We start from the raw sequence: 56944 nt of genomic DNA on the forward strand, positions 1-56944 counted from the left end.
AACTCGTCGTTGTCGTTGATCTCCTCGACGTAGTCGACGGCGATACCGGTCTGCTTCTCGAAGGCCTCAAGGGTCGGCCGCCGGTTCGGGTGCTTCTCGTCCGAGTCGATGTAGAGCGGCCAGTTCGCCCAGGTCAGCCGACGGTCCCGGGCGGACAGATCGGCGGCGGGCCGGTCGCCGGGCGCCACATAGGCCCCGGGTACGCCGCAGCCGGCGAGCGCACCGAGGACGGCGCCGCCGCCGAGAGTGCGCAGCAGGGAGCGGCGGGTGAACGGGGGGTGCTTCGGTGTCCGGGGCATTGCGGCAGCATGCCGTCCGTTTCCCGGGCGGGACAATCGACGCCCCGTCGAGCGCCCCCGGGGGAAACCGACACCCTGTCAATCCGCGGACCGCTGTCCGTCTGCGGACAGTTGTCAGTCTGTGGACTGCTGCCGTGCGGCGGTCGCACCGTACGGCGGTCGTAGCCCACACGGCCCACACGCGCGGCGGCCCCGCACAGGAGGAACCTCCCGTGCGGGGCCGCGCGACCGTCGTGCGGGCCCCTGTCCGGTACGGCAGTCGTACCGGACCCCGGGCCGCCGGGTCGTGGCTAGGCGTCGAGCGACGTCATCACGTGCTTGATGCGGGTGTAGTCCTCGAAGCCGTAGGCCGAGAGGTCCTTGCCGTAGCCGGACTTCTTGAAGCCGCCGTGGGGCATCTCCGCGACCAGCGGGATGTGGGTGTTGATCCAGACGCAGCCGAAGTCGAGCGCCTTGGACAGCCGCATCGCGCGGGAGTGGTCCCTGGTCCACACGGAGGAGGCGAGGGCGTACTCGACGCCGTTGGCCCACTCGACGGCCTGCGCCTCGTCCGCGAAGGACTGGACGGTGATGACCGGGCCGAAGACCTCGTGCTGGACGATCTCGTCGTCCTGCTTCAGACCGGAGACGACGGTCGGCGCGTAGAAGTAGCCCTTCTCGCCGACCCGGTGGCCGCCCGCCTCGACCTTGGCGTGGGCGGGCAGGCGCTCGATGAAGCCGGAGACCTGCTTGAGCTGGTTGGGGTTGTTGAGGGGGCCGTAGAGCACGTCCTCGTCGTCCGGCAGGCCGGTCTTGGTCTCGGCGGCGGCCTTGGCGAGCGCGGCCACGAACTCGTCGTGGATGGACTCGTGGACGAGGACGCGGGTGGCGGCGGTGCAGTCCTGGCCCGCGTTGAAGAAGCCCGCGACCGAGATGTCCTCGACCGCCTTGGGGATGTCGGTGTCCTCGAAGACCACGACCGGGGCCTTGCCGCCCAGCTCCAGGTGGACGCGCTTGACGTCCTTGGCCGCGGACTCGGCAACGGACATGCCGGCGCGTACGGAGCCGGTGATGGAGGCCATCGCCGGGGTGGGGTGCTCGACCATCAGACGGCCGGTGTCGCGGTCGCCGCAGATGACGTTGAAGACGCCCTTGGGCAGGATCGAACCGATGATGTCGGCGATCAGGACCGTGGACGCCGGGGTGGTGTCCGACGGCTTGAGCACGACCGTGTTGCCCGCGGCGATCGCCGGGGCGAACTTCCACACGGCCATCATCATCGGGTAGTTCCACGGCGCGACCTGTGCGCAGACGCCGACCGGCTCACGGCGGACGATCGAGGTGAGCCCCTCCATGTACTCGCCGGCCGAGCGGCCCTCGAGCAGCCGGGCCGCTCCCGCGAAGAAGCGGATCTGGTCGACCATCGGCGGGATCTCCTCCGACCGGGTCAGCCCGGTCGGCTTGCCGGTGTTCTCGACCTCGGCCGCGATCAGTTCCTCGGCGCGCTCCTCGAAGGCGTCAGCGATCTTGAGGAGGGCCTTCTGCCGCTCGGCGGGGGTGGTGTCGCGCCAGGCCGGGAAGGCCGCGGCGGCGGCGGCCATCGCGGCGTCGACGTCCGCCTGCCCGGACAGCGGGGCGGTCGCGTACGCCTCGCCGGTCGCGGGGTTGACCACCTCGGTGGTGCGTCCGTCGGCGGCGTCCCGGAATTCGCCGTCGATGTAGTTGCGCAGACGGCGCAGCTCGGTGCTCACTGCGGGCCCTCCAAGTTCGGGTGTCCAATCGCTGAGACGACCACCCTAGTCCGTGCCCCCACGTTTTCAACAGCCCCAGTCCCGTCACTGCTGCGAAATCCGCAGGCTTGCCGTACGTAAACAACGAATTTCATCGATTGAGCCTTGCAAAACTGTCGAGACGTCGTGCACAGTGTGGTCGTGGCCAGTCGAAGCGCAGACCAGAAGGACTCCCGCGAGTCCAGGAACGGCACTCCCCAGCTGGATGCCGTCTCCCTCGCCATCATCGAGCAGCTCCAGCAGGACGGCCGCCGGCCGTACGCCGCGATCGGCAAGGCCGTCGGCCTGTCCGAGGCGGCCGTGCGCCAGCGCGTCCAGAAGCTGCTCGACCAGGGCGTGATGCAGATCGTCGCCGTCACGGACCCGCTCACCGTGGGCTTCCGGCGGCAGGCGATGGTCGGGATCCATGTCGAGGGCGATGTGGAGTCGGTCGCCGACGAGCTGGCCGCCATGTCCGCATGCGAGTACGTGGTGATGACCGCAGGCTCGTTCGACCTGATGGTGGAGATCGTCTGCGAGGACGACGACCACCTGCTGGACGTCATCAACAAACGCATCCGGGCCCTCCCCGGAGTGCGCTCCACCGAGAGCTTCGTCTACCTCAAGCTCAAGAAGCAGACCTACATGTGGGGAACCCGATAGCCGTGAGTACCAAGGACCTCAGCAAGACCGCGTACGACCACCTGTGGATGCACTTCACCCGCATGTCCTCGTACGAGAACGCGCCCGTGCCGACCATTGTGCGGGGCGAGGGCACCTACATCTACGACGACAAGGGCAAGCGCTACCTGGACGGTCTCGCCGGTCTGTTCGTGGTCCAGGCGGGCCACGGCCGCGTCGAGCTGGCGGAGACGGCGTTCAAGCAGGCGCAGGAGCTGGCGTTCTTCCCGGTGTGGTCCTACGCCCACCCCAAGGCCGTCGAGCTGGCGGAGCGCCTGGCCCACCACGCGCCCGGCGACCTGAACAAGGTCTTCTTCACCACGGGCGGCGGCGAGGCCGTGGAGACCGCCTGGAAGCTGGCCAAGCAGTACTTCAAGCTGACCGGCAAGCCCACCAAGTACAAGGTCATCTCGCGCGCGGTCGCCTACCACGGCACCCCGCAGGGCGCCCTGTCCATCACCGGCCTGCCGGCCCTGAAGGCCCCCTTCGAGCCGCTGGTGCCGGGCGCGCACAAGGTGCCGAACACCAACTTCTACCGCGCCCCGATCCACGGCGACGACCCGGAGGCCTTCGGCCGCTGGGCCGCCGACCAGATCGAGCAGCAGATCCTCTTCGAGGGCCCGGAGACGGTGGCCGCGGTCTTCCTGGAGCCGGTGCAGAACGCGGGCGGCTGCTTCCCGCCGCCGCCCGGCTACTTCCAGCGGGTCCGCGAGATCTGCGACCAGTACGACGTGCTGCTGGTGTCGGACGAGGTCATCTGCGCCTTCGGCCGCCTGGGCACCATGTTCGCCTGCGACAAGTTCGACTACGTACCGGACATGATCACCTGCGCCAAGGGCATGACCTCGGGCTACTCCCCGATCGGCGCCTGCATCGTCTCCGACCGCCTGGCCGAGCCCTTCTACAAGGGCGACAACACCTTCCTGCACGGCTACACCTTCGGCGGCCACCCGGTGTCGGCCGCGGTGGGCCTGGCCAACCTCGACCTGTTCGAGCGGGAGAACCTCACCCAGCACGTGCTGGACAACGAGGGCGCCTTCCTCTCCACCCTCCAGAAGCTGCACGACCTGCCGATCGTCGGGGACGTCCGCGGCAACGGCTTCTTCTACGGCATCGAGCTGGTCAAGGACAAGCACACCAAGGAGTCCTTCAACGAGGAGGAGACCGAGCGGGTCCTGTACGGCTTCCTCTCCAAGGCCTTGTTCGACAACGGCCTGTACTGCCGTGCCGACGACCGTGGCGACCCGGTCGTCCAGCTCGCCCCGCCGCTGATCTCCAACCAGGAGACCTTCGACGAGATCGAGCAGATCCTGCGCGCGACGCTGACGGAGGCGTGGACCAAGCTCTGAGCCCGTCCGGATTCCGGTCCCGCCGACCGGACGGTTCATCCTTCTGGATGATCAACCCACGGCCCCGGGCCGCCCGTTCGAGTGAGAAACGGCGGTGCGGGGCCGTTGCGGTGCCCGGCTCCCCGCGCGGCCTGCCTAGCGTCGGACGTGACCGATCGCCCCTGCCTTCGTTCACCCGAACGGGTCCCCCCGGACGGGGACCGGCACGGGACAACGGATCCGAACCGAGGTGTACGCCATGGTGGCCCCGCCGGACAACGACGTGCTCTGGGCGCACGCCCTGCACTTCCAGCACAAAGGCTCGCCCGCGCTCTGCGGTGTCTCCGTGGGGGTGCGCGAGGGGGAGATCCTGGCCGTCACCGGCCCGCGCGGGAGCGGCAAGACGACCCTGCTGAAGTGCCTGGCGGGGCTGCTGCCCGCCCAGCGGGGCGAGGTCTGGTTCAACAGCATGCCGGTGCACACCCTGGGCCCGATCGGCCGGGAGAGGCTGCGGCGCGACCGCTTCGGCTGGATCGATCCGGCGCCCCTGCTGGTGCCCGAACTGAACGTCTGGGAGAACGCCGCCCTGCCGCTGATGCTGCGGGGCGCGGGCCGCCGCCGGGCCAGGGCCGCCGCCCTGGAGTGGCTGGACCGGCTCGACATCGGCGGCTGCGACCGCAGGCGCCCGCAGGAGCTGACCGGCGCCGAACAGCAGCGGCTCTCCGTGGCGCGGGCCCTCGCCACGGAGCCCACGGTGCTCTTCGCCGACGAGCCGACCGCCACCCTGCACCGCTCCGACGGCGCCCAGGTGCTGCGCACCCTCACCGCGGCGGCCCGCTCGCACGGCATCACGGTGGTCCTGGCCACCCTGCACCCGGACGTCGCGGCCCTCGCCGACCGCACGGTGTCCCTGCTCGACGGGCGGCGCGTGACCACGGTCCAGCTGCCGCCGGTGCCGGACACGGAGACGGAAGGCCGGGCCGCGTGCTCGCTCTCCGTCTAGCGCGCGGCGCCCACCCCCTGGTCCAGCTCTGCCGGCTGCTGGTCACGACGGCCTCGGCGGGTACGGGCCTGCTGTTCCTGTGCACGCTGGGGTACGCCCTGGCGCACCCGGACGCGTCGGCCGGTTCGGCGCTCCGGCTGGTGTGGTGCCTGGTGCCGCTGGCCGCCACGGTGTATCTCGCGGTCTGCGCGGCCCGTACGGACCCCGCCACCCGCCCCCGGTCCGGGCTCGCCGCCATCGGCCTCGGCCCGGCCCGGCTGATGCTCCTGTCGGCGCTGACCACGGCCCTGGCCACCGGGCTCGGCTCGCTGCTGGCGCTGCTGGCCTTCCTCCATCTGCGCGGTGATCTGCCCGGCACCCCGTTCCACGGCGCGGGAGCCGCCTTCCTCGCCGCCGACCGGCCGCTGCCGCTGCCCGCCGCGCTCACCCTGCTCGCGCTGGTGCCGTTCGCGGCCTCGGCGGCGGCCGCGGTGGCGCTGCGGCCCGAGGGCGAGGGGCCCCGGCGCCCCGGCCGCCGCCGCGGGAACGCACCGGCCGCGCCCGGCGCCGACTCCGCGATGGATGTCACCGCGGAGGAGCAGGCCCCCGGCGCGGAGAAGCAGGCGGCGGACGGTCCGCAGGAGATCCCGGCGTCCGGGCTGCCCCCGCGGGCCGGGGCCGTCCCGGGCGGGCTGCCCTGGGGGGTGGCCGCGATCGCCGCGGGGCTCGCGGTGGAGGCACGGGCGGGCGGGGCGGCGCGCTTCCCGCTGCCCGACGGTCTCGCGGGCGGTCCCGCCGGGGTGCTGGCGGGCTGGGCGCTGACCGCGCTGGGGCTGGCCCTGGCCGGGCCCGCCGTCGCCCATCTGTGCGGACTGCTGCTGGAGGCCGGGCGCCCGGGCGCGGTACGGCTGCTCGCGGGGCGCGGTCTCCAGCAGGAGGCGCGGCGGATCGGGGGGCCGCTCGGGGTGGTGTGCGCGGTCGCCTCGGGGGCGTACGCCATGACGGCGCCCTACGCCGGCGCGCGCCTCTCTTTCGGGCCGCTCACCACCCTGGGCGCGCTGCTGGTGGCGGGGTGCGCGCTGGCGGCGCTGACGACGGCGGCGATCGAGGTGCGTCAGGCGCGCGCGGGCACGGTGGCGGCGCTGGTGCGGCTGGGCGCGCCGGTGGCGCTGCTGCGCAGCGCGGCGCTGCTCCGGGCGGCCGCGCTTGTCCTGGTGTTCGGTCCGCTGACCTGGGCAGTCGCGGAGCTGGCGGCCATGCCGCTGAAGGGCTGACCGGGCCGGGAGCGGGGGCGGCCGTCGCGTACGCGAAGGGGTACGGCGAACCGCGGCCGCACCCCGGCGCCGTACGCGGCGCAAGGGCGGGCGAGTTGACGGACCGGCACTCCTGGCGGGCTACGGGGGCGCCGGTGAGCCGTAGGGGCGGTAGATGAACGGGGGTGCCCCCAAGGGGGGTACGGGGGTGGACCCAACGGTGTTTCAAACATACGGACGGTTAACGAGACGGCAAAGACGGGTGGCATGCCGGACATCGCCGTTGACAGGGCTCGGCCGACGCTTATACATCTGTGAGCCTGGTGGGGGCGTTGTTGCTGCGGCAACGTCCCTGGATCCCCCCGCAGTTGCGCATCCCGCGAAGGGCAATCGTGTCCATATCCTTCCGATCCTCCCGCACCGCACGGTCGGTGCGCGTCCTCGGCGTCGCCTCCGCCACCGCCGTGCTCGCACTCGGCGCCGCCGGCAACGCGCTCGCCTGCAACATCCGCGACTTCTCGGCCGCCGCGTCCTGCGACGGCAACGGGAAGGGCGTCATCACCGTCACCGACACGGACGCGTCCGGCCGCAAGGCGACCGTCTCGGTGTTCCTCGAGTCCAACGGCGCCGACGCGAAGAAGGTCGGCGAGCAGACGGTCACCGGCACCGGGGCAGGTGCGACCGTCACCTTCTCCGAGGAGTGGGCGGCGAAGGCCCAGTACCGCGTCCATGTCACCGTCGACGGCATCCTCAACGAGGACGTCTCGCCGGGCCTGACGACGCCGGACAAGGCGTGCACGGCCTCGGAGACCACCCCTCCGGCCACTCCCCCGGCCTCCGGAACCCCGAAGCCGTCGGCCACCCCGTCCTCGTCGGCGACCCCGACGGCCGCCCCCTCGGCGTCCGCCAGCGCGGCCCCCACCCCCGGGGACAACTCGCCGTCGGCCGCGGCCGGCAGCTCCAACCTGGCCGAGACCGGTGCCAGCTCCAACACGCCCATGATCGCCGGTATCGCCGGTGCCCTGGTCGTCGTCGGCGGCGGCGCGGTCTTCTTCGGCATGCGCCGCCGCGGCGCGTCGAAGAACACCTGACGCACACCGCGCGCCCGGAGAAACAACCGACGGCCCGCCCCTGTCCGGGGCGGGCCGTCGGCGTGTTCCCGGCTACGCGGCCGCGGCGCCCCCGAGCACCACGACCTCGTCCGCGTCGAAGACGACCCCGGTCTCGTCCCCCGGCTCCGGTGCCGTGCGCAGCGGGCAGGCCGCCTCCAGCACGGGCGCCCCCTCGGGCCTGAGGCGCACGGCGACATGGGTGCCGCGGAAGGTGCGTGCGGTCACGGTGCAGCGCAGGCCCTCGGCGACCGGCACCAGCCGTACTCCCGCGGGCCGCACCAGCAGGTCGCACGGCCCCTGCGCGGAGCCCGCGGGGACGGGGACCCTGCCCCAGGGGGTGTCGGCGGCCGGGCCCGACACGGTCGCCGCCACCACGTTGTCAAAGCCGAGGAAGCGTGCCACGAAGGCGTCCGCGGGCCGCTGCCACACCTCAAGAGGCGTACCGGACTGGGCGATACACCCCTCCCGCATCACCACGACCCGGTCCGCGAGCGCGAAGGCCTCGCCCTGGTCGTGGGTGACGGCGAGGACGGTGGTGCCCAACCGGCCGAACAGCTCCCGCAGTTCGACGACCAGCCGCTCCCGCAGCGACCGGTCGAGCTGGCCGAGGGGCTCGTCCAGCATCAGCAGCCGGGGCCGCGGGGCGAGGGCCCGGGCGAGCGCGACCCGCTGCTGCTCACCGCCGGAGAGCGCGGCGACGGCCCGCCCCGCCGCCCCGGGCAGCCCGACGAGATCCAGCAACTCCCCCACCCGGGCGTCCCGTTCGGCGCGCGCGACCCGCTGCATCCGCAGCCCGAAGGCGACATTGCCGCCCACGTCCCGCTGCGGGAACAGCTGGTGGTCCTGGAACATCAGCCCCACCCCCCGCCGGTGCGCCGGCACCCCGGTCAGATCGCGGCCGTCGAGGACCACCCGCCCCGAGTCCAGCGGCCGCAGCCCGGCCACGGCCCGCAGCAGCGTCGACTTGCCGCTGCCGCTCGGCCCGAGCACGCACACCACCTCGTGCTCGGCGACCTCCAGGTCGACGCCGTCGAGTGCGGTCCGCCCGCCGTAGCGCACGGTCGCCCGTTCCAGCCCCAGCATCGTCAGAACTCCCCCGTCCGGTCGGTCCGCAGTCTCTCCAGCACCAGCAGCGCCACCGCGCACACCACCATCAGGATCGTCGAAAGAGCCATCGCCTGGCCGTAGTTGAGGTCCCCGGGACGGCCGAGGAGCCGGGCCACCGCGACCGGCAGCGTCGGGTTGTCGGGCCGCGCGATGAACACCGTCGCCCCGAACTCCCCCAGCGACACGGCGAACGCGAACCCGGCCGCGACCAGCAGCGCCCGCCGCACCAGCGGCAGATCGACCTCCCGCCACACCCGCCACGGCGATGCCCCGAGCACGGCGGCCGCCTCCCGCAGCCGCTCGTCCACGGCCCGCAGCACCGGCAGCATGGTGCGTACGACGAAGGGGGCGCCCACCAGCGCCTGCGCCAGCGGCACCAGCATCCAGGAACCGCGCAGGTCCAGCGGCGGCCGGTCCAGGGAGATCAGGAAGCCGAAGCCGACGGTCACGGCGGACACGCCGAGCGGCAGCATCAGCAGCGCGTCGAAGCCCCGCACCAGGCGGCCCGCGTCCCGGCGGGCGAGGGCCGCGGCGGCGAGCGAGCCGATCAGCACGGCGACCAGGGTGGCGGCCGCCGCGTACTGGAGTGAGGTGCCGACCGCCTGGACCGGCGCGACCAGGAAGGTCCCGCCGTCGGCTTGGGTGAGCGCCCGGTAGTACGCGAACCCGGGCGCGTCCAGCGACCGGGCGACCAGCACGGCGAGCGGCAGCACCAGCAGCACGGCGACGGTGGCGAGGACCGAGCCGAGCAGCGCCCACTGGGCCGCACCGCGCGGCCTGCGCGCCGTGCGGGACGCGTCGACCAGCCGCAGCGCGCTCTCCCGGCGGCGCACGGTCCAGGCGTGCACCGCGAGGACCGCGCCCACCGCGAGGAACTGCACGATCGTCAGCACGGCGGCGGTCGGCAGGTCGAAGATCTCCGAGGTCTGCCGGTAGATCTCCACCTCCAGGGTGGAGAACGTGGGGCCGCCCAGGATCTGCACCACCCCGAAGGAGGTGAAGGTGAACAGGAAGACCATCAGGGCGGCGGCGGCCACGGCCGGGCCGAGGGCGGGCAGGGTCACCTTCCGCCAGGCGGCGGCCCGGGAGGCCCCCAGCATCCGCGCGGCCTCCTCCTGGCGCGGGTCGAGCTGCGCCCACAGGCCGCCGACCGTGCGCACCACGACCGCGTAGTTGAAGAAGACATGGGCGAGGAGGATCGCCCAGACCGTGGTGTCCAGGCGGACGCCCCACAGGTCGTCGAGGAGTCCGCCGCGGCCGACGAGGGCCAGGAAGGCCGTGCCGACGACCACCGTGGGCAGCACGAACGGCACGGTGACCACGGCCCGCAGCACCTGCTTGCCGGGGAAGTCCAGGCGGGCGAAGACATACGCGCCGGGCATCGCCACCAGCAGGGTGAGCGCGGTGGAGGCGAGCGCCTGCCAGGTGGTGAACCACAGGACATGCCCGATGCCGGGCTGCGCGAGCACCTCCGGGAGCCGTCCGAGGTGCCACACCCCGTCGACGCGCAGCCCGCGGGCGACGATCGCGGCGACGGGGTAGGCGAAGAAGACGGCGAAGAACGCGACGGGCAGGGCCATCAGCCCGAACCGCGCCGCGCCGCCCCGGCGCCCCGGGGCTACTTCAGTACGAGTGACGTCCACGACCTGACCCACTGGTCCCGGTTGGCGGCGATCTTCGCCGGGGGCATCGTCGCGGGATCCTTGGCGGCGGGCCCGTAGGCGGTGAACTCGGCGGGCACCCGGGCGCCCCGCGCCACCGGGTACACATACATGCTGAGCGGCATGTCCTCCTGGAACCGCCTGCTGATCAGGAAGTCGAGGAAGGCCCTGGCGCCCTGGGGGTTGCGGGCGTTGCTCAGCAGGCCCGCGAACTCGATCTGGCGGAAGCAGGTGCCGGACGCGACCCCGGTCGGCGCGGTCGTGGGGCGCGGCTTGGCGTAGACGACCTCGGCGGGCGGCGAGGAGGCGTAGGAGACGACCAGGGGCCGGTCGCCGCCCGCCTTGCGGCCCGCGGCGGAACCGGAGAACTCCTGCTCGTAGGCCTGCTCCCAGCCGTCGACCACCTTCACCCCGTTGTCCTTGAGCTTCTTCCAGTAGCCCTGCCACCCGCTGTCGCCGTAGCGGGCGGCGGTGCCCAGCAGGAAGCCCAGGCCCGGGGAGGAGGTGGAGGCGTTCTCGGTGACCAGGAGGTTCCGGTACGCGGGCTTGGTGAGGTCGTCGAGGGAGGACGGCGGGGCGAGCCGGTGGTCGGCGAAGTACTTCTTGTCGTAGTTGACGCAGATGTCGCCGTAGTCGACCGGGGTGACCCGGTGCTTGTCGCCGTCCAACTGGTACTGCGCGCCGACCTGTTCGAGCCCCTTCGCCTTGTACGGCTGGAAGAGGCCGTTGTCGAGGGCCCGGGACAGCAGGGTGTTGTCGACGCCGAAGAGGACGTCGCCCTGCGGGTTGTCCTTGGTGAGGATCGCCTTGTTGACGGCCTGGCCCGCGTCGCCGTCGGTGAGGACCCGGACCCGGTAGCCGGACTCCTTCTCGAACGCCGCGATGACGCTCTTGGAGGCGGCCCACGAGTCATGGCTGACCAGGGTGACCGTCTTGGAGTCGCCGCCGCCGGCGGCGCCGGATCCGGACGATCCGCACGCGGTCAGCGTGACCAGGCCAAGCCCTGCGGCGACGGCCGCGAACTGCCGTGCGGTGATGCTCACTGGATTCCTCCTGGAGGTGACCAGGAAGAGACGCGGCCCCGCCCGGGATCCCGAAGGGCCCCGGGCGGGGCGCAACAGCTTGAGTGAAGACCGAACTCCCTACCCAGAATGACCTGGGCGAGGTTCAGAGGGTCTGCGGGCTGTCCCGCACTCTCAGCGCTGTGGCGCTCCCCTGTCGGAATACAAAGGTGACTGTGAAGTTGTGGACCGCGCGGCCAACCCGGGACGGCGGGACGACCGCGGGACACGGACGCCCTTCAGACTACCGCTCGGTGGCCGCCAGCTGACCACACGCTCCGTCGATCTCCTGGCCACGGGTGTCCCGGACGGTCACCGGCACCCCGTGCGCGGCGATCGCCTCGACGAACGCCTTCTCGTCCTCGGGCCGCGACGCGGTCCACTTGGAGCCGGGCGTCGGGTTCAGCGGGATCAGGTTGACGTGCACGGGCCTGCCCCGCAGGAGCCGTCCGAGCCGGTCGCCGCGCCACGCCTGGTCGTTGATGTCCCGGATCACGGCGTACTCGATGGACAGCCGCCGCCCGGACCTCTCCACGTACTCGAATCCGGCGTCGAGGACCTCGCGCACCTTCCACCGGGTGTTGACCGGCACCAGGGTGTCGCGCAGCTCGTCGTCCGGGGCGTGCAGGGAGATCGCGAGACGGCACTTGAAGCCCTCGTCGGCGAAGCGGTGGATGGCCGGGACCAGGCCCACCGTCGACACGGTGATCCCGCGCTGCGACAGCCCGAGCCCGTCCGGCGCCGGATCGGTCAGGGCACGGATGGCGCCGGTGACACGCTTGTAGTTGGCGAGGGGCTCGCCCATGCCCATGAAGACGATGTTCGACAGCCGGGCCGGGCCGCCGGGGATCTCGCCGTCGCGCAGCGCCCGCATGCCGTCCACGATCTGGTGGACGATCTCCGCGGTGGACAGATTGCGGTCCAGACCGGCCTGGCCGGTGGCGCAGAACGGGCAGTTCATACCGCACCCGGCCTGGGAGCTGATGCACATGGTCACCCGGTCCGGGTAGCGCATCAGCACGGACTCCACCAGCGTCCCGTCGAACAGCCGCCACAGCGTCTTGCGGGTGGTGTCCTGGTCCGTCGACAGATGCCGGACGACCGTCATCAGCTCCGGAAGCAGCGCCTCCTGGAGCCCGGCCCGCGCGGAGGCGGGGATGTCGGTCCACTGCTCCGGGTCGTGCGAGTACCGCGCGAAGTAGTGCTGCGAGAGCTGCCGGGCGCGGAACGGCTTCTCGCCGATCGCGGCGACCGCCTCCTTGCGCTCGGCGGGCGTGAGATCGGCAAGATGCCGCGGCGGCTTCTTGGCACCGCGCGGCGCGACAAAAGTGAGTTCTCCGGGCTTGGGCATGGTGGTACCAGTGTCGCAGATCCACTCGGGTGACCCGCGGCCCAGCGGCAGGGGGCCCGGACGGGCCTTGCTGCTGTCCGCGTGATCTTGATCGGCCGAACGGGTCGGGGGGAACGGGGCGGCGCCCGGGCGCCGGCCGCCCGGCGGCCACGCTGGGGGCCGCGGTCGGCGCGCCCTCCGCCGGACGCCGACCGGTCTGCCCTCCTTCTGAAGCTTTCTGAAGCGGAGTCGCGATGAGTCCCCTCGGTTCCCCCTGCGGCCGCGTCACGGCCCTCGCGGTCACGGCGCTCTCCCTGGCGGGTGTGCTCGCCTCCCCCGCCGCGGCCGCGGCCGCCGTCCGCCCCCTGTGCCTCGACGTCGGCACCACCCGCAACAACGGCGACCCGGCCCGCCTCGCGAACTGCCTGACCGGCTGGCGCAGCCAGTCCTTCGTCCTCCGGGACGGCCAGATCAAGGTCGAGGACACCGTCGGCACCGCCCGCGAGATGTGCCTGGACATCAGCGACACCCGCAACAACGGCGACCCGCTGCACCTCTGGCAGTGCATCCCGGGCCTGTCCAACCAGACGTACATCCAGCAGCGCGGCGAGATCAAGGCCGAGGACACCTTCGGCACCGCACGGGAGATGTGCCTCGACGTCGGCAACACCCGCGTCCCCGGTGACATCACCCACATCTGGCAGTGCTACCCCGGCTTCGGCAACCAGACCTTCGTCGTCCAGCGCGGGCAGATCAGGGTCGCGGACACCCTCTGACCCCGGCGGCCCGGGCGCCGAGCGGCGAGGGGCCCGCCGTCCGGTGGACGGCGGGCCCCTCGGCCGCGCAGGAGGGAACGGTACGGGTCAGCCGCTCCCGACGAAGAGCACCAGCAGCAGCCACACCACCGGAGCGGTCGGCAGCAGCGAGTCGAGACGGTCCATGATGCCGCCGTGGCCCGGCAGCAGCGTGCCCATGTCCTTGATCCCCAGATCCCGCTTGATCATGGACTCGCCGAGGTCGCCCAGGGTGGCGCTGGCGGCCACTGCGAGACCCAGCAGCAGACCCTGCCACCAGACGCCGCCGTCGATCAGATAGTGCATGCACAGCGCGCCCGCCCCCATGGCGAAGGCCACCGCGCCGACGAGCCCCTCACGGGTCTTGCCGGGGCTGATGCGCGGAGCGAGCTTGTGCCGGCCGAACCGCCAGCCCACCGCGTAGGCGCCGGTGTCACTGACGACCGTCAGCAGCAGGAACGTCAGCACCCGCTCGGGGCCGTCGTGGGCCGTCAGCATCATGGCGACGAACGTCGCCAGGAACGGCACGTAGAACGCCGCGAAGAGACCCGCCGTGACGTCCTTGAGATAGCCGTCCGGCGGTTCCGTCATCCGCCACACCAGCACCGCCAGCGCGGTGAGCGCCATCGCCACCCAGGCGCCCTCGGCACCCCGCACATAACCGGCCACGACCATCGCCGCGCCGCCGACCGCCAGCGGCACCAGGGGCGCCTTGATGCCCTTGCGCTCCTCCAGCCGCTTGGTCAGCTCCCACAGGCCCACCACGACGGCGACCGCCACGACACCGACGAACACGGCCTTGACGATGAACAACGACACGACGATCACGACGCCGAGCCCGACCCCGACCCCTATGGCCGCACCCAGGTCACGGCCCGCGCTCTTCTTCTGCGGTGCGGGCGCCGGCTGCGGGGCGTCGGGCATGGGCTCCGGATTCTGCGTGGCCGCCCCCGGGGACGGCGCCTGCGGCATGTCGTCGCGGAACAAGGGGCCGCTCAGCCGAGCGGCCCCCCGGTCGTCATCCTGGTCTCCGCCCTGCGCGGGCACGCCGGCCACAACGGGCATGGGGCGAGTCTGCCGGGCGTCATGCGCATCGTACGCGGGACCCGCCGGACCGGTCCTCTGCACCGGCCCGGCGTCGGGCGGCCCCCCGTACCCGGTCCGCGGCGGCGCCCCCCAGGAAGAGTCGTTCATCAGACTTCGAGGAGTTCCGCTTCCTTGTGCTTGAGCAGCTCGTCCACCTGGGCGACGTACTTCGCGGTGGTGTCGTCGAGCTCCTTCTCCGCACGGCGGCCCTCGTCCTCACCGACCTCGCCGTCCTTGACGAGCTTGTCGATGGCGTCCTTCGCCTTGCGGCGCACGGAGCGGATCGCGACCTTGGCGTCCTCGCCCTTGCTCTTGGCGACCTTGATGTACTCGCGGCGCCGCTCCTCGGTCAGCTCCGGGAACACCACGCGGATGATGTTGCCGTCGTTGCTCGGGTTGACGCCGAGGTCGGAGTCGCGGATCGCCTGCTCGATGTTGCGCAGCGCGCTCTTGTCGAACGGCGTCACCACGGCCATGCGCGGCTCCGGCACCGAGAACGAGGCCAGCTGGTTGATCGGCGTCGCCGCGCCGTAGTAGTCGGCCACGATCTTGTTGAACATCGCCGGGTGCGCACGACCGGTGCGGATCGCGGCGAAGTCCTCCTTGGCGACGACGACGGCCTTCTCCATCTTCTCCTCGGCCTCGAGGAGGGTCTCTTCGATCACCACTTGCTCCTGCGTCTTGAGTAGGCCGGCAGCCGTCACTCGTCGGTCCCGCGGCCGGCTGCGTCGCGTCTTCTTCCTGCACGGTTCCGGACCGGCAGGTCATTGTCCATCCCCCGGCCGGAGTCCCTCGCCCCGACGGGCGCCCCGGACCGGTCGTGCGTCCGGTCAGCCCCGGCCGCCCTGGTCCCCCACGAGTGTGCCGATCTTCTCACCCTTGACGGCCCGGGCGATATTGCCCGCCGCGAGCAGTTCGAAGACCAGGATCGGCAGCTTGTTGTCCCGGCACAGCGTGATGGCGGTCATGTCCGCCACCTTCAGGTCCCGGGTGATGACCTCGCCGTAGCTGAGGGCGTCGAACTTCACGGCCTCCGGGTTGGTCTTCGGGTCGGAGTCGTAGACCCCGTCCACGCCGTTCTTGCCCATGAGCAGCGCCTCGGCGTCGATCTCGAGGGCACGCTGCGCGGCCGTCGTGTCCGTCGAGAAGTAGGGCATGCCCATACCGGCGCCGAAGATGACCACACGGCCCTTCTCCAGATGGCGCACGGCACGCAGCGGGATGTACGGCTCGGCGACCTGGCCCATGGTGATGGCGGTCTGGACCCGCGAGTCGATGCCCTCCTTCTCCAGGAAGTCCTGGAGCGCGAGGCAGTTCATGACCGTGCCCAGCATGCCCATGTAGTCCGAGCGGGCCCGGTCCATGCCACGCTGCTGGAGCTCGGCGCCACGGAAGAAGTTGCCGCCGCCGATGACGACGGCGATCTGGGATCCGTCGCGCACCACCGCGGCGATCTCCCGGGCGATGGCGTGCACCACGTCCGGGTCGACGCCGAGACCGGTGCCCCCGGAGAATGCCTCTCCGGACAGTTTCAGCAGAAACCGGCCGTGTACTTTGCCGTCGTCGCTCTTCTCGGCCTTGGTGGTCATGGAGATCCCGCCTCTTTCACGTGTTGCACATACGAAGAAGGCCATTGCCGATGGGGGGTGCTTCACAACCCATTCGCGGCAATGGCCTCCTCGTCAGATCTGCGTCCGTCATACGCGCGTACGGGACGGCACACGCGTATGACGAGGACGACTGCTTTCGACGTTCGACCCTATCCGGGTCTGCCGTCGATCGCGGCACGGACTCAGATGCCGACCTTGATGCGCGCGAAGCGCTTCAGGGTGACACCCGCCTCGTCCAGGATCTTCTGGACGGACTTCTTGTTGTCGAGCGCGTACGGCTGGCCGAGCAGCGTGGCGTCCTTGAAGAAGCCGTTCACACGACCCTCGACGATCTTGGCGATCGCGGCCTCGGGCTTGCCCTCGGCGCGGGTGGTCTCGTCGGCGATCCGGCGCTCGGACTCGACGACCTCGGCCGGGACGTCCTCACGGGAGAGGTACTTCGGCGCGAAGGCGGCGATGTGCTGGGCGATGCCCTTGGCGACGTCGGCGTTCGGCTTGTCGAACTCGACGAGGACACCGATCTGCGGGGGCAGGTCGGGCATCGTGCGGTGCATGTAGGCCGTGACGAAACCGTCGGCGAACTGCGCGAAGCGGTCCAGGACGATCTTCTCGCCGAGGTTGGCGTTGGCCTCGTCCACGAACGCCTGGACGGTCTTGCCGGGCTCGATCTCCGAGCCGAGCAGGGCCTCGAGGTCGGCCGGAGCGGTCTTGGCAACGTGCTCGGCGATCGTCTGGGCGACGGCCTGGAACTTCTCGCCCTTGGCGACGAAGTCGGTCTCGCACTTCAGCTCGACGATGACACCCGAGGAGTTGTCGTCGGCGACGATCGAGACCACGGCGCCGTTCTCGGCGGAGCGGCCCTCGCGCTTGGCGACGCCCTTCTGGCCCTTGATCCGGAGCGCCTCGACGGCCTTCTCGACGTTGCCCTCGGCCTCGTCCAGCGCCTTCTTGCAGTCCATCATGCCGGCGCCGGTCAGCTCACGGAGCTGCTTGACGTCGGCGGCGGTGTAGTTCGCCATGATCTGTGAATCTCTTCTCGGAGTTCGAAGTCTCGAAGTCGGCGGCCACCCACGGATCGTACGGGCGGCCGCCAAAGATCTACGGGCTACGAAGATCTAGCGGCTGCGGGTGAACGGCGGGTGGCGCGGTCGGCGCCACCCGCCTTCACATCAGCCGAACGGCCCAGAGGTCAGGCCTGCTCGCCCTCGGCGGCCGGAGCCTCAGCGGCGGGAGCCTCGGCGGCCGGAGCGTCGGCCTCGGCAGCCGGAGCCTCGGCGGCAGCGGCCTCGGCAGCCGGGGCCTCGGCGGCAGCGGCCGGAGCGGCGGCTTCCTCGGTCTCGGCCTTCTTCTCACCCTCGAGCAGGTCGCGCTCCCACTCGGCGAGCGGCTCGCCCGCGGCCTTCTCGCCCTTGCCCGCGGTGGCGACACCGGAACGGGAGATGAGACCCTCGGCGACGGCGTCCGCGATCACACGGGTCAGCAGGGTGACGGAGCGGATCGCGTCGTCGTTGCCCGGGATCTTGTAGTCGACCTCGTCGGGGTCGCAGTTGGTGTCGAGGATGGCGACAACCGGAATGTTCAGCTTCCGGGCCTCGCCGACCGCGATGTGCTCCTTCTTGGTGTCCACGATCCAGACGGCGCTCGGCACCTTCTGCATCTCGCGGATACCACCGAGGGTCTTCTCGAGCTTGGCCTTCTCACGCGAGAGGACCAGGAGCTCCTTCTTGGTCAGACCGGAGGCGGCGACGTCCTCGAAGTCGATCTGCTCGAGCTCCTTGAGGCGCTGCAGACGCTTGTAGACGGTCGAGAAGTTGGTGAGCATGCCGCCCAGCCAGCGCTGGTTGACGTAAGGCATGCCGACGCGGGTGGCCTGCTCGGCGATGGCCTCCTGCGCCTGCTTCTTCGTGCCGACGAACATGACCGTGCCGCCGTGGGCAACGGTCTCCTTGACGAACTCGTAGGCGCGGTCGATGTACGACAGCGACTGGAGCAGGTCGATGATGTAGATGCCGTTGCGCTCGGTGAAGATGAAGCGCTTCATCTTCGGGTTCCAGCGACGGGTCTGGTGACCGAAGTGGACGCCGCTCTCCAGCAGCTCCCGCATCGTGACGACGGCCATGGCCGTTCTCCTTGAGTTTCTCGGTTGTGCCGCGGACACCGGATGGCATCCACGCCTGACGCCCGCAATGCGCCGTGCCGCAAAGGACCGAGGAGCGCTGACACCGGCCGTGCGACGGCCAGGTGTCGGGGCGTGCGAAGTCGACCCGGTGACCCGGATCGCCACAAGAAGTGTACGGGACCCGCAGAGCCGCGGGTGACGCCGCTGTCCACAACCGGCCGGTTGTCCACAGGCCCCGGCCATGATCGCCCCCCATCCGGGACCGTACTCCCATGCACACACGACGACGCGTACGACACAGGCCCACGGGGCTGCTCCCGCTGCCGCTCACGCTCCCGCTCATCCTGATGGCTGCGACCGTGGTGGCGGATCTGGCGGGGGTGGGGTCGGGGACAGGGACGGGCGCTGGGGCGACAGGGGCGGGGACGGGCGTGGGGGCGGGGATGGGTGCCTACGCGTCCGCTGCTGTGGCGTGGGCGGTGATGCCCCGCCCGGGGCCGGATCCGGGCGGGGCCGGGGCGTCCGGCTCGACGGTGCCCGAGGTGGGCCGCCGGTGGCCCGTGGGCGTTCACCCGCTGGTGCTGCGCGGCTGGGACCCGCCCGCCACGCCCTACGGGCCCGGACACCGGGGCGTGGACCTCGCGGCCACCCCGGGCGACCCGGTCCGCGCGGTGGCCGCCGGGCGCGTCGCCTTCGCCGGACGGGTGGCGGGCCGCGGTGTGGTGGCGGTGGAACTTACGGGGACGGGCACACCACCCCTACGGACCACCTACGAGCCGGTCCGCGCCACGGTTCAACCGGGCGACACCGTCCAGCCGGGCGACGAACTGGGGCACCTGGAACCCCCGACCGGCCACTGCCCCGGCCCGTGCCTGCACTGGGGACTGCTGCGAGGCAAGACCTACCTGAACCCGCTCGCCCTGCTGCCGCCATGGCTGCTGCGCACGGGGCCCTCGAGACTGCTGCGGGTGGAGGGGGTGGGGGTGGGATTTGGCGTGGGCGTGGGCGTGGGCGTGGACGCGGGGTAGGGGGTGCGCTTTGCGATTTGTGGGGTCTTAGCAGGGTTGGGGGGTGGGGCGGGGGGGCTTGGGGGTGGGGGAGGGAGGGGGCGGGGGGGAGGCCCCCCAGGGAAGGCTCAGCCTCGGACGCCCCGGAGGGCCATCCCCACAGCAGCCTCGGTGATCGCAGCCGGGTCCTCCGCGGCTCCCAGTTCGATACGGCGGACCGCCGCGTCGACCACGCCCTGGAGCAGCATCGCCGTGAGCCGCGGCTCCTGGTGTCCCATGGCGCCGAGTGTGTCGGCGAGCATGGTCACGAGCCCGCCGTGGGCGGCCCGGATCTTCTCGCGCGCCCCGGCATCCAGTTCGCTCGCGGAAATGGCGACGACGGCCCGGTGGCGCCTGTCCCCCACCAGTGCGAGTTGCTGTCGCACATAGGCCTCGATGGTCGCCTCGGGGCCGTCGGCCGCGGCCATGGCCGCCTCGACCTCCGCCGCCCAGACGGGGAAGTCGACGGCGCACAGTTCCTCGACGACGGCGGCGCGGGAGCGGAAGTACTCGTACACGGAGGAGCGCGCGAGGCCCGTCCGCTCGGCGAGGGCCGGGAACGTCAGCGCATCCGTCCCGCCCTCGGACAGGAGGGACCGTGCCGCGTCCAGCAGGGCGGCTCGCTGCATCGACCGGTGCTCGGCCACGGAGGCCGCTCGAATCCTTGGCACGTCAACCACTCTACGGACGGAGCGCCGCCCGCGGGAGCCATCCCCCGGTGCGCGCCGCGAGCCAGGGTCGCTCGCGCCCTGTGCACGGTGCCCCGGTCCCCGTGCGCCGGGCCACGCTCCGCGACCCGGCGGGCACGTTCTGCCACGCCGGTGAGAGGCGCCGACGGAGCAGCTCCTCGCGGTGGGGCCGGGGAGCTTCGGCCGGATCACAGGCTCACCCGCGGGCCCGCCATGACGCCTCCCCGTCGGCCGCCGACCCTGTCAGGACCGCGGCCGGACCCCGCCGAGACAGGGCGCCCGGTTCAGCGTCCGAAGCCGGCGAGTTTGGCCCGTAGCTGGAGGACGGACTTGGTGTGGATCTGGCTGACCCGGCTCTCGGTCACGCCGAGGACGTTGCCGATCTCGGCGAGGGTGAGTCCCTCGTAGTAGTAGAGCGTCACCACGGTTTTCTCCCGTTCCGGGAGGGTGTTGATCGCGCGGGCGAGGAACCGTCTCAGTTCACGGTCCTCGGCCACCTCGACCGGGTTGTCCGCGGCGGTGTCCTCGAGGGTGTCCATCAGGCTGAGCCGGTCGCCGCCCTCGCCGCCGACGTGCAGCAGTTCTTCCAGGGCCACCACGTTGGCGAGGGACAGCTGGCTGAAGACGGCGTGCAGGTCCTCGACGCCGATGCCCATCTCCGCGGCGACCTCGCCCTCGGAGGGGGTGCGGCGCAGCCGTGCTTCCAGGGTGGCGTAGGCGCGCTCGACGCTGCGGGCCTTCTGCCGGACCGACCGGGGGATCCAGTCCAGGGCACGGAGTTCGTCGATCATCGCGCCGCGGATCCGGGTGATGGCGTACGTCTCAAATTTGATCTCGCGGTCGATGTCGAATTTCTCGATCGCGTCGATCAGTCCGAAGACCCCGGAGGAGACGAAGTCCGCCTGTTCCACATTGGCCGGCAGGCCCACGCTCACCCGGCCCGCCACGTACTTCACCAGCGGCGAGTAGTGCAGGATCAGCTGCTCCCGCAACTGCTCGTCGCCCGTGGCCTTGTACGACCGCCACAACTCGTCGAGCGTCGAGGGAGCGGGCGGGCGCACGCTGCCGCCGTCACGGGCGGCTGGGGGGTGCGCCGCCCGGTCGGACCCGGAGGTGTGCTGGGGCATTCGTCGCCTTGTGCCGTTCTGCCGTGGGCTGGGGATGGCTGGGTGAGCTGTCGGTCTGATGTCGAGATGCCTTCTGAGTCGGAATCCTCGTGAGCGTAGCGTGACTGCGGTGTCGCAGTGTGCGAAGGGCGAGGCATCACCCGTGCGCGAACGGGTCTGGTGGGGGCCGTTTCGCGGCCGCGGCCGTCGCCCTGAGTGATCGCCGGAAAGGGTCAACTGCTGGAATTGCCAAGGCCGTCGGGGGTCGCCCGGACGGCCGAACACGCTCGGTCAACACTGACGGTGATCTTGTCGGACCGAGTCGATCGCCTGGCGTGTCAACTTCCAGCCGTCGTCGTGTCGTTCGACGAATCCAAGTGATCGGAGTTCGTACAGTCTCCCGACGGCGTCGTCCTCGGTGGTGCCCGCCTCGCGGGCGATGTCAGCCGCCGCTGCCGCGCCGCGCCCGGGGAGTGCTGCCAGGACGCGGCGGGCGGCGGGTTCCAGCAGGTCGCGGGGCAGGACCGGGCCGCGTCGGTCCGGTGCCAGCTCGCCGATGTCGCCTACGTGTTCGATGACGTCGGCGGCGTCCGTGACCAGTACCGATTCGTCGCGGAGCAGTTCATGGACTCCTCCGGACAGCCCGCTGGTGGCCGGTCCCGGCACCCCCATGGTGAGGCGGCCCAGCCGCTGGGCGGCGCGTGCCGTGACGAGAGAGCCGCTGCGGTGGGCGGCCTCGACGACGACGGTGCCGCGGGTGAGGGCGGCGATGACCCGGTTCCGTACGAGGAATCTGCTGGGTGTCGGGTGGTCTCCGGGTGGGAGTTCTCCGATCACGAGGCCCTGCTCGGCGATTCTGGTGATGAGGCCGGTGTGCCCGGGTGGGTAGGGCCGGTCCACTCCGCAGGCCAGTACGGCGATGGTGGCGCCTGTGGCTCCGAGTGCTCCGCGGTGGGCGGCGCCGTCGATGCCGTAGGCGCCGCCGGAGACCACGACCCAGCCGTGCTCGGCGAGCCCGGCGGCGAGGGTGGCCGCCATATGGGCGCCGTAGGGGGTGCAGGCGCGGGCGCCGACGACGGCGACGGAGCGGAGGGCCCAGAGGCGCAGGGCGGGCCGCCCGCGCACCCAGAGGCCGATGGGCCGGGCGTCTTCGAGGTCGTCGAGCTGGAGCGGCCACTCGGGGTCGCCGGGGCACAGGAAGCGGACCCCGGCGTTGCGGGCGGCCGCCCGGTCCTGCCCGGGGTCGGCGCGCCCGGCCCTGGCGAGCAGTCCCGCCCACCGTCTGTCGGTCACCCCGGGGAGGCGGGCCCCCGCGCCGCGCAGCCGCCGGGCGGTTTCTTCGGTGCCGTAGTCCCGGATCCACTGTCCGGCTCTCTCGTCGCCGGGTTCGAGGACGCGGGTGAGGAAGATCCGGGCGAGGCGCTCGGAGTCCGGGATGCCGTGTGCGTCCGGGACGCCGTGCATGTCCGGGGTGCCGAGCGCGTCCCCGGCGCCGAGGACGTCCCGAGTGCCGCGCCTGGCCGCCACGCCGTACGTGCCCCGGGTCCCGTGCCCGCCCGAAGTGCCGTGCGCGTCCCCGGTGCCGTCCGCGTTCATGGCCTCGCCCCGATGGTCATCGCTGCGCCTCGGGGGACGCCGGTGCGCAGTTGGAGGGCGAGGGACACGTCCGAGGCGTCCGGGCGGTGGCGGCCCGCGAGGTCGGCGACGGTCCAGGCGACGCGCAGGACGCGGTCGAGTCCGCGGGCGGTGAGCAGGCCTCGTTCCAGGCTGCGTTCGGCTTCGTCCATGGCGCCGCCGACGGGGTGCCAGCGGTTGCGCAGTTCCCGGCCCGGGACGTCGCTGTTGGTGCGCCAGGGGGTGCCGTCCAGTCGCGCGGCGGCTCGTGCGCGGGCCTCGCGGACGCGGTCGGCGACGGTGGCCGTGGTGGGGCCGGTGCCGCTTTCGGCGAGCTGGGCGCGGGTGACCGGGTCGACTTCGACGCGGAGGTCGACGCGGTCGAGGAGGGGGCCGGAGAGGCGGCCCTGGTAGCGCCGGATGGCCGAGGGCGGGCAGTCGCAGAGGCTGTCGTGCAGGGAGAAGCGGCCGCAGGGGCAGGGGTTGGCGGCGAGCACCATGAGGAATTTCGCGGGGAAGCGGACGACGCCCGCGCTGCGGGCGATGACGACGTGTCCGGCTTCCAGGGGCTGGCGCAGCGCGTCGAGGGCGTGGCTGCTGAATTCGGGGGTTTCGTCGAGGAAGAGGATTCCGCGGTGGGAGAGCGATACGGCGCCGGGGCGGGCGATACCGGGGCCGCCGCCGACGAGCGCCTGCATGGTGGCCGAGTGGTGGGGGGCGCAGTAGGGGGCGGTGTCGATGAGTGGTTTGCCGGCGGGGAGGAGTCCGGCCACCGAGTGCACGGCGGTGACTTCGAGGGACTCGCCTCTGGTGAGTGGGGGGAGGATGGCGGGGAGCCGTTCGACGAGCATGGTTTTCCCGGCGCCGGGCGGGCCTTCGAGGAAGAGGTGGTGTCCGCCTGCCGCTGCCACTTCGACGGCGGTGCGTGCCGCGGTCTGGCCCACGACGTCGGCGAGGTCCCTGCCCTGGTCGGGCTGGGTGGCGCCGATGCTGTGCATGCCGGTGGCGGCTCCGGTGCCCGGGAGGCGCAGTCCGGCGAGGAGCGGGTCGGGGCCGGTGTGGTCGTCGGGGTCCTCGTCGGGGACGGGTTCGTCGGCGAGGACGGCGATCAGCTGGCGGAGGGTGCGGACGCCGAGGACGGACACGCCGGGGACGAGGGAGGCTTCGGCGGCGGCGCATTCGGGGACGACGACCTGTTCGTAGCCCGCGTCGGCGGCGGCGAGGACGGCGGGGAGGATGCCTCTGACGGGGCGGACGCGGCCGTCGAGGCCGAGTTCGCCGATCATGACGATTTCTGTGAGGACGCGGGGGTCGATGCGTTCGGCGGCGCCGAGGACGGCGCAGGCGACGGCGAGGTCGAAGCCGCTGCCTGCTTTGGGTACCGAGGCGGGGCTGAGTCCCACGGTGAGTTTTTTGGCGGGCCAGGCCGTGCCGGAGTTGACGACGGCGGCGCGGACGCGGTCGCGGCTTTCGCTGAGGCTTTTGTCGGGAAGGCCGACGAGGGAGAAGGCCGCGATGCCGGGCTCCAGGTCTGCCTGGACTTCGACGAGTACGCCTTCGACGCCGACGAGGGCGACGGAGCAAGTGCGGGCGAAGGCCATCACGCCACCCCTCGGGCGTGCTCGACGAGGGCGGCGCCGCGTCGGGGCAGCAGGACGCCGATGAGGTCGACGCGGACTCCGCCCGGTGGTGCTCCGCCGTGGCTGTGGATCCAGTGCTGGGCGAGGGCGTGCAGGCGTTGTGCCTTGGCCGGGGTGATGGCGGCCATGGGGTGCTGGAAGTGGCCGCCCTGGCGGGTTTTCACTTCGCAGATCACGAGTACGTCGCCGTCCTGGGCGACGATGTCGATCTCGCCGCTCCGGCCGCATCGCCAGTTGCGTGCGAGGACTGTCATGCCGGTGCGGGTCAGCCGCCGGGTGGCGAGTTCTTCGCCGTAGCTGCCCAGGGCGCTGCGTGCCTGATGTGTGGTCGTCATGTCGGCACCACCTCCGGTGCCAACGGTGGTGCGTCAGGCGTCCCGCTGTGGATCTTGGTGGACGGCGCGGTGATTGTGGACAACCCGGTCACTCGGGAGAGTGAGCCGGTGGCGCCGGGTCACCCGCCGGGCAGCTCCAGGTCGGTCTTGTTGAGCTCTTCGATGTTCACGTCCTTGAATGTGAGGACGCGCACCTGCTTGACGAAGCGTGCGGGCCGGTACATGTCCCAGACCCAGGCGTCTGCCATGGACACCTCGAAGAACACCTCGCCCTGGACGGAGTGCACCTGCATCTCGTAGTCGTTGGTGAGGTAGAAGCGCCGCTCGGTCTCGATCACGTATTTGAACAGCCCGACGACATCGCGGTACTCCCGGTAGAGCTTCAGCTCCATCTCGGTCTCGTACTTCTCGAGGTCCTCGGCGCTCATGGCATGTTCCCCTTCAGCCGTGCGGTCCCACCATTGTGCTCCAGTCCTGGGAGCCCCTAGACGATTTCGGTGTCCAGGGCTTCGGGACTGGCCGGGGGCCCTTCGTCGAGCAGCCTGCGGAGCAGCTCGGCGAGTCTCGTCGGGTACACCGTCTCATGGGACTCCGCCAGTTCTCGGCACGTCCACCACCGTGCTCCGGCGACGCTGCGTCTTTCCAGTTCCGTCAGTCCCTGCGCGGCGACATCCGTCCGGGTGGTGCGGGCCAGGTAGTACCACTCGTCCTGGGTCCAGCGGCGGCCCGCGAAGGGGAAGGAGCACAGGCGCCGCCACAGCACGGGGCCCAGCTCGACGTCGGTGATGCCGGTCTCCTCGGCCAGTTCGCGCCGTGCGGCCAGGGCGCGGGTCTCGTCGCCCTCGACGCCGCCTCCGGGGGTGAACCACCAGTCGTCGGCGGGGTCGTCGGGTTCGTGTCCGTGCAGCAGCAGGATGCGGTCCTGGGGGTCAAGGAGCACGACGCGGGCCACCTTGCGGGGCTCTGCGAGGGTGTGCGGCCCGTCGGGGCCGGGAGGACCGGGAGGGGGCGGCAGGGGCGACGGGGGCACGTCAGCGGGCACCTGCGGGCTCCGTACGGGCGGCGACGGCCCGTCTGCGGGCCGCGAACTGGGCGAGGGGTCCGTAGGCCCCGCCCGCCAGGACCAGGGCCGCGCCCGCGACGATGGTGCCGAGGATCGGCCACAGCGGTCCGGGGGTGGAGAGCGGGCCGAGTGGCTCGAAGGCCGTGGGGCGGGCCAGCATGCCGTTCATGGGCCAGACCACCGCGTCCACCCGTGCGTCCACGGCGCCGCGCGGCACGGTGCCGCTGAAGGCGTCGGTGAGGTGGGCGGTGGAGTCCAGTGAGCCGCTGCGCTCGTCGCCGAGCAGGAACAGCCGGTCCTTGGGGACGGTGACGGTGGGGATGGTCCGCAGTTCTGCGGGGCTGCCCTTGGCGAGGTAGGTCTCGTGGATCTGCTTGCCGTCGACGGTGAGTCTGCCGTCGGTGCAGCAGGCGACGGTGTCCCCGCCGACGGCCACGACCCGCTTGACCATGGGCAGGTTGCCCCAGCTCTTCTGCCGGAAGACCACGATGTCGCCGCGTTTGACGGCCGTGCCGTCGATGCGCTGGGCGAGGACGCGGTCGCCGGCGGCGATGGTGGGGGTCATGGAGTCGGTCGGCACGGTGTAGGGCCGGTAGACGAGGACGCCCCAGGCGAAGCCGCCGAGGAAGAGCACACAGCCGAGGGCCACGGCCAGCCCCGACAGTCTGCTGCCGAGCCGTCCGCGGCCCTCTCCGGTACGACCTGTCCCGCTCATCCCAGTGCTCCCCGAGTCGGAGAATCGATCCCGGCGGCCCTGCTCGGGCCGCGGAAGATCGGCGATCTGGGACGGCACCCTACCCGGCGGTACCGCCGCCGGGAACCCGCGGGCTTGCGGGGGTGGGGCGCCCGGTGAGGCGCCGCCTGCGCCACAGGACCAGCGGGAGCGCACCGGTCAGCCCGAGGGCGGCGGGGGCGGCCGTGCCGAGTCCCTGGTCGAAGGTGTCCGGGATGGGCAGGGTGTTCCAGCGGGTGGGGGGCCAGGCGATCACGATGGCGCGGCCGACGACGTTCCCCACGGGCACGAAGCCCTGGTACTTGTCCTGCTGGTGGTAGCGGGAGTCCAGCGAGTTCTGACGGTGGTCTCCCATGACCCAGATTTTGCCCGGGGGAACCGTGACCTTGAACTGGCCGCCCTGCTCGTCGACGCTGCACGGGGTGTTGCCCGGGTACACATAGGGCTCGTTGAGCGGCTTGCCGTTGACCAGCAGGGGGCCGGTGTTCCGGCACTCGATGGTGTCCCCGGCGACGCCGATGACCCGCTTGATGAGATCCTTCTCCTCCGCGGACGGCATCAGGCCGATCCAGCTCAGTGCCGTCTGGAGGGCGTTCGGGGTCGCCGTGGGCTCGCCCGCCAGCCAGTTGTCCGGGTCGTGGAAGACGACGACCTCGCCGCGGGAGGGCTCGGAGCCGAACCACGGGGTCAGCTTGTCCACGAGGACCCGGTCACCCTGCTGGAGGGTGTTCTGCATCGAGTCCGACGGGATCGAGAACGCCTGCACCAGGAACGTCTTGATCAGCAGCGCGAGAACCAGCGCGATGCCGATGAGGAGCGGCAGCTCCTTCCAGAAGGAGCGCTGCGCGGGCGTCCGGGGGCTCTGCCCGCCGCCGTGTCCGCCACCGCCGCCCGACGGGTCACCGCCGGAGCCGGAGTGGTCGTCCACGGCCGGGGCAGCCGGGTCGTCGGGTCGCTGCGGCCTCTCCTCGGGACCTTCGTGTCCGGACCGTGCGCCGACCGCCAAATCCCCCACATCCACTCCTCACTCCGTACCGCCGCCGGCGCCTCAGTCGGCGCAGGCCCACCACTCCCATAACGAGCGGGAGTTCCGCAGGGCTCGGGAGGGGGATCAATCCGTATCGATCCGCGGAGGCCACCCTATGCGACGGACCGAGAGCGGTGGCCGACCCACCGGGCACCGACGCGTAAGTGTCTGGCTCCCTGAGCCGCGTCCAGTGGCCGACGGGCCAGGCGATGACCATGGCCCGGCCGACGACGGACTTCTCCGACACGGTACCGCCGTACGCCTCCGTACGGTGGTAGCGCGAGTCGGCCGAGTTGGCGCGGTGGTCGCCCATGACCCACAGCCGCCCCGGGGGCACCTTCACCGAGAAGCCGAAGTCCGAAGGTTTGTTTCCCGGGTGAATGTAGGGCTCGCTCAAGGGCATTCCGTTGACCGTGACGCGGCCCTGGGCGTCACAGCACTTGACGGTGTCGCCGCCCACCCCGACGACCCGCTTGATCAGGTCCTTGTCGTTGTCGGAGGGCAGCAGACCGATCCAGGTGAGCCCCTCCTTGACCTGCTTGACGACGACCGGGTCGTTCTTCTTGGTGGTCTTCTCGCCCGCGAGCCAGTCGCCGGGGTCCTGGAAGACGACGACGTCGCCGCGGTGCGGCTCGGAGCCGAACCAGGGGGTGAACTTGTCCACCAGGACGCGGTCGCCGACCTGGATGGTGTTCTCCATGGAGCCCGACGGGATCACGAAGGCCTGGAGCAGGAAGGTCTTCAGGACCAGCGCTATGACGACGGCGACGCCGACGAGGAGGGGTATCTCCTTGACCGTGGAGCGCCTCCGCTTGCGTTTGACCTTGCGCTGGAGCTTGCGCCGCTCGGCCCGGCTGCGCCCGGTGGGGGCGCCGGTGGCGGCGCGCCGTGCGCCGGTGGGCAGGAGGTTCTGGGTGGCGGTGTCGGACGCCGGGCCGCGCTGCCTGCCGCGGTTACCCATGGGCACCGTCCGCCGTGGGGGGCGCGCTCACCCGGGGGGCGGGTATGTGCGCGTAGGCGGTGGGGCGGGACAGGTGCCGGAGTCCGGCGGGGGGCCGGATCACCCAGTCGGCCCTGCCGATCACGGCGCCGAGCGGGATCATGCCGCCGCCGGGCGAGCCCAGGTGGTCGCGGGAGTCGCTGGATTCGCGGCGGTGGTCGCCGAGCACGAAGAGGGTGCCGGGGGGCACCTGGACGTCGAAGGGGACGTCGGAGGGGCTGTTCCCCGGGTACAGAAACGACGACTCGTCGACCGCCCGGCCGTTCACCTCGAGTCTCCCCTCCTTGTCGCAGCAGACCACCTGGTCTCCCCCCACTCCGACCACTCGTTTGACGTAGTCGGCGCTCCCGAAGTATCCGGTGCCGTCGAACACGACGACATCTCCCCGCTGCGGTGTCGATCCGAAACGGTACGCCAACTTATTTACGAGCACGCGGTCCCCAACCCTCAATCCGCGCTCCATGGAACCGCTGGGAATGTCGAAGGGCTGGACGACCCAGGCGCCGAGGGCGAACAGAAGGAGGAGGCAGGCCAGGGCGGTCAGGGTGATCCGGCCGCCGGGCAGCCGGTCGGCGACCCGGGACAGCAAAGCGGAACGCGACCGTCCCTCCGTGCCCGGCGGGTCCGAGGTGTCCTCGGGATCCGCGGGGCGGGAGGAGCGGTCGCGCTCCGTGTGCTGTGCTTCGGTGTCCATCGGGGCCAGATGCTATCCGGCCCCGCTGTGGGCCCCGGGAGGCGCTCAGCTCTCGCGCTTCTCCTTGATCTTCGCGGCCTTGCCGCGCAGCTCACGCAGGTAGTAGAGCTTGGCGCGGCGGACGTCGCCGCGGGTGACCAGCTCGATCTTCTCGACGATCGGGGTGTGCACCGGGAAGGTGCGCTCGACGCCGACGGAGAAGGAGACCTTGCGGACCGTGAAGGTCTCGCGCACGCCGGCACCCTGGCGGCGGATGACTACGCCCTTGAACTGCTGCACACGGGAGCGGTTGCCCTCGATGACGCGGACGTGGACGTTGACGGTGTCACCCGGGCGGAAGGCCGGGAGGTCGCTGCGCAGCGACGCGGAGTCGACGGAGTCGAGCAGGTGAGACATTTCGTCTGCTTTCTTCGCCGATGCCACAGGTCATCGACGGTACGTAGAGGTGTCGAGAGGTTGCCGACCGGGTCGGGGCGGGCGTCGTGTCCCCCTGTGGCAGGGGCGCGCGCCGGACCGCGGACAACAGCGGCCTATTCTTCCACGGCGCGGGTCCTGCGCCAAAATCGGCCGTGGGGTGCGCCCTGCGGGTCCGGTTCCCAGCCCAGGACGGAGAGCATGGCCCGGTCCTTCTTGTCGAAGGCGGCGGGGTCGCAGTGCTCGATCAGATCGGGCCGGTTGGCGGTGGTGCGCCGCAGGGCCTCGTCCCGGCGCCAGCGGGCGATCCGGCCGTGGTGGCCGCTGATCAGCACCTCCGGGATCTCGCGTCCGCGCCAGGCCGGGGGCTTGGTGTAGACGGGCCCTTCCAGCAGGTTCGCCATGGCGCCGGGGGCGAAGGAGTCGTCGCGGTGGGACTCGGCGTTGCCGAGGACGCCGGGCAGCAGCCGGGCCACGGCTTCGGTGATGACGAGGACGGCCGCCTCGCCGCCCGCGAGGACGTAGTCGCCGATGGAAACCTCGTACACCGGTATCCGGGTCGCGTACTCGTCGATGACGCGGCGGTCGATGCCCTCATAGCGGGCGGGGGTGAAGATCAGCCAGGGGCGCTCGGAGAGTTCGACGGCGAGTTGCTGGGTGAAGGGGCGGCCGCTGGGGGTGGGGACGATGAGCGCGGGGGTGCGGGCGCCGGTCTCGTAGCCGTCGGCGAGGACGGAGTCCAGGGCGTCGCCCCAGGGCTCGGTCTTCATGACCATGCCGGGGCCGCCGCCGTAGGGGGTGTCGTCGACGGTGTTGTGCCGGTCGTACGTCCAGGTCCGCAGGTCGTGCAGGTGGACGTCGAGCTGTCCGCGGGCGCGCGCCTTGCCGACGAGGGAGACGTTCAGCGGTTCCAGGTATTCGGGGAAGATCGTGACGACGTCGAGGCGCATCAGGTCTCGTCCCGTGCGGAGGCGATGTCGGCGCGGTCGTCGATCAGACCGGGGGGCGGGTCGATGACCGCGCGCTGTTCCTGGAGGTCGATCTCGGTGACGATCTCGGTGACGAAGGGGATCATCACCTCGGTGCCGTCGGGGCGTTCCACGATGAAGAGGTCCTGCGAGGGCAGGTGCGAGATCTCGGTGATACGGCCCACCTCCTCGCCGTCGCGGGTGACGACGTCGAGGTCGATCAGCTGGTGGTCGTAGTACTCGTCGTCGCCCTCGGGGAGCTCGTCCGGGTCGATCTCGGCGATCAGGAGGGTGTTGCGGAGGGCCTCGGCGGCGCTGCGGTCCCGTACTCCGTCGAACCGCAGGAGCAGATTGCCGCTGTGCACCCGGCCGGTGGCGATGGTGAGCGGCCCCGCGGAGGCGGGATCGGTGGCGAGGACGGCGCCGGGCGCGAGCCGCAGCTCCGGCTCGTCGGTACGTACCTCCACGGTGACCTCGCCCTTGATGCCGTGGGCGCGGCCGATCCGTGCGACTACCAGCTGCACTTGTGAAGATCTCCTGTCAGTAACGACCTCGGGCCGGGGACGGCCCAGTGGCCCTCCCCGGCCCGAGCCGGTGCTGCGTTGCGTTCAGCGGACGTCGTCCACGTCGACGAGGTCGACGCGGACACCGCGGCCGCCGATGGCGCCCACGACGGTGCGCAGGGCGCGTGCGGTGCGGCCGTTGCGGCCGATCACCTTGCCGAGGTCGTCCGGGTGAACCCGGACCTCGAGCACCTGCCCACGGCGCAGGGTGCGTGAGGCCACCTGCACATCGTCAGGGTTGTCGACGATGCCCTTCACGAGGTGCTCGAGAGCCTCCTCGAGCATGCTCAGGCCTCGGTCGACTCGGACTCGGCCGCGGCCTCGTCCTTCTTCTCGGCCTTCTTCTTCTGGGTGATGGCCTCACCCTTGCCCTCGTCCTCGCCGCCGAGCGCCTCGAACGACGGACGGGCGGCCTTGGGCTGGGCCACCAGCAGCGGCGCCGGGGCGGGCTCGCCCTTGAACTTCTGCCAGTCGCCGGTCTTCTTCAGGATGGCGAGCACGGGCTCGGTCGGCTGGGCGCCGACGCCGAGCCAGTACGCCGCACGCTCGGCGTCGACCTCGATGACCGACGGGTTGTACGTCGGGTGGTACTTGCCGATCTCCTCGATGGCCCGGCCGTCACGGCGGGTACGGGAGTCGGCGACGACGATGCGGTAGTGAGGCGAACGGATCTTGCCCAGACGCTTCAGCTTGATCTTGACTGCCACGGGAGTGGGTTCTCCTGGTTTTGACGTGGTGGGGCACAGCGGGATGCCGCGTGGGGTTGCGGTACCCGAGTGGCCCGACGGACGCGTCAGCCGGAGGAGAGAGGGGTCCTGTGCGGCTGTCGAGTACAGCTAGCCATTGTGCCACACACCTGGGGGCACCCCGGCCCGAGGGCCGGGAGTGTGTGCGGGCATGCCGAAGGCGCACCCGGCGCCGGGCCCCCGGGCGTGGGTCACGCCGCCCGGCGCTCACTGGGTGCGGTCGTTGCCGCGGGACGGGCCGAGCACGGCTGCCACGAGCAGCCGTCCTGGTCAGCCCGCTGCGGCGCCCACCGGCTCGGGGATGCGGAACGGCTTGCCGCAGCCGCCGCACATGATCGGGGCCTGGGCCAGTACGGACGGGACGACGCGGACGTTGCGTCCGCAGTCGCAGACCGCCTTGACCCGGACGCCGCCTCCGGAGGAGCCGTGCCGTGCGGCGGGGCCCCGGAAGGTGCTGGAGGTGTCCGCGGCGGTCGCGGCGGAGTGGGCCTTCAGCGCGCGCTGGAGCCGCTCCATGGTGGGGCGGTAGCGGCGCTTCGCCTCGGGGCTGAGGGTGACCAGGGAGAAACCGCTGCTCGGGTGCGGCTCCTCGGGGTGGTCGAGACCCAGCTCCTCGGCGATCGCGAGGAATCTGCGGTTGTGGTAGCGGCCGGCCCGGGAGGTGTCGCGTACTCCGCGGGCGGCGGCGATGCCGTGGACTGCTTCATGCAGCAGTCGCTCGAATGAGAGTTCGTGCCCGCAGGCGGACGACGACTCTCCGATCAGGGACTCGGGCGCGGCAAGATCCGGCAGTTCGGGGTGGTGCCGTTGAATGTCGGCCCATGCCCCTGCCAGCTCTGCGGCGAGAACAGGTGGTGTCGTGCTCACGTAATGACAACGAGCCTGGGGGCTCCCGTGTTCCTATTCCGGGCCATCCCAAATATTTTGCACGTACCCGTCAGTTGCGACTGATGCGTCCTGAGGAGGGCGGGTGCGCCGATCTGCCCAGAAGCCTCACAGCTCATACCAAGCCGGTGCGTAGTAACGCGTACGCCCCGGCGCGTAGACGAGGTCCGCGCGCCGGGGCGTCTGGCGCCCGGCGATGCGCAAGAGGCGTTTCGGCCGCTCTGCGCGTGGTCCCTGCTTCAGTAAGCGCGCGCGACGACCGCGACGTTACCCGGTGCGTCCTCGGTGCCCGGCACCGACCCGTCCTCGGCCACCAGGCAGCGCACGGTGACCCCCTGCTCGGCGAGCCTGCTCTCGCCGTCCTCACCGACCGCCGACCAGGGGATGCGCGCCCAGCCCCCGGCGGCGGCCGCCTCGACGGCCTCGCCGATCGTCGCGACCTCCGCGGTGCGGGACTCGCGGCGCGCGCGGGACTGCGTCAGCAGCAGGGCCTGGTCCTCCTCCAGGATCCCGGGGAGGAGGTCCGCCAGCCCGCGCAGGGCCGCCGGCTCCTTGCCGCCGGGGATGCGGCGGACCAGCGTCGCCGTGCCGCTCTCCAGGTCGCGGGGGCCGATCTCGACGCGCACGGGCACGCCCTTGAGCTCCCAGTCGACGGCGCGGCGGCCGAAGGGGGTGTCGGTGCGGTCGTCGAGGTGGACCCGCAGTCCGGCCGCCGTGAGCCGGTCGGCGGCCTCGCGGGCCGCGGCCAGGACGGCGTCGTCGCCCTTGACCGCGAGGACGACGACCTGGATCTGTGCGAGGCGCGGCGGCACCCTGAGGCCGTCGTCGTCGCCGTGCGCCATCACCAGGGCGCCGATCATGCGGGTCGTCGAGCCCCAGGAGGTCTGCCAGACGAGTTCCTGGCCGCCGTCCCGCGACAGATAGCGGGTCTGGAAGGCGCGGGCGAAGTTCTGGCCGAGTTCATGGCTGGTGGCCATCTGGAGGGCCTTGCCGTCCCCCATCATGCTTTCCAGCGTGAGGGTGTTGACGGCGCCCGCGAAGCGCTCCCTGGCGGTCTTGCGGCCGGGGACGGCGTCCATCGCGAGGACGTCGCGCAGGAACTCCTCGTAGACCCCCCGGTGGATCCGGGCGGCGAAGTCGCGCGCCTCCTCGTAGGTGGCGTGCGCGGTGTGCCCCTCCTGCCACAGGAATTCGGAGGTGCGCAGGAAGAGCCGGGGCCGCAGCTCCCAGCGCACCACGTTCGCCCACTGGTTGATCAGCAGGGGCAGGTCGCGGTAGCTCTGGATCCACTTGGAGAAGTACTCGTTGACAATGGTCTCGGAGGTGGGCCGGACGACCGCGGGCTCCTCCAGCGCCTTGCCGCCGCCGTGGGTGACCACGGCGAGTTCGGGCGCGAAGCCCTCGACGTGGTCGGCCTCCCGGGTCAGATACGCCTCGGGGATCAGCAGCGGGAAGTACGCGTTGCGGGTGCCCGTCTCCTTGATGCGGGCGTCCATCTCGGCCTGCATCCGCTCCCACAGTCCGTACCCGTACGGCCGGATCACCATGGTGCCGCGCACCGGCCCGTTGTCGGCCAGTTCGGCCTTGTTGACCAGGTCCTGGTACCAGCGCGGGAAGTCGTCCGCGCGAGGGGTGAGAACGGGTGTTTTCGCCATGGCGCGATGGTAGGGGGGCACCCGGCGGCGGCGGGAATCATTTGTTGCGGGGGGGGTGGCACGGGGGCGCACGGACGGCTCACAAGGAGTGCGACATACCCCCTGGACGCCACGACGGGCGCGGAGTTACCTGGCATACGGGGAACAAGGAAAGTGCGCACGCACGTCACGGGGGCCAGGGAACCGCACACAGTGACAACCGACGGCGGATGGGGGCACTTCCGATGACACCTGCGCTCGCGGGGCAGCACCTTCTCCACGCGGGGGCGGCTCCCCGCGTGGACCGGCGCGCACGCGCGCGTGACTGGGCCGAGATCCAGGAGCGCATGCTCGTCCCGTTGTACGAGGCCGTCTACGACCGGCTCGGCGTGGGCACCGGGACCCGGCTGCTGGCGCTCGGCTGCGGTACCGGGCTCGCCGTGCTGCTGGCCGCGGCGCGCGGTGCCGAGGTCACCGGTGTGGACTCCGGCACGAACTCCGGAGCGGACTCCGGCGCTGACTCCGGCGCGGACGAACGGCTGGCGCTGGCGCGCGAGCGGCTGCGGCCCGCGGGGCGCGGGCCCGGCGCGTGCCCCGGCGCCCGGATCGTCGACGGGTCTCCACGGCGCGCGGCGCTCGGGCCCGGTGAACCCCCGTACACCGTGGTGACGGCGTTCGGTCCGGCCGGACACGCGGCCTGCGGCGGTTTCGGGGAGCAGCTCGCCGCCGCGGTGCCGCTCGCCCGGCGCGGCGCGCCCGTGGTGCTCGCCGGATGGGGCCCGCCGGAGCGGTGCAGCAGCACCTCGGTGCTCCGGGTCGCGGCCAAACTGGCCGACACCGGGGGTGGGGCGGGCCGTCCGCGTCCCCTGGGCCGCGACGGTCTGGAGGAGGCCGCGCGGCGGCACGGGCTGCGGCCGGACGGCTCGGGGCGGGTGGCGTGCCCGTTCGGGTACGCCGATCCGGACAGCGCGGTGCGGGGGATGCTGTCGACGGGGTTCTTCGACGCAGCCGCCGAGGCGACGGATCCGGAGCGGGTGGTCAAGGAGCTGGCGGAGGCGCTGCATCCGTACCGGCGGGCGGACGGGACGGTGTGGATGCCGAATGTGTTCCGGTATGTGATCGCGCGGGTTCCGTAGGGGGCGTACGCCCTCCGGTGCGCAGGTGTTCCGCGGGCGGACGCGGGAGCCGTCGCCCGCGAGCCCGAACCGGCGCATGCGCCGGAGCGCGCGCCCCAGGCGGGATGCCGCGCCCAGGCGGGATGCCGCGCCCCAGGCGGGGTGCCGTCGCCGGGGCAGGGTGCCGCGCCCCGAGGCGGGTTGCCATGGCCCGGGCAGGTGCCGTGCCAACGGGCGGGATGCCCGCGCCTCAGGCAAGGTGCCGCCCCGGGGAGAGAGTGCCGCGCCCTACGCAGGGTGCCGCGCCCCGGCAGGGTGCCGTGGCCCGGGCAGGGTGCCGTGGCTCGGCAGGGTGCCGTGGCCCGGGCAGGGTGCCCGCGCTTGGGGGCCGGGCGCCCGGTACCGGAGGCCTCGCTCGCCCCCCGGCCGACAGTCCGTGCTGGCTTCGGAGGCCGTTAGTCGTCCTTCCGTACCCGCAGGACCCCGGCGATCCGGTACGCCTGCGCCTCCTCCAGGGTCTCGTTGACCAGGAGCGCCTCCGCCAGCGCGTCCAACTGGTCGCGGTGGTCGCGGAGTTTGCGGCACGCCTCGTCGTAGCACTCGTCCACGACCCGCCGCATCTCGCTCTCGATCACATCCAGTGTCTGCGGCGCGGCGGCCAGGCCGTAGGCCTGCTGGGCGTCGCTCGGCAGGGCCGACAGGCGGCCCACCCGTTCGCTCATCCCCCAGCGGGCGACCATGCCGCGGGCGATGTTGGTGACCTGTTCGAGGTCGCTCTCGGAGCCGGTGGTGATGACCTCGTAGACCAGCTGCTCCGCGGCCATGCCGCCGAGGGCGCCGATGATGCGGCCGCGCAGATACTCCTCGGTGTACGCGTACTTGTCGGACTCTGGGGTCGAGAGGGTCACCCCGAGCGCCCGGCCGCGGGGCACGATCGTGACCTTGCGGACGGGGTCCGCGCCCGGCTGGAGCATGCCGAGGAGGGCGTGCCCGCTCTCGTGGTACGCGGTCCTGCGCCGCTCCTCCTCCGGCATGACGAGCGAGCGTTCGGCACCGAGCTGCACCTTCTCCAGTGCCTGCGAGAAGTCCGACGCGGTCACCAGGTGCTGTTTGCGCTTGACGGCGAGCAGGGCCGCCTCGTTGGCGAGGTTGGCCAGTTCGGCGCCGGTCATGCCCGGGGTGGTACGGGCCACCTGGGCCAGGTCCACATCGGGTGCGAGGGGGATCTCCCGGGTGTGGATCCTGAGGATCGCCTCGCGCCCGGCGCGGTCCGGCGGGGAGACATGGACCACGCGGTCGAAGCGGCCGGGGCGGGTGAGCGCCGGGTCGAGGATGTCGGCGCGGTTCGTGGCCGCGATGACGATCACGCCCTCGGAGCCGGTGAAGCCGTCCATCTCGGTGAGGATCTGGTTCAGGGTCTGCTCACGCTCGTCGTGGCCGCTGACCGAGGCGCCCCCGCCGCGGGCCCGTCCGATCGTGTCGATCTCGTCGATGAAGATGATCGACGGGGCGACCTTGCGGGCCTCGGCGAACAGTTCCCGCACCCGGGAGGCGCCGACGCCCACGATCATCTCGATGAACTCGGAGGCGGAGGCGGAGAAGAACGGCACATCGGCCTCGCCCGCCACCGCCCGCGCCAGCAGCGTCTTGCCGGTGCCCGGGGGGCCGGTCAGCAGCACCCCGCGCGGCGGTTTGGCGCCCATTCTGCGGTAGGCGTCGGGGTGTTCGAGGAAGTCGACGACATCGTCCAGCTCGCCCTTGACCTCGTCGATTCCGGCCACGTCGGCGAAGGTGGTGCGCCGGATCCCGGGGTGCAGTTCCACCGGTCTGGGCGGTGTCTTGCGGCCGAGCATGCCGCCGGGGCCGGTGAGACCCGCCCCGATCCGCCGGGCGAAGAAGACCCAGAGGGCCACCAGGATCACCAGCGGGGCGAGCGAGAGCAGCAGATTGGACAGGAAGCTGCGCTCCTGCACCACCGGCTGGGCGGTGACGGTCACCCGGTGTCTGCTCAGGTTCTGCCAGAGCCGGTCGTCCGCGAAGGCGGGCCGCTGGGTCTTGAACTTGGTGTATTTACCGCCGTGGGGCTGGGACTGCGCGGTCTTGAGCTGCCCCTGGATGGCGTCGCCCTTGGAGTAGATCGTCTTGACGTTGCCGCTGTCGACCTGGCGGCTGAACTCCGTGTACGAGATTGTCGGCTCGTTGCCGTGGTTGTAATAGGACACCGCGGCATAGGCGATGAGGAAGACGACCACCGCGGCGACGACCAGCCCCCACCAGCCGCCGCGCATTTTCCTGCCGCCCCCCGGCCACCGGGGCGGCTCCTCCGGCGTGCCCTCGGTGCGCCACGGCTTTTCCGGTGCCTTGCGTGGTGGCGCGGCATTGCTCATACATCGGACGGTACGGCACCCGGGGGACCCCGGCATGCGCTGAGGGCGCCCCCTCGGAAGGGGACGCCCTCGGTGCGGTGCCGACCGGGACCCGGCGCGGTCCGGCCGGGCTGCCGGGTCGGCTCCTGAACGTGCTGGATCAGTGCTGGATCAGCCCATGAACTTCTTGAACTCGTCCGGCAGCTCGAAGTCCTGGTCCGCCTGCTGGGGCAGACCGAAGGCGCCCGGGCCCTGGCCCTGAGCCGCGGCGGCGCGGCGGTCGGCCTCCTCCTGCTCCTGCTGGCGGCGCTTCATCGGGTTGCCGGAGCGCTGCTTGCCCTTGGCCTTCTTCGGCTGCTTCTTGGTGCGGCCGGGGCCGCCGCCCATGCCCGGGATGCCCGGCATACCGGGCATCCCGCCGCCCTGGGCCATGCGGGACATCATCTTGCGGGCCTCGAAGAACCGCTCGACCAGGTTCTTGACCGCGCTGACCTCGACGCCGGAGCCCTTGGCGATACGGGCGCGGCGGGAGCCGTTGATGATCGTCGGGTCCTGGCGCTCGCCCGGGGTCATCGACTTGATGATGGCCGCCGTGCGGTCCACGTCCCGCTCGTCGAGGTTGCTGATCTGGTCCTTGATCTGGCCCATGCCCGGCAGCATGCCGAGGAGCTTGGAGATGGACCCCATCTTCCTGACCTGTTCCATCTGGGACAGGAAGTCGTCGAGGGTGAAGTCCTGGCCCTTCTTGGACGCCAGCTTGGAGGCCATCTTCTCGGCCTCGGCCTGGCTGAAGGTCTTCTCCGCCTGCTCGATCAGGGTGAGCAGGTCACCCATGTCGAGGATGCGGGAGGCCATCCGGTCCGGGTGGAAGGCGTCGAAGTCGTCGAGCTTCTCGCCGTTCGACGCGAACATGATCGGCTTGCCGGTGACCGAGGCGATCGACAGGGCGGCACCGCCGCGGGCGTCGCCGTCGAGCTTGGAGAGGACCACGCCGTCGAAGCCGACGCCGTCGCGGAAGGCCTCCGCGGTGTTGACGGCGTCCTGGCCGATCATCGCGTCGACGACGAACAGGATCTCGTCGGGGCCCACGGCATCGCGGATGTCCGCGGCCTGCTGCATCATCTCCTGGTCGATGCCCAGGCGGCCCGCGGTGTCCACGATCACGATGTCGTGGACCTTGCTCTTCGCGTGGTCGATGGAGTCCTTGGCGACCTTGACCGGGTCGCCGACGCCGTTGCCCGGCTCGGGCGCGTAGACGGCCACGCCCGCGCGCTCGGCCACGACGCTGAGCTGGTTGACCGCGTTGGGGCGCTGAAGGTCGGCGGCGACGAGCAGCGGCGAGTGGCCCTGCTCCTTCAGCCAGTGGCCGAGCTTGCCCGCGAGGGTGGTCTTGCCCGCGCCCTGGAGGCCGGCGAGCATGATCACGGTCGGAGGCTGCTTGGCGAAGCGCAGGCGGCGGGTCTCGCCGCCGAGGATCGTGACCAGTTCCTCGTTGACGATCTTGAGGACCTGCTGGGCGGGGTTCAGGGCCCGGGATACTTCGGCTCCGAGGGCCCTCTCCTTCACGTTCTTGATGAAGGAGCGGACCACGGGCAGGGCCACGTCGGCTTCGAGAAGCGCGATGCGGATCTCGCGCGCCGTGGCGTCGATGTCCGCTTCGCTCAGCCGGCCTTTCCCGCGGAGATTCTTGAATGTCGCGCCAAGGCGGTCGGAGAGGGTGTCGAACACGGCGGCGTCGGTCCTCGGAGTCGGGGTCGTTTAGGGCTGCCCTCCAGGGTATCCGGCCCCGCAAGCAAATCGTCCCCGCCCACCGCGAACGCCCGGGACGGCCGCGCTACGGCCTGCGACTACCGACTACCGACTACCGACTACCGACTACCGACTACCGACTACCGACGACGGCCTACGACACCCACGAAGCCGCTGGGGCGGGCAATGGCCCGGCGGCCGCGCCCCGTGTCACGAGCGGAGTGTCTCCTCCAGGCTGCGGGCCAGGGACGCGGCCTCCGCTCCGGGGAGGGGGGTGTCCTTGGCGGTGGTGACGTAGAAGGCGTCGACCGCGTTGGCGCCCAGGGTGGAGACATGGGCGCTGCGGACGCGTACCACCGCCTTCTCCAGGGCGCGGCCGATCCGGAAGAGCAGGCCGGGGACGTCCTGGGCGCGTACCTCGATCACCGTGGCGTGCCGGGAGGCGGCCGGGGCGACGGTCACCCGCGGCGGGGGTGCCAGCACGCCCCGGCGGCGCGGATAGGCGGCGTCGCGTTCGGCGAGACGGGCCTCGGTGTCCAGGGAGCCGTCGAGGGCGCGTACGAGGTCGGCGCGGAGGCGGGCGGCCTGCGGCAGGGAGCCGTACTCGGCGGCGACCCGCCAGTCGAGCAGCAGGACCGGGCCGCCGTGGACGCTGTCGGCGAGGTCCAGGGTGCGCAGCTCCGCCGTGCGGACGGTGAGGCGGTGCATGGCGAGGACGCCCGCGACGGCGGGGAGCACGCCGGGCTGGTCGGGGACGGCGACGAGGAGTTCCACGCCGAGGGGTTCCGGTTCGCCGCCGTCCGGCTCCCCCGTGGGCGGCTCGGTCTGGGCGCGCAGGGCGAGGACCGGGCCGCCGGTGCGGGAGGCTTCGACGGCGAGCTGTTCCTGTTCGGCGGTGGGGGCGGCGTCGGTGGTGTCGGGCTCGTCGCCCGCGAGCAGTGCCGAGACCCGTTTGACCAGGTCGGCGACCAGGGTGCCGCGCCAGGACGACCAGGCGGCGGGCCCGGTGGCCAGGGCGTCGGCCTCGGTCAGTGCGTGCAGCAGTTCGAGCGTGCCCGGGTGGCCGACGGCGTCGGCGACGGCCCGTACGGTGGCCGGGTCCTCCAGGTCGCGCCGGGTCGCCGTCTCCACCAGCAGCAGATGGTGGCGGACCAGGGCGGCGAGTACGGCGACGTCGTCGCGGTCGAAGCCGATCCTGGCGGCCACGTCCCGGGCGATGGTCTCGCCCGCGACCGAGTGGTCCCCGGGCCAGCCCTTGCCGATGTCGTGCAGCAGCGCGGCGACCAGCAGCAGGTCGGGGCGGCCGACCCGGCGGGTCAGTTCGGAGGCGTGGACGGCCGTTTCGATCAGGTGCCGGTCGACGGTCCAGAGGTGGACGGCGTTGCGCTGGGGGCGGCAGCGTACGCGCTCCCAGTCGGGCAGGAGCCGGGTGACGAGTCCCTCGGCCTCCAGGGCCTCCCAGACGTCGACGGTCGGGCGGCCGGAGCCCAGCAGGGTGACGAGCTGGTCGCGGGCCTCGGCGGGCCAGGGCGTGGGCAGGGGGCGCCCGGTGGCCGCCATGCGCCGTACGGCGTGCAGGGAGAGCGGGAGCCCGGCCTGGGCGGCGGCGGCCGCCGCGCGCAGCGGGAGCACGGGGTCGCGGTCGGGGCGTGCGACCCGGGCGAGCACCACTTCGCCGTCCTGCTCCACCACCCCTTCGGCCAGCGGGGACCGCTCGGCGACCGGCTTGCCGCCGAGCATGGCGCGCAGCCGGGGCCGGGCGCCGCGCGAGCGCAGGACGCGCCCCACTTCGCGCCAGGTCACATCGCTGGCGTACGAGATGACACGCGCCGCCTCGTACACCTGGCGCAGCAGGGTGTCGGCGTCCAGCAGGCCCAGGGCGGCGGCGACCTGGTCCTGCTCCTGGAGGGCCAGCCGGTCGGTAGCGCGCCCGGTGGTCAGGTGCAGGGCGTCCCGTACGTCCAGCAGGACCCGGCGGGCGTCGGCGAGGCCCTCGCGGGGGGCGTCGGCGAGCCAGGAGGCGGCGACGGCGCGCAGGGCGGTGGCGTCCCGCAGGCCGCCCCTGGCCTCCTTGAGGTCGGGTTCCAGCAGGTATTGCAGCTCGCCCTGGCGTGCGGCCCGCTCGGCGCACAGCTCCTGGAGTTCGGGGAGCCGTTTGGGGGCCTGGTTGCGCCAGTCGGCGAAGACGGCGGTCCTGAGGCCCGCGGTGAGGGCCGGGTCGCCCGCGAGGTGCCGGGCGTCCAGCAGACCGAGCTGCACCCTGAGGTCCTCGGCGGCAGTCTTGCGGGCCTGGGCGGGGGTGCGGACGGAGTGGTCGAGGGCGAGGCCGAGGTCCCAGACGGGGTACCAGAGGCGGTCGGCGAGGGCGGCGATCCCCTGGGCGTCCCCGCCCTCGTGCAGCAGCAGCAGATCGAGGTCGCTGCGCGGGGACAGCTCGCCGCGGCCGTAGCCGCCGACGGCGACCAGGGACACTCCCCCGGCTCCCCGGGTGCCCGCGGCGAACAGCTCCTTCAGCCAGTCGTCCGTCAGTTCGGCCAGCGCGGCACGGCGCGGCGGCCCGGACCGCCCCTCCTCGGTGAGGAGGCGCAGCCGGGCCGCCGCGTAGCCGCCGGGTTCCGAGCCCTCTGTTTCCGTCCGTACGTCCGTACCCGCCACCCGGCGACTCCTGTTCCGTCGGTGCCTTACAGTGCGTCGGGGCCGCGTTCGCCGGTCCGCACCCGGACCGCCGTCTCGACCGGCACGGACCAGACCTTGCCGTCCCCGATCTTGCCGGTGCGGGCGGCCTTGACGATGATCTCGATCACCTGTTCGGCGTCGTCGTCCTCGGCCAGTACCTCGATCCGGATCTTGGGGACGAGGTCGACCGTGTACTCGGCGCCCCGGTAGACCTCCGTGTGTCCCCGCTGCCGGCCGTAGCCGCTCGCCTCGGTGACCGTCAGGCCGTGTACCCCGAAGGCCTGGAGTGCCTCCTTGATCTCGTCCAGCCGGTGGGGCTTCACGACGGCGGTGATGAGCTTCATGCGTCCACCTTCCTGCTCTGCGCTGCGGCCAGTGACCCGGGGGCGGAGGAACCGATGACGCCGCCGCCCGCGCCGCTGAAGTCGTATGCGGTCTCGGCGTGTTCGGCCTGGTCGATGCCGGAGACCTCCTCGTCCTCGGGGACCCGCATGCCGATGGTCCGGTCGAGGAGGAAGGCGAGGACGGCGGAGACGATCAGGGAGTAGGCGAGGACGGCGAAGACACCGGCGCACTGCTTCCAGAACTGGTCGAGGCCGCCGCCGTAGAAGAGGCCCTTCACGTCGGACTGGCCCTTGCCGCTGGCGAAGAGGCCGATGAGCAGGGAGCCCAGGATGCCGCCGACCATGTGGACGCCGACGACGTCCAGGGAGTCGTCGAAGCCGAACCGGTACTTCAGGTTCACGGCCATGGCGCACAGCACACCGGCGATGGCGCCGACGGCGATCGCGCCGAGCGGGGAGACCGCGCCGCCGGAGGGGGTGATCGCGACCAGGCCCGCGACGGCGCCGGAGGCGGCGCCCAGGGTGGTGAACGCGCCGTGGCGGATCTTCTCGTAGGCGAGCCAGGCGAGCATGGCCGCGCCGGTGGCGACCTGTGTGTTGACGAACATCAGGGGGCCGACGCCGTCGTCGTTGCCGAGCCAGGAGCCCGCGTTGAAGCCGAACCAGCCGAACCACAGGAGCCCGGCGCCGAGCATGACCAGCGGGAGGCTGTGCGGGCGCATCGGGTCCTTCTTGAAGCCGACCCGCTTGCCGATCACCAGGATCACACCGAGTGCGGCCGCACCGGCGTTGATGTGGACCGCCGTACCGCCCGCGAAGTCGATGACGCCCAGCTTGAACGCCCAGCCGCCGCTGCCCCAGACCCAGTGGGCGACCGGGAAGTACACAATCGTGACCCACAGCACGAGGAAGAGGGACCAGGCGGTGAACTTCACCCGGTCCGCCAGGGCGCCGCTGATCAGGGCGGGCGTGATGATGGCGAACATCAGCTGGAAGACGGCGAAGACGAAGACCGGGATGGTGTAGCCGGGCCACAGTTCCGTCTTGCCGATGCCGCTGAAGCCGACGTAGTCGGAGGTCCAGCCGAGGAGCGAGCCCTTGTCGTCGCCGAAGGCCATGGAGAAGCCGTAGAGCACCCACAGGACGGTGACGATGCCCAGGCTGATGAAGCTCATCATCAGCATGTTCAGGGTGCTCTTGACGCGGACCATGCCTCCGTAGAAGAAGGCCAGGCCCGGCGTCATCAGCATCACCAGGGCGGAACAGATCAGCATGAAGCCGGTATTGGCGGACGACAGCTTGGGTGCGTCCGCCGCAAGCATGATGGCTGGTGCCATCGGCGTCTCCTCGTCGGTTGTACGGCCCCATGCGGGCGAAGCCTGAGGGCGGTCGGGTCATGAGGGGCGGGCCGGTTGTGGGGCACGAGACTGACGCAGCGCGGTTTCCGTCGACGCCCCTCGATGTTTCGCCGCAGTGACGAAGGTGCCGTGCGTGTTACGCGTTGATGAACTGCCGGAAGCCGGTCCGGCCGGGCGTCGTCGGGACGCGGTCCCGGGCGGAGGGCGTCGCGGCAGTGGCATCGCGGCCATCATTCGCCCGGGCTCCGCGGTGATCAACGGGGCCCGCGGGCGTCCCGCGCCGTTCACCGGAATGATCGTGCGTCCGGCCGCGACAGCCATCCGATGACCTGGCATGGGGGAGCCGAGTCGGGCAGTTCGGGATGGCGGCCGCGGCCGGGGTCGTGGGGGCCCTGCTGGTGCGGTGGGCCGGGGTCAGACCGCCTCGACGGTCTCGGGCAGATGGGCGGCGAGGTGGTCGGCCAGCTCGACGACCTCCGCGAGCTCGCCGTACTCGCGCACCGCCGTGTCGACGGTCTTTCGGATACGAGTGTTGACCCGTTCGGACCGGACTTTTCTGGCGGTCCCCATGGCCTGGCGGGCGAGGGAGGCGCCCTGCTCCGGCTCCCGCTGGAGGAGGTGCACGGAGGACAGGCCGATCAGATTGAGTGCGTATGACCGCTGGTGCTCGCCGTCCCCGGCGAAGCCGTCGACGGCCTTCTGCATCAGCGGCTGGGCGAGGGAGGCGTAGGCGGGGCTGCGGCCTGCGGCATAGGCGAGGTCGCGGTAGGAGTGGGCATTCTCGGCGTGCAGCTCGGGCTCGGAGAAGAAGCGGATCCAGTCGGGCTCGGGCGCGGTGAATTCGAGGGCATCGGCGAAGGTGTCCTCGGCGATCCGGACGGCGCGCTTGCACTTGCCGGGCTGGCCCATGTTCGCGTAGGCGCGGGCCTCCATCGCATACAGCATGGCCTGGGTGCGCGGGCTCGCACAGTCCCGGCTGCCGTACTGGGCGAGGTGGATCAGCTCCAGGGCGTCGTCGGGCCGGCCGAGATGGATCATCTGGCGGCTCATGCTGGAGAGGATGTAGGAGCCGAGCGGCCGGTCCCCGGCCTCCTTGGCGGCGTGCAGGGCGAGGACGAAGTACTTCTGCGCGGTGGGCTGGAGCCCCACGTCGTAGCTCATCCAGCCCGCCAGCTCGGCCAGCTCGGCGGCGACCTTGAAGAGGCGCTGGGCGGTGGCCTCCGGCTGGGACTCCTGGAGGAGGTCGGTCACCTCGTGCAGCTGGCCGACGACGGCCTTGCGGCGCAGTCCCCCGCCGCACTGGGCGTCCCACTTGCGGAACATCACCGTCGTCGCCTCGAGCAGGTCCAGCTCGGGCGGGGACAGTCTGCCGCGGCCCCGGGCGGAGGCGGCGGGCTCGGGCACCGGGCGGGCGGCGGCGGGGCTCGGCACCAGCCAGCGCTGCATGGGCTCGATGAGGGACGGGCCCGCGGACAGCGCCAGCGAGGTACCGAGGAAGCCGCGCCGCGCCAGCATCAGGTCGCTGCGCGAGTACTCGCTGATCAGGGCCACCGTCTGCGGGCCCGTCCAGGGCAGGTCGACTCCGGACACGGAGGGTGACTGGTGGGCGGCGCGCAGGCCCAGGTCCTCGATGGAGACCACACAGCCGAAGCGCTCGGAGAACAGCTCGGAGAGGATGCGCGGGATCGGCTCGCGCGGATTCTCCCCGTCCAGCCAGCGGCGGACGCGGGAGGTGTCCGTGGAGATGTGGTTGGCCCCCAGCTGGCGGGCCCTGCGGTTCACCTGCCGGGCCAGCTCGCCCTTCGACCAGCCGCTGCGGACGAACCAGGAGCCGAGCAGCTCATTGGGGCGCTTCTCAGCGTTCGTACCGCTTCCGCCGTTGCCGCCCACTGGAGCCCCCATCCCTGAATCCACCTGTGCGCCGTCCGCTGCGCGCCGTGCGCCAAAGCCTTACCAGAATGCCGCCGGACGCGGCCCCGCGTCCGGCGGTTCTCGGCCGCAGGGCGGGAACCCGGCTTGCCTCCGGCATACCCACGAGTGCATGCGTCCCCAGGAACCGTGCACTCAAAGTAGTCCTACGATCACCCGCCCAGCCATGGCGAATCCAGAAGCGCCACCATTCGCCACCCCTTCGAATGAACTCGCCGCCGCCCGGGCGCGATTCACTTGACACCAGACAGCCGGAAGTGGATGGAGGGGTGTATTCACCGGCGCCCGCCGCGGAATTCACCACCCTGCGCACCACCGGGGAAGCCCCGGTGAATGCATGACGTTCCGTCACATCACGATTCCGGGGCGTAACCATCGGCGGTCCCGAACCGTTGGAGGGGGCATGGGCTTCACGATCGGCGGCACGCGGAGCATGCGCGAGATCCGCCCCGGCGCCCGGCGCCGGGGCCGTTGGTCGGAGTGCCTCGCCGTGGCCGAATACACGGGCCTGTGGGGCTGGGACGTGGTACCGGGGGCCCGCGCGGCCGCGGGCGCCTGCTCCTGCGGGGACACGGGCTGTGCCGCACCGGGCGCGCATCCGCTGAGCTTCGCCCCTCTGGTGGCCGCCGGTGCGACCCTCGACGAGGCCACCGGCGCCTGGGCCGAGGTGCCGGGTGCGGCGGTGATGCTGCCGGTGGGCCGCGCCTTCGACGTGCTGGAGGTCGCCGAGGCGGCCGGGCGGCACGCGCTGGTCCGGCTGGAGCGCATGGGCATCCCGGTCGGGCCGGTCCTGGCGACCCCGGACGGCCGCGCCCAGTTCTTCGTCGCCCCCGGCTCCGCGGCCGAGCTGCCCGCCCTGCTCTACCGGATGGCCTGGGACGACACGGACCTCGATCTGCGCGCCCTGGGCGAGGGGACCTGCGTCACGGCTCCGCCCTCGGACCGCGGCGGCCTCGGCCCGGTCCGCTGGCTGCGCTCCCCCGCCTTCGACTCGGCGGTCCGGCCGCCCGCCGCGCGCCTGCTGATCGGCGCGCTGGCCCATGCGGCCCACCGCTCCCGGGCCCGGTCGGCGTTCGACCTCCCGTAGACCCGCACTCCGCTCCCCCGCCCGCGGGAGTCCCGCTTCCGCACGGAACAGCGCCTGTCCCCCTGCATCAGGGGGACAGGCGCTGTTCCATGTGCGGGGACCGGCGGGTGGTGGGCACCCCCGGCCCGCGGTCACTCTCCGATGAGTGCGTCGACGAACGCCTCCGGCTCGAACGGGGCCAGATCGTCGGCGCCCTCGCCCAGGCCGACCAGCTTCACCGGAACGCCCAGCTCACGCTGGACCGCGATCACGATGCCGCCCTTGGCGGTGCCGTCCAGCTTGGTGAGCACGATGCCGGTGATGTTCACGACCTCGGCGAAGACGCGCGCCTGGATCAGACCGTTCTGCCCGGTGGTGGCGTCGAGGACCAGCAGCACCTCGTCCAGCGGGGCGTGCTTCTCGACGACCCGCTTGACCTTGCCCAGCTCGTCCATGAGGCCGGTCTTGGTGTGCAGGCGGCCCGCGGTGTCGATGAGGACGACATCGGCGCCGATCTCCTTGGCCTCCTTGACCGCGTCGAAGGCGACGGAGGCGGGGTCGCCGGCCTCGGGACCGCGCACGATGTGGGCGCCGACCCGCTCGCCCCAGGTCGCCAGCTGGTCGGCGGCGGCCGCGCGGAAGGTGTCGGCGGCGCCGAGGACGACGCTGCTGCCGTCGGCCACCAGGACCCGGGCGAGCTTGCCGGTGGTGGTGGTCTTGCCGGTGCCGTTGACGCCCACGACCATCACGATGCCGGGCTTGGTGCTCTCCGGCTCGGTGTGGACGGTGCGGTCCATGTCGGGGCCGATCAGCGTCAGCAGCTCTTCGCGCAGCAGCCCGCGCAGCTCCGCGGGGGTGCGGGTGCCGAGCACCCGTACGCGCTCACGAAGCCGCTCCACCAGCTCCTGGGTGGGCAGCACCCCGACGTCGGCGGTGAGGAGGGTGTCCTCGATCTCCTCCCAGGTCTCGTCGTCGAGATGCTCCCGGGACAGGAGCGTGAGCAGCCCCTTGCCGAGCGCGTTCTGCGAGCGGGACAGCCGCGCGCGCAGGCGGACGAGGCGTCCGGCGGTGGGCTCGGGGATCTCGATGGGGGGCGCTTCGGCGGCGGGCGGTTCCTCCACGACGACGGGCGCGGAGCCCGCCGGGAGGTCCACCTCCTCTATTGTCCGGCGCTCCTCGTCGCTCGGCTTCTCGGCCTCGTCGCCGACATGCGGCTCGGCCGGGGGGGCGGTGAGGTCGGGCGTCGTGGGGGGCGCCGGGGGCAGCGGCTTCTTCCTGCGACCACTGACGACGAGCCCGAGCACGCCGAGCACGACCACGGCGATGACTACGGCAAGGATGACGATTTCCATAACGGCTCCAGTATGCGGGACCGGCCCCCGGGCCGTTCGGCGGCGGCTCCGGGCGCGGAGCCCTGGTTGTCTGACACTCCGTCAGCTACGGTCCTTGGTGGCACACCCGCCGGCGAAGCTGAAGGGGGCCCTCCCATGGCCGTCACGGTCCTGCGGTTCAACCTCGTCGAGCCCGGTGCGACCCCCGATTCGCTGGCGGCACGCTATCGCGCGGCCGTGGAGATGGCCGCGTACGCCGACGCGTGCGGGATCACCGCCGTGCAGACCGAGGAGCACCACGGGGCGGCCGACAACTGGCTGCCGTCGCCCTTCGCCCTCGCCGGGGCGGTCCTCGGTGCGACCCGGCGGCTGACGGTCACGGTTGCGGCGGCCATCGGGCCGCTGTACGACCCGCTGCGGCTGGCCGAGGACATCGCCGTACTGGATCTGCTCAGCGGCGGACGGCTGGTCACCGTCGTGGGCATCGGGTACCGGCCCGAGGAGTACGCGCTCTTCGACGTGGAGTGGAAGCGGCGCGGGCGGCTCCAGGACGAGCTGCTGGAAACCCTGCTGGCGGCGTGGACGGGTGAGGAGTTCCGCCATCGCGGCCGTACCGTGCGCATCACCCCGCGCCCGTACACCCGGCCGCATCCGCCGCTGCTGGTCGGCGGCTCCTCCCGGGCGTCGGCCCGCCGTGCCGCCCGGCTGGGGCTGCCGTTCTTCCCGAGCGCGCATCTGCCGGAGCTGGCGGCGTACTACCGAGAGCGGCTGGTCGAGTACGGCACCGCGGGCTGGACCCTGATGCCCGCGGCCGAGACGCCGCTGCTGCATCTCGCGGAGGACCCGGAGCGGGCCTGGGCCCGGTACGGCGGCCATCTGCTGCACGAGGCGCGGGCGTACGCCTCCTGGCAGTCCGGCGGCGGGGTCCGCTCGGCGGTGCGCTCCTCGGCCACCACGGTGGAGGAGCTGCGCGCGGAGGGGGTGTACCGGATCGTGACGCCCGAGCAGTGCCTGGCGCTCGGCCTGGACAGCCTGGTGCTGCATCCGCTGGCGGGCGGGATGGATCCGGAGGAGGGCTGGCGCGGTCTGCGGCTGTTCTGCGAGCGGGTGCTGCCCCGGCTCGACGGCTGACGCACCGCCGCCCGGCTCGGGCAGTGACCGAGCCGGGCGGCGGAGGGTGTCGAGGAGAGAGGCAGCGGGGACTTGGCCCTTCCCCTCGAGTTCGGGAGGGCGGTCAGCCCATCTCCTCCAGGGACTTGCCCTTCGTCTCCTTCACGAACTTCAGGACGAACGGGATGGAGAGCGCGGCGAAGACCGTGTAGATCACATAGGTGCCGGACAGGTTCCAGTCGGCCAGCGACGGGAAGCTCGCGGTGATCGCCCAGTTGGCGATCCACTGCGCGGCGGCGGCCACGCCCAGGGCGGCGGCGCGGAGCCGGTTCGGGAACATCTCGCCGAGCATGACCCAGACGACCACACCCCAGGAGAGGGCGAAGAAGAGGACGAAGACATGGGCGGCGATCAGGGCGACCCAGCCCTGGGTGCTCGGCAGCTTGCCGTCGACCAGGTGGTACGAGAACGCCCAGGCCTCCAGCGCGAGACCGACGGCCATGCCCACCGAACCGATGAGCGCGAGCGGCCTGCGGCCGATGCGGTCCACGAAGATCATCGCGATCACGGTGCCGACGATGTTGATGATCGACGTGGTGAAGGAGTAGAAGAACGAGTCCGAGGGGTCGACGCCGACCGACTGCCACAGCGTCGAGGAGTAGTAGAACGCGACGTTGATGCCCACGAACTGCTGGAACACCGACAGGCCGATGCCGACCCAGACGATCGGCTTGAAGAAGAAGCCGCCGCCGAGCAGGTCCTTGAAGGAGGACTTGTGCTCGCTCTTCATGGCGTGCTCGATCTCGGCGACGCGGGCGTCCAGATCGGTGCTCTCGCCCTCGACCTCGGCGAGGATCTCGCGGGCGCGCTCACGCTTGCCGACGGAGATCAGGAAGCGCGGGGACTCGGGGATCGCGAAGGAGAGCAGACCGTAGAGGACGGCCGGGACGACCATGACACCCAGCATGACCTGCCAGGCCTCCAGGCCCATCAGCTTGCCGCGCTGGTCGCCGCCCGCGGCGTTCAGCAGACCCCAGTTGACCAGCTGGGAGATGGCGATACCGACGACGATCGCCGCCTGCTGGAAGGAGCCGAGCCGGCCGCGGTAGGCGGGCGGGGCCACCTCCGCGATGTAGGCCGGGCCGATCACGGAGGCCATGCCGATGGCGAAGCCGCCGATGATGCGCCACAGGGCGAGGTCCCACAGCGCGAAGGGCAGTGCGGAGCCGACGGCGCTGACGGTGAAGAGGACCGCCGCGATCTGCATGCAGCGGATGCGGCCGATGCGGTCGGCTATGCGGCCCGCGGTGGCGGCACCGACGGCACAGCCGATCAGGGCGATGGCGATGACCTGGGCCAGCGCTGCGGAGCCGATGTCGTAGCGGCCCCGGATGGCCTCGACGGCGCCGTTGATCACGGAGCTGTCGTAGCCGAACAGGAAACCGCCCATCGCGGCCGCTGCCGCGATGAAGATGACATGCCCGAGATGCTCGGGGTGAGCCGTCCCGGCTCCTGACTGGGGTGCCTGCGCTGTGCTGGTCACGAATAACTCCTCGGGCCACCGGCAACGCTGCCGGGGGTGGGGGTGAGCCCTCTCAAGGGTGGGTGTCGGCATCCAAGTACCCGGAGGCCCTGAATTCAGCCGCCGCTCACACCTGAAGGTAAAAGCAACGTTGCAGAGACTATGCCTTCAAGTTTCGAAGTCAATAGGGGTGAGGTGTGCCAGCTCGTCACCCAGACAGCGGAGCTTTGTGTTCAGAAGTTGAAATTTAGAGGAGATGCAGGTCAGGGACGGTACGGGGCCCGTGGATCAGCGGAGACGCTGGGAGATGACCTTCGACACACCGTCGCCCTGCATGGAGACCCCGTACAGCGCGTCCGCGACCTCCATCGTCCGCTTCTGGTGCGTGATCACGATCAGCTGGGAGGCCTCCTGGAGCTCCTGCATGATGCGGATCAGCCGCTGGAGGTTGGTGTCGTCGAGAGCGGCCTCGACCTCGTCCATCACATAGAAGGGACTGGGCCGGGCCTTGAAGATGGACACCAGCAGCGCCACGGCGGTCAGCGACCGCTCCCCGCCGGAGAGCAGGGACAGCCGCTTGACCTTCTTGCCCGGCGGGCGGGCCTCGACATCGACGCCGGTGGTGAGCATGTTGTCCGGGTCGGTCAGCACCAGCCGCCCGTCGCCGCCGGGGAACAGCCGGCTGAAGACGCCCTCGAACTCGCGGGCCGTGTCCCGGTACGCCTCGGTGAAGACCTGCTCGACCCGCTCGTCGACCTCCTTCACCACCTGGAGAAGATCGGCCCGCGTCTTCTTCAGGTCCTCCAGCTGCTCACTGAGGAACTTGTGCCGCTCCTCCAGCGCCGCGAACTCCTCGAGGGCCAGCGGGTTCACCTTGCCGAGCTGCTGATGGGCCCGCTCGGCCGCCTTGAGCCGCCTCTCCTGCTCGGCCCGGACGAAGGGCCGCGGCTGGTTGCGCGGATGCCCGGGGTCCTCCGGCAGTTCCTCGCCCTCGGCGGGCGGCGACGGCGGCACCGGCTGGTCGGGCCCGTACTCGGCGGCCAGGCCCGCGGGCTCGACGCCGAGTTCCTCCAGCGCCCTGGTCTCCAGCTGCTCGATGCGCAGCCGCTTCTCCGCGCCCAGCACCTCGCCGCGGTGCACCGAGTCGGTGAGCTTGTCCAGCTCGGACTTGAGGTCGCGGCCCGCGGCCCGTGCGGCGGCCAGCTCCTCCTCGCGCCGTGCCTTGGCGGCCTCGGCGGCGGCACGCTCGGCCTGCGCCCGGCCCAGGGACACCTCCACATGGGCCAGCAGCTGCCGGGCACCGGACGCGACGGCCCCGGCGACGGACGCCTCGTGGCGCAGCCGGGCCTGCCGCTGCTCGGCACGGAGTCGTGCCTCGCGTTCGGCGCGGGCGCCCCGGTCCAGGGCGTCGGCGCGGCCGGTCAGTCCCTTGACCCGTTCCTCATGGGTACGGACCTGGAGGCGGGCCTCCATCTCGGTCTGCCGCGCGTTCGCCCCGTCGGCGGCGAGCCGGTCGCGTACGGAGGTGTCGGGCTCCTCCTCGACCGGCATCTCCTCGGCGGCGGCGAGCCGCTCGGCGAGTTCCTCGGCCTCCAGCAGGGCCTGCTCCAGCGCCTCCTGGGCACGGGCCGCGGCCGCGGTGGAACGCTCGGCCTCGCCGGCGGCGGCCCGGGCCTGCCCGGCGAGCCGCCCCAGCTGCTGGGCGACCCCGGACTTCTCCCGCTCGGCGGCCCGGCGCCGCTCCCCCAGCTCCTCCACCAGGGCGGCGCACTCGGTGCGGCGCTCCCCGGCCTGCCGCTGCGCCTCGGCCAGCGCCTCGCAGCGGACGTCGAGTTCCTCCAGTTCGGCGGTGGCCTCGTCGACGGAGGCCTGCACCTCCAGCAGACTGGGCGCGCCCGCGGACCCGCCGTGCGCGAAGTGGGCGCCCAGCAGATCGCCCTCGGCGGTGACGGCGGTCAGGCCGGGCCACGCCTCGACGACCTCCTCGGCGTCCTCCAGGGTGGCGACCACGACGATGCCGCGCAGCAGCCGCCGCACGGCGGGCATCAGCGCGACGGGGCCGCGGACGAGATCGGCGGCGAGGAGGAGCCGGTCGGGGGAGCCGTGGGGGGCGGGGACCGTGGCGTTCGTACCGGCCCGCACGGCGGTCGTCTCCGTGCCGCCACCCGGCTCGCCCACCTCGTCGGGAGCCCCGGCCAGCACCAGTGACGCGCGTCCCGCGTCCTGTTTGCGGAGCAGGCGGATGGCTTCGGCCGCCGAGGAGGGGTCCGTCATGGCGACCGCGTCCGCGGCGGCGCCGAAGGCCGCCGCCACCGCCACCTCGTGGCCGGGGGTGACGGTGAGCAGTTCGGCCGCCGGGCCCAGCAGTCCGGACAGCCGGTTCCCCGCGCCCAGCAGCGCGCCGGTGCCGTCCTTGCGGCGCAGGCCCAGGGCGAGGGCCTCGCGGCGGGCCGCGACCGCGGCGCGTCCCCGTTCCGCCGCGGTGGCCGCCTCCCGGGCGGCCGACAGGGCCGCCTCGGCCTCGGCCAGGCCGCGCTTCGCCGTCTCATGGCGGTCGGTCAGCTCCGCGTCGCCCGCGTCCAGGCCGTCCACCTCGCCCTGGAGGGCCTCGTACTCCTCCTGCGCGGCGACCGCGCGCTCCTGCGCCTCGTCGCGGGCCGCGGCGAGGCGGTCGATCTCGGCCTGGGCGGAGGCCGCGCGGGAACGGGCCGCGCCCGCCTTCCCGTTCAACCGGGCCAGCTGCTCGCGCCGGTCGGCGATCGAGCGCGCCACGTCCTTCAGCCGACGCTCCTCCTGGGCCAGTTCGCGTTCCAGTTCGGCCCGGTGCGCGACCGTGTCCTCCCGCGCGCGTTCGGCGGCTTCCAGGGCCGCGGTCAGCTCCGCCTCCTGCTCGCGGATGCGGGCGGCCTCGCGCTCCATGTCCTCGGGGTCGCGTCCGCGCCGTTCCTCCGGGGGCGCGGAGGTGGCGCTCTTGACCCGGGCGTCGGCCAGCGAGACCGTGCCCCGCACCCGCTCCGCCAGCTGGGACAGCTCGTACCAGGTCTGCTGGGCGCGCCCCAGACGGGGCGTCAGCCGCCGTACCTCGTCCTCCAGGTGCGCCTCGCGCTGGAGTGCCTTCCTCAGCTCGGCCTCTGCGGTCTCCTTGCGGTTCTTGAGGGCGGCCTCGTCGGCGATCTCGGCCTGGAGCGCGCTGCGCAGCCGTACGAGGTCGTCGGCGAGCAGGCGCAGCCGGGCGTCCCTCAGGTCGGCCTGGATGACGGCGGCCCGGCGGGCGACGGCGGCCTGGCGGCCCAGGGGCTTGAGCTGGCGGCGCAGTTCGTCGGTCAGGTCCTGGACGCGGGCGAGGTTCGCCTGCATGGCGTCCAGTTTCCGCAGGGCCTTCTCCTTGCGCTTGCGGTGCTTGAGGACGCCCGCGGCCTCCTCGATGAAGGCCCGGCGGCCCATGGGGTCGGCGTGCAGCACCGAGTCGAGCTGGCCCTGCCCGACGATGACATGCATCTCGCGGCCGATGCCGGAGTCGGACAGCAGTTCCTGGATGTCGAGGAGGCGGCAGGTGTCGCCGTTGAGCTGGTACTCGCTGCCGCCGTTGCGGAACATGATCCGCGTGATGGTGACCTCGGAGTACTCGATGGGCAGGGCGCCGTCGGAGTTGTCGATGGTCAGGGACACCTCGGCGCGGCCGAGCGGCGGGCGCCCGGTGGTGCCGGCGAAGATGACGTCCTCCATCTTGCCGCCGCGCAGCGACTTGGCGCCCTGCTCGCCCATGACCCAGCTGAGGGCGTCCACCACATTGGACTTGCCCGAGCCGTTCGGCCCCACCACACAGGTGATCCCCGGCTCGAACCGGAGTGTGGTCGCCGAGGCGAACGACTTGAAGCCGCGAAGGGTCAGGGCCTTGAGGTGCACGCCGCTGGACTCTACCCGCCGGGGGCTGCGGGGACCGCGAACCCCGGTCTCCCTGCGGTTTCACGGTTGAACGCGCAGGGCACACCATCCGTTGAAGAGGCTGAATGGGTGTGCGGGGGAAAGAAAGAAGGGACGCCAGGGGCGTCCCTTGCAACTCGGACAGCTGAATGGTTGATACAGGTGGCCAACCGCTGCCTGTGCCTGGTGGAGCGATGCGGTTGTCAGGTGAGCGCGGGCTCCGCCTGGTGTGCGTCGATGCTCTCCATGATCCTGTCGTGAGAAGCGGCAGCCGTCAGCGCGTCGTTCTCGGCCTGGATCCGTACGAGCTCGGATTCGAGCTCCTGGACGCGCTGCTGGAGCCGTCGCATCTCGGAGAGGAGTCGCGGGTCGGAGCCGCCGACGTAACCGAGAAGCGCCTTTGCCATGATGGATGGTCCTCCACACTGAGTGACCGACCGATGCGGTGTGGGTCGTGAGGGATTCGCACCCGCGGTGCTTGGCACTCTTCAGTTCTAGCGCCGTTCTTACATGCCAAACAGCTAAGGTGCGCGGGGCTTTCAGCGTCTCACCAAAAAGTTTGACGGTCAACACGATCACACCCCGCAATCGCGGGCGTCCCGGGGGCGCGCGGCCCGGTGCGGGCGGCGCTGCGGCTCCTTCGGGACCCGGAGGGTGCGGCGATCACTCTTGTTCCCGGAGCCTGCCACGGTGTGCCGTTCTTGGCAACCACCTGGGGGTTTTCACCGCGGGCGGGGGCCCGGGAGCGGTTCTCGCGCCGCCGCCCGGGGGTCGCGCGCGGAGGGCTCAGCGGATCGCGAAGCCGTCGTAGCCGCCGCGGGGCGTGTCCCAAATCTCAGTGACTCCCTCCACTCTCCCGGGTGTGTCGTCCCCCTGGAGCCAGTCCAGCAGTCCTTCGCAGCCGCCCCGCGGACCCTCGGCGACCACCTGGACCCGACCGTCGTCGAGATTGAGGGCGAAACCGCGCAGGCCGCCGATCTCCAGCGCCTTGGCCCGGGTGAACCAGCGGAAACCCACACCTTGGACACGTCCGCGCACCCACGCGACAAGCCGTGCATCGTCGTTCATGGCTGCACGCTAACCGGCCAATGTCACTCCAGGCACTTCCTCCACTCGTGTGATGCGGTAGCGTCCCCACTCATATGAATCTGATGTGAAACTCACCCGATCGAGCGAGTTTCGATTCAGTAGCGCTGACCGCAAGACCAGGAAGGCCAGCACATGGGACGCCACCGACGCGCCGCCGCCGGACGCGCCGCCACCGGCCGTGCGACCGGGGTGACACAGAACCACGAGCCCCCCACGGAGCGCTACGGCCCGGAGAACCTCTACGGCTTCGCCGCCGTCCTGGAGGCCGAACGGCAGACCACCCGTTCGCGCCGCAGGAAGAAGGCCGCAACTCCGGTGCGCACCGGCCTGCTGGGTGTTTCGGCGGCCGTCGCGCTGGGCACGGTGGCGGTCGCCACGGGCGTGCTGCCCGGCGCCAAGAACTTCACGGTGAGCGGCGACGCAGGGGATGTGCAGGCCGGGGCCACCGCCCCGTCGGGCTTCGCCACCCAGCAGAGCGGCACGGGCGGCTCGGCCGGAGACCGCGGTCCGGCGTCCACCAGCCGCGACCACGCGCGCGGCGGAGCGGCCGCCGCGCCGACCGGCACCCCTTCGGCCCCGGTGTCCTCGGCCGCCCCGGTGCACACTCCCGCACAGTCGCCGTCCCCGACCGCGACGCAGACGGCGACGACCGCTCCGCCCGCCCAGCGGCAGGCGGCGAAGAAGCCCGTGGTCTCCGCCGCACCGGCGATGTCCGTTCCCTCCTCGGCCACGGCCGCGGTGCTCGCCCTGGTCAACCAGGAGCGGGCCAAGGTGGGATGCAGCGCGGTGTCCGCGAGCGGTGAGCTGACGACGCTGGCGCAGGCCTTCAGTGACGACATGGCGGCGCGGAACTTCTTCGACCACACCGACCCGAGCGGCCGGGACCCCTGGGACCGGGCGGCCTCGCTCGGCATAACGGACCTGGGCGGCGAGAACATAGCCCGCGGCCAGGCGACCGCCCAGGACGTGATGGAAGCCTGGATGAACAGCCCCGGCCACCGGGCGAACATACTGAACTGCGACTTCAAGACCCTGGG

51 protein-coding genes and 1 riboswitch (2 of these 52 cut by a window edge) are annotated in these 56944 nt (G+C 71.9%); of the genes, 11 read left to right on the forward strand and 40 right to left on the reverse strand.

Annotation, left to right across the window (positions count from 1 at the left end; genetic code table 11):
• Together ACIHAA_RS16675 and ACIHAA_RS16680 are read right to left on the reverse strand one after the other, a co-directional pair.
• Positions 1-299, reverse strand: partial view of a PotD/PotF family extracellular solute-binding protein gene (locus ACIHAA_RS16675; protein ID WP_399817639.1) — the beginning only. It extends 892 nt beyond the left edge of the window; the window shows 299 of its 1191 coding nt (coding positions 1-299); the start codon lies at positions 297-299; the stop codon falls past the left edge of the window.
• 290 nt (positions 300-589) lie between these two features.
• A complete protein-coding gene (locus tag ACIHAA_RS16680) occupies positions 590-2029 on the reverse strand; it encodes a gamma-aminobutyraldehyde dehydrogenase (RefSeq protein ID WP_399817641.1) in 1440 nt (479 codons plus the stop codon).
• Between the two features lie 165 nt (positions 2030-2194).
• Between ACIHAA_RS16680 and ACIHAA_RS16685 the strand changes: the two genes are divergently transcribed.
• From ACIHAA_RS16685 to ACIHAA_RS16705, 5 genes are all read left to right on the forward strand, one after another.
• The gene (locus ACIHAA_RS16685; RefSeq protein WP_399817643.1) at positions 2195-2710 is read left to right on the forward strand and encodes an Lrp/AsnC family transcriptional regulator; all 516 of its coding nucleotides are present in this window, start codon (positions 2195-2197) and stop codon (positions 2708-2710) included.
• Positions 2695-4077: an aspartate aminotransferase family protein gene (locus ACIHAA_RS16690; protein ID WP_399817645.1), complete on the forward strand. Its 1383-nt coding sequence runs from the start codon at positions 2695-2697 to the stop codon at positions 4075-4077. The genes ACIHAA_RS16685 and ACIHAA_RS16690 overlap by 16 nt, the downstream gene beginning before the upstream one ends.
• Before the next feature lie 238 nt (positions 4078-4315).
• A complete protein-coding gene (locus ACIHAA_RS16695; protein WP_399817647.1) occupies positions 4316-5059 on the forward strand; it encodes an ABC transporter ATP-binding protein in 744 nt (247 codons plus the stop codon).
• Positions 5041-6312, forward strand: coding sequence for a hypothetical protein (locus ACIHAA_RS16700; RefSeq protein WP_399817649.1), 1272 nt, complete (start codon positions 5041-5043; stop codon positions 6310-6312). The genes ACIHAA_RS16695 and ACIHAA_RS16700 overlap by 19 nt, the downstream gene beginning before the upstream one ends.
• 371 nt (positions 6313-6683) lie before the next feature.
• Positions 6684-7382: an LAETG motif-containing sortase-dependent surface protein gene (locus tag ACIHAA_RS16705; RefSeq protein WP_399817651.1), complete on the forward strand. Its 699-nt coding sequence runs from the start codon at positions 6684-6686 to the stop codon at positions 7380-7382.
• Positions 7383-7454: 72 nt separating this feature from the next.
• Here the strand turns inward: ACIHAA_RS16705 and ACIHAA_RS16710 are convergent, their stop codons facing one another.
• The 4 genes from ACIHAA_RS16710 to rlmN all read right to left on the reverse strand — a co-directional run bounded on the left by ACIHAA_RS16710 (position 7455) and on the right by rlmN (position 12583).
• Positions 7455-8486 carry an ABC transporter ATP-binding protein gene (locus tag ACIHAA_RS16710; RefSeq protein WP_399817653.1) on the reverse strand — a complete coding sequence of 344 codons (1032 nt, stop codon included), beginning with the start codon at positions 8484-8486 and terminating at the stop codon, positions 7455-7457.
• Between the two features lie 2 nt (positions 8487-8488).
• Positions 8489-10153: an ABC transporter permease gene (locus ACIHAA_RS16715; protein WP_399817655.1), complete on the reverse strand. Its 1665-nt coding sequence runs from the start codon at positions 10151-10153 to the stop codon at positions 8489-8491.
• Positions 10129-11214, reverse strand: a complete 1086-nt coding sequence (locus tag ACIHAA_RS16720) for a thiamine ABC transporter substrate binding subunit (protein WP_399817657.1) — start codon at positions 11212-11214, stop codon at positions 10129-10131. The genes ACIHAA_RS16715 and ACIHAA_RS16720 overlap by 25 nt, the downstream gene beginning before the upstream one ends.
• 78 nt (positions 11215-11292) lie before the next feature.
• Positions 11293-11398: riboswitch (TPP riboswitch) on the reverse strand.
• A 78-nt stretch (positions 11399-11476) separates the two neighbouring features.
• The gene (rlmN, locus tag ACIHAA_RS16725; protein WP_399817660.1) at positions 11477-12583 is read right to left on the reverse strand and encodes a 23S rRNA (adenine(2503)-C(2))-methyltransferase RlmN; all 1107 of its coding nucleotides are present in this window, start codon (positions 12581-12583) and stop codon (positions 11477-11479) included.
• A gap of 233 nt (positions 12584-12816) precedes the next feature.
• Here rlmN and ACIHAA_RS16730 point away from each other — a divergent pair, with 233 nt between their 5' ends.
• A complete protein-coding gene (locus ACIHAA_RS16730; protein ID WP_399817662.1) occupies positions 12817-13338 on the forward strand; it encodes an RICIN domain-containing protein in 522 nt (173 codons plus the stop codon).
• Between the two features lie 87 nt (positions 13339-13425).
• Here ACIHAA_RS16730 and ACIHAA_RS16735 read toward each other — a convergent pair whose 3' ends face one another.
• The 5 genes from ACIHAA_RS16735 to rpsB form a co-directional block, all read right to left on the reverse strand.
• Positions 13426-14550: a phosphatidate cytidylyltransferase gene (locus tag ACIHAA_RS16735; protein WP_399817664.1), complete on the reverse strand. Its 1125-nt coding sequence runs from the start codon at positions 14548-14550 to the stop codon at positions 13426-13428.
• Positions 14550-15107, reverse strand: coding sequence for a ribosome recycling factor (gene frr / locus ACIHAA_RS16740; RefSeq protein WP_399817666.1), 558 nt, complete (start codon positions 15105-15107; stop codon positions 14550-14552). Before frr ends, ACIHAA_RS16735 begins: the two co-directional genes overlap by 1 nt.
• A 165-nt stretch (positions 15108-15272) precedes the next feature.
• Positions 15273-16031: a UMP kinase gene (gene pyrH / locus ACIHAA_RS16745; protein ID WP_399817668.1), complete on the reverse strand. Its 759-nt coding sequence runs from the start codon at positions 16029-16031 to the stop codon at positions 15273-15275.
• Between the two features lie 203 nt (positions 16032-16234).
• A complete protein-coding gene (gene tsf, locus ACIHAA_RS16750) occupies positions 16235-17071 on the reverse strand; it encodes a translation elongation factor Ts (RefSeq protein WP_399817670.1) in 837 nt (278 codons plus the stop codon).
• Positions 17072-17241: 170 nt separating this feature from the next.
• Positions 17242-18171, reverse strand: a complete 930-nt coding sequence (gene rpsB, locus ACIHAA_RS16755; protein WP_399817672.1) for a 30S ribosomal protein S2 — start codon at positions 18169-18171, stop codon at positions 17242-17244.
• Positions 18172-18614: 443 nt separating this feature from the next.
• Here rpsB and ACIHAA_RS16760 point away from each other — a divergent pair, with 443 nt between their 5' ends.
• Entirely contained in the window at positions 18615-19199 is a 585-nt protein-coding gene (locus tag ACIHAA_RS16760; protein ID WP_399817674.1) for a peptidoglycan DD-metalloendopeptidase family protein, read from the forward strand.
• Between the two features lie 107 nt (positions 19200-19306).
• Here the strand turns inward: ACIHAA_RS16760 and ACIHAA_RS16765 are convergent, their stop codons facing one another.
• The 18 genes from ACIHAA_RS16765 to proS all read right to left on the reverse strand — a co-directional run bounded on the left by ACIHAA_RS16765 (position 19307) and on the right by proS (position 34349).
• Entirely contained in the window at positions 19307-19864 is a 558-nt protein-coding gene (locus ACIHAA_RS16765; RefSeq protein ID WP_399818014.1) for a TetR/AcrR family transcriptional regulator, read from the reverse strand.
• Positions 19865-20190: 326 nt separating this feature from the next.
• Entirely contained in the window at positions 20191-21033 is an 843-nt protein-coding gene (whiG, locus tag ACIHAA_RS16770) for an RNA polymerase sigma factor WhiG (protein ID WP_399817677.1), read from the reverse strand.
• 270 nt (positions 21034-21303) lie between these two features.
• The gene (gene dprA / locus ACIHAA_RS16775) at positions 21304-22476 is read right to left on the reverse strand and encodes a DNA-processing protein DprA (protein ID WP_399818016.1); all 1173 of its coding nucleotides are present in this window, start codon (positions 22474-22476) and stop codon (positions 21304-21306) included.
• A gap of 128 nt (positions 22477-22604) precedes the next feature.
• Complete coding sequence (locus tag ACIHAA_RS16780) at positions 22605-24227, reverse strand: YifB family Mg chelatase-like AAA ATPase (RefSeq protein ID WP_399817679.1); 1623 nt, start codon at positions 24225-24227, stop codon at positions 22605-22607.
• Positions 24227-24601: a YraN family protein gene (locus tag ACIHAA_RS16785; protein ID WP_399817681.1), complete on the reverse strand. Its 375-nt coding sequence runs from the start codon at positions 24599-24601 to the stop codon at positions 24227-24229. Before ACIHAA_RS16785 ends, ACIHAA_RS16780 begins: the two co-directional genes overlap by 1 nt.
• A gap of 119 nt (positions 24602-24720) precedes the next feature.
• A complete protein-coding gene (locus ACIHAA_RS16790) occupies positions 24721-25029 on the reverse strand; it encodes a DUF2469 domain-containing protein (protein WP_008745401.1) in 309 nt (102 codons plus the stop codon).
• Positions 25030-25085: 56 nt separating this feature from the next.
• Positions 25086-25616 carry an NUDIX hydrolase gene (locus ACIHAA_RS16795; RefSeq protein ID WP_399818018.1) on the reverse strand — a complete coding sequence of 177 codons (531 nt, stop codon included), beginning with the start codon at positions 25614-25616 and terminating at the stop codon, positions 25086-25088.
• A 16-nt stretch (positions 25617-25632) separates the two neighbouring features.
• On the reverse strand, positions 25633-26379 hold the full coding sequence (gene lepB, locus ACIHAA_RS16800; RefSeq protein WP_399817683.1) for a signal peptidase I: 747 nt from the start codon (positions 26377-26379) through the stop codon (positions 25633-25635).
• A 79-nt stretch (positions 26380-26458) separates the two neighbouring features.
• Positions 26459-27412 carry a signal peptidase I gene (gene lepB / locus ACIHAA_RS16805; protein ID WP_399817685.1) on the reverse strand — a complete coding sequence of 318 codons (954 nt, stop codon included), beginning with the start codon at positions 27410-27412 and terminating at the stop codon, positions 26459-26461.
• The gene (gene lepB, locus ACIHAA_RS16810) at positions 27297-28385 is read right to left on the reverse strand and encodes a signal peptidase I (RefSeq protein ID WP_399817687.1); all 1089 of its coding nucleotides are present in this window, start codon (positions 28383-28385) and stop codon (positions 27297-27299) included. The genes lepB (ACIHAA_RS16805) and lepB (ACIHAA_RS16810) overlap by 116 nt, the downstream gene beginning before the upstream one ends.
• Positions 28378-29118 (reverse strand): signal peptidase I, encoded by a 741-nt coding sequence (lepB, locus tag ACIHAA_RS16815; protein WP_399817690.1) that lies wholly within the window; start codon positions 29116-29118, stop codon positions 28378-28380. Before lepB (ACIHAA_RS16815) ends, lepB (ACIHAA_RS16810) begins: the two co-directional genes overlap by 8 nt.
• A gap of 45 nt (positions 29119-29163) precedes the next feature.
• A complete protein-coding gene (rplS, locus tag ACIHAA_RS16820) occupies positions 29164-29514 on the reverse strand; it encodes a 50S ribosomal protein L19 (RefSeq protein ID WP_010984075.1) in 351 nt (116 codons plus the stop codon).
• A 134-nt stretch (positions 29515-29648) separates the two neighbouring features.
• Positions 29649-30482, reverse strand: coding sequence for a tRNA (guanosine(37)-N1)-methyltransferase TrmD (trmD, locus tag ACIHAA_RS16825; protein ID WP_399817692.1), 834 nt, complete (start codon positions 30480-30482; stop codon positions 29649-29651).
• On the reverse strand, positions 30482-31024 hold the full coding sequence (rimM, locus tag ACIHAA_RS16830) for a ribosome maturation factor RimM (RefSeq protein WP_399817694.1): 543 nt from the start codon (positions 31022-31024) through the stop codon (positions 30482-30484). Before rimM ends, trmD begins: the two co-directional genes overlap by 1 nt.
• An 84-nt stretch (positions 31025-31108) precedes the next feature.
• Positions 31109-31348 carry an RNA-binding protein gene (locus tag ACIHAA_RS16835; protein ID WP_399817696.1) on the reverse strand — a complete coding sequence of 80 codons (240 nt, stop codon included), beginning with the start codon at positions 31346-31348 and terminating at the stop codon, positions 31109-31111.
• 2 nt (positions 31349-31350) lie between these two features.
• On the reverse strand, positions 31351-31770 hold the full coding sequence (gene rpsP / locus ACIHAA_RS16840; protein ID WP_399817698.1) for a 30S ribosomal protein S16: 420 nt from the start codon (positions 31768-31770) through the stop codon (positions 31351-31353).
• A gap of 309 nt (positions 31771-32079) precedes the next feature.
• Positions 32080-32676: a hypothetical protein gene (locus ACIHAA_RS16845; RefSeq protein WP_399817700.1), complete on the reverse strand. Its 597-nt coding sequence runs from the start codon at positions 32674-32676 to the stop codon at positions 32080-32082.
• Between the two features lie 257 nt (positions 32677-32933).
• Positions 32934-34349: a proline--tRNA ligase gene (proS, locus tag ACIHAA_RS16850; RefSeq protein WP_399817702.1), complete on the reverse strand. Its 1416-nt coding sequence runs from the start codon at positions 34347-34349 to the stop codon at positions 32934-32936.
• Between the two features lie 224 nt (positions 34350-34573).
• Between proS and ACIHAA_RS16855 the strand changes: the two genes are divergently transcribed.
• Positions 34574-35464, forward strand: a complete 891-nt coding sequence (locus ACIHAA_RS16855; protein ID WP_399817704.1) for a class I SAM-dependent methyltransferase — start codon at positions 34574-34576, stop codon at positions 35462-35464.
• A 434-nt stretch (positions 35465-35898) separates the two neighbouring features.
• Here the strand turns inward: ACIHAA_RS16855 and ftsH are convergent, their stop codons facing one another.
• The 6 genes from ftsH to ACIHAA_RS16885 all read right to left on the reverse strand — a co-directional run bounded on the left by ftsH (position 35899) and on the right by ACIHAA_RS16885 (position 45826).
• The gene (ftsH, locus tag ACIHAA_RS16860) at positions 35899-37830 is read right to left on the reverse strand and encodes an ATP-dependent zinc metalloprotease FtsH (RefSeq protein WP_399817706.1); all 1932 of its coding nucleotides are present in this window, start codon (positions 37828-37830) and stop codon (positions 35899-35901) included.
• A 150-nt stretch (positions 37831-37980) separates the two neighbouring features.
• Positions 37981-39537 (reverse strand): signal recognition particle protein, encoded by a 1557-nt coding sequence (ffh, locus tag ACIHAA_RS16865; RefSeq protein WP_399817708.1) that lies wholly within the window; start codon positions 39535-39537, stop codon positions 37981-37983.
• Between the two features lie 231 nt (positions 39538-39768).
• Positions 39769-42213 carry a [protein-PII] uridylyltransferase gene (locus ACIHAA_RS16870; RefSeq protein WP_399817710.1) on the reverse strand — a complete coding sequence of 815 codons (2445 nt, stop codon included), beginning with the start codon at positions 42211-42213 and terminating at the stop codon, positions 39769-39771.
• Positions 42214-42239: 26 nt separating this feature from the next.
• Positions 42240-42578 carry a P-II family nitrogen regulator gene (locus tag ACIHAA_RS16875; RefSeq protein ID WP_399817712.1) on the reverse strand — a complete coding sequence of 113 codons (339 nt, stop codon included), beginning with the start codon at positions 42576-42578 and terminating at the stop codon, positions 42240-42242.
• The gene (locus ACIHAA_RS16880) at positions 42575-43915 is read right to left on the reverse strand and encodes an ammonium transporter (RefSeq protein ID WP_399817714.1); all 1341 of its coding nucleotides are present in this window, start codon (positions 43913-43915) and stop codon (positions 42575-42577) included. The genes ACIHAA_RS16875 and ACIHAA_RS16880 overlap by 4 nt, the downstream gene beginning before the upstream one ends.
• A 435-nt stretch (positions 43916-44350) precedes the next feature.
• Entirely contained in the window at positions 44351-45826 is a 1476-nt protein-coding gene (locus ACIHAA_RS16885; protein ID WP_399818020.1) for a hypothetical protein, read from the reverse strand.
• 442 nt (positions 45827-46268) lie between these two features.
• Between ACIHAA_RS16885 and ACIHAA_RS16890 the strand changes: the two genes are divergently transcribed.
• The gene (locus tag ACIHAA_RS16890; protein ID WP_399817716.1) at positions 46269-46952 is read left to right on the forward strand and encodes a bifunctional DNA primase/polymerase; all 684 of its coding nucleotides are present in this window, start codon (positions 46269-46271) and stop codon (positions 46950-46952) included.
• A gap of 131 nt (positions 46953-47083) precedes the next feature.
• Here the strand turns inward: ACIHAA_RS16890 and ftsY are convergent, their stop codons facing one another.
• Entirely contained in the window at positions 47084-48283 is a 1200-nt protein-coding gene (gene ftsY / locus ACIHAA_RS16895; RefSeq protein WP_399817718.1) for a signal recognition particle-docking protein FtsY, read from the reverse strand.
• Between the two features lie 135 nt (positions 48284-48418).
• On the opposite strand from ftsY, the gene ACIHAA_RS16900 reads away from it, so the two are divergent.
• Positions 48419-49393, forward strand: a complete 975-nt coding sequence (locus ACIHAA_RS16900; RefSeq protein WP_399817719.1) for an LLM class flavin-dependent oxidoreductase — start codon at positions 48419-48421, stop codon at positions 49391-49393.
• Between the two features lie 103 nt (positions 49394-49496).
• On the opposite strand, the gene ACIHAA_RS16905 is transcribed toward ACIHAA_RS16900, so the two are convergent.
• The 4 genes from ACIHAA_RS16905 to ACIHAA_RS16920 form a co-directional block, all read right to left on the reverse strand.
• On the reverse strand, positions 49497-50915 hold the full coding sequence (locus ACIHAA_RS16905; RefSeq protein ID WP_399817720.1) for a sugar porter family MFS transporter: 1419 nt from the start codon (positions 50913-50915) through the stop codon (positions 49497-49499).
• A 267-nt stretch (positions 50916-51182) separates the two neighbouring features.
• Complete coding sequence (gene smc / locus ACIHAA_RS16910) at positions 51183-54800, reverse strand: chromosome segregation protein SMC (RefSeq protein ID WP_399817722.1); 3618 nt, start codon at positions 54798-54800, stop codon at positions 51183-51185.
• Positions 54801-55021: 221 nt separating this feature from the next.
• Complete coding sequence (locus tag ACIHAA_RS16915) at positions 55022-55225, reverse strand: hypothetical protein (RefSeq protein WP_399817724.1); 204 nt, start codon at positions 55223-55225, stop codon at positions 55022-55024.
• A gap of 379 nt (positions 55226-55604) precedes the next feature.
• Complete coding sequence (locus tag ACIHAA_RS16920) at positions 55605-55886, reverse strand: acylphosphatase (RefSeq protein WP_399817726.1); 282 nt, start codon at positions 55884-55886, stop codon at positions 55605-55607.
• A gap of 153 nt (positions 55887-56039) precedes the next feature.
• On the opposite strand from ACIHAA_RS16920, the gene ACIHAA_RS16925 reads away from it, so the two are divergent.
• A protein-coding gene (locus tag ACIHAA_RS16925; protein WP_399817728.1) for a CAP domain-containing protein crosses the window boundary here: on the forward strand, positions 56040-56944 show its 5' portion. It continues 58 nt past the right edge of the window; only the first 905 of its 963 coding nucleotides appear in the window; its start codon is at positions 56040-56042; its stop codon lies beyond the right edge, outside the window.

It is taken from the genome of Streptomyces sp. NPDC052040, assembly GCF_044548405.1.
Lineage (GTDB): Bacteria > Actinomycetota > Actinomycetes > Streptomycetales > Streptomycetaceae > Streptomyces.

Coding starts and splice junctions, on each gene's coding strand:
- ACIHAA_RS16710 (WP_399817653.1), bottom strand. CDS start 8,486: ATGCTGGGGCTGGAACGGGCGACCGTGCGCTACGGCGGGCGGACCGCA.
- tsf (WP_399817670.1), bottom strand. CDS start 17,071: ATGGCGAACTACACCGCCGCCGACGTCAAGCAGCTCCGTGAGCTGACC.
- ACIHAA_RS16760 (WP_399817674.1), top strand. CDS start 18,615: ATGGGTGCCTACGCGTCCGCTGCTGTGGCGTGGGCGGTGATGCCCCGC.
- ACIHAA_RS16855 (WP_399817704.1), top strand. CDS start 34,574: ATGACACCTGCGCTCGCGGGGCAGCACCTTCTCCACGCGGGGGCGGCT.
- ACIHAA_RS16735 (WP_399817664.1), bottom strand. CDS start 14,550: ATGAACGACTCTTCCTGGGGGGCGCCGCCGCGGACCGGGTACGGGGGG.
- ACIHAA_RS16730 (WP_399817662.1), top strand. CDS start 12,817: ATGAGTCCCCTCGGTTCCCCCTGCGGCCGCGTCACGGCCCTCGCGGTC.
- rplS (WP_010984075.1), bottom strand. CDS start 29,514: ATGTCTCACCTGCTCGACTCCGTCGACTCCGCGTCGCTGCGCAGCGAC.
- ACIHAA_RS16780 (WP_399817679.1), bottom strand. CDS start 24,227: ATGGCCTTCGCCCGCACTTGCTCCGTCGCCCTCGTCGGCGTCGAAGGC.
- dprA (WP_399818016.1), bottom strand. CDS start 22,476: ATGCACGGCGTCCCGGACGCACACGGCATCCCGGACTCCGAGCGCCTC.
- pyrH (WP_399817668.1), bottom strand. CDS start 16,031: ATGACCACCAAGGCCGAGAAGAGCGACGACGGCAAAGTACACGGCCGG.
- ACIHAA_RS16695 (WP_399817647.1), top strand. CDS start 4,316: ATGGTGGCCCCGCCGGACAACGACGTGCTCTGGGCGCACGCCCTGCAC.
- ACIHAA_RS16915 (WP_399817724.1), bottom strand. CDS start 55,225: ATGGCAAAGGCGCTTCTCGGTTACGTCGGCGGCTCCGACCCGCGACTC.
- rlmN (WP_399817660.1), bottom strand. CDS start 12,583: ATGCCCAAGCCCGGAGAACTCACTTTTGTCGCGCCGCGCGGTGCCAAG.
- ACIHAA_RS16880 (WP_399817714.1), bottom strand. CDS start 43,915: ATGGCACCAGCCATCATGCTTGCGGCGGACGCACCCAAGCTGTCGTCC.
- ACIHAA_RS16785 (WP_399817681.1), bottom strand. CDS start 24,601: ATGACGACCACACATCAGGCACGCAGCGCCCTGGGCAGCTACGGCGAA.
- ACIHAA_RS16875 (WP_399817712.1), bottom strand. CDS start 42,578: ATGAAGCTCATCACCGCCGTCGTGAAGCCCCACCGGCTGGACGAGATC.
- ftsY (WP_399817718.1), bottom strand. CDS start 48,283: ATGGAAATCGTCATCCTTGCCGTAGTCATCGCCGTGGTCGTGCTCGGC.
- ACIHAA_RS16900 (WP_399817719.1), top strand. CDS start 48,419: ATGGCCGTCACGGTCCTGCGGTTCAACCTCGTCGAGCCCGGTGCGACC.
- lepB (WP_399817690.1), bottom strand. CDS start 29,118: ATGGACACCGAAGCACAGCACACGGAGCGCGACCGCTCCTCCCGCCCC.
- ACIHAA_RS16835 (WP_399817696.1), bottom strand. CDS start 31,348: ATGCTCGAGGAGGCTCTCGAGCACCTCGTGAAGGGCATCGTCGACAAC.
- whiG (WP_399817677.1), bottom strand. CDS start 21,033: ATGCCCCAGCACACCTCCGGGTCCGACCGGGCGGCGCACCCCCCAGCC.
- ACIHAA_RS16920 (WP_399817726.1), bottom strand. CDS start 55,886: ATGAACGACGATGCACGGCTTGTCGCGTGGGTGCGCGGACGTGTCCAA.
- rpsB (WP_399817672.1), bottom strand. CDS start 18,171: ATGGCCGTCGTCACGATGCGGGAGCTGCTGGAGAGCGGCGTCCACTTC.
- trmD (WP_399817692.1), bottom strand. CDS start 30,482: ATGCGCCTCGACGTCGTCACGATCTTCCCCGAATACCTGGAACCGCTG.
- proS (WP_399817702.1), bottom strand. CDS start 34,349: ATGGCGAAAACACCCGTTCTCACCCCTCGCGCGGACGACTTCCCGCGC.
- ftsH (WP_399817706.1), bottom strand. CDS start 37,830: ATGAGCAATGCCGCGCCACCACGCAAGGCACCGGAAAAGCCGTGGCGC.
- ACIHAA_RS16790 (WP_008745401.1), bottom strand. CDS start 25,029: ATGAGCGCCGAGGACCTCGAGAAGTACGAGACCGAGATGGAGCTGAAG.
- lepB (WP_399817683.1), bottom strand. CDS start 26,379: ATGAGCGGGACAGGTCGTACCGGAGAGGGCCGCGGACGGCTCGGCAGC.
- ACIHAA_RS16890 (WP_399817716.1), top strand. CDS start 46,269: ATGGGCTTCACGATCGGCGGCACGCGGAGCATGCGCGAGATCCGCCCC.
- lepB (WP_399817687.1), bottom strand. CDS start 28,385: ATGGGTAACCGCGGCAGGCAGCGCGGCCCGGCGTCCGACACCGCCACC.